The organism is Pseudovibrio sp. Ad13, assembly GCF_001623225.1.
Lineage (GTDB): Bacteria > Pseudomonadota > Alphaproteobacteria > Rhizobiales > Stappiaceae > Pseudovibrio.
In genome coordinates, this window is the sequence record NZ_LMCC01000018.1 from 173015 (window position 1) to 230685 (window position 57671).

A 57671-nucleotide genomic window follows, 5' to 3' on the forward strand; every position below is an offset into this window, starting at 1 on the left:
GTACATACGCACCGGGTCATCGGTACGGTCTGTAGGTTCTTTGGCAGTCGTGGTTTTGGTAACAGCAGTAGAAGAAGCAACAACCAACTCACCGCCGTCTACAGCGGGTGGAGCTTCCTCTTCCTCTTTACCTTCTTCTGCATCTTCCGCCTCAACAACGTTGATGCCCATTTCAGAAAGAAGCGACATGGTGTCTTCAATCTGCTCAGAGCTCACCTGATCAGGTGGAAGAACTTCATTCAGTTCGTCATAAGTGATGTATCCGCGTTTTTTCGCGGACTTGATCATTTTCTTGACGGCGGCGACCGACAAATCCAAGAGCGGACCATCTTGTCCCTCTGCGCCTGCCGGTTCCTGCGTATCTTCAGCTTGTGTCGCCTTCGTCGCCATATTCTGCTCCAAAGTCGCTGGTCGTGCTCCAGCGAACTATCGCGTTACGCAATCAATCACCCCCGTGTTTGGACCACACAGGCAGCATTTGAATCACATTTGACTTTGGGGTTTAACGCAAAGTCCCTTAAACCTGACTTAACCCTGGTATCAAAATGTTTTCACGGAATTGAAAACCCAAAACTCATTCGGGCAGGACTGCTCACCGGCATCCCTACCGTTTTAGGCCGTATCCGGCACATTCCAGGCATCGACAGCGCTGATTATCCGATTATGATATCGCCGCTTTAAAGACATCTAAGGTCTACGGGCGCTCGTATCGGCTGTCTGACTTAGTGTATGTAGCCCGCCTTTTGTGATTCGCAAGGGCGATTCGGCATGGTCAATCTGATTCTGGGGGATTTTGGACAGTTCATTGCCTGTTTTTCTGGATAACTTTGAAAAACAAGAGTTCTTCCATCACAATTCTACCTCAAGTTGCGATCACCAGATCCTATGGGGGAAGCAGATAAACAGACCCGCAATCCCTCCTCTCAGATCAAGCCAGAACAGACCCTTTTGAGGAGCGCATTTTGGCTGCTCGCTCCGCCAGCTCCTGCTCATCACGCAGGCAATCCTCTCGGCGACGAGCCAAATCCTGCGTAAGCGCCTGAAACCGGCTCCAGCTTTCTTCGGTCAGATCCTGCTCCATGGCCCGCGTTTCATGCTCAAGCTCCTGCTCCAACATGCGCAACTCAAGCATATCAGCATAATTCAGGAACAGCATCTCCACAAAGTCCTCGGGCGGGTCTTCCTTCAAAACCTGCAGACGATTGGTCAGCGCATCCCAGCGGCGCAAGGTACTTACCTTGCTGCTGTCGCTTTCAGATCTTGCGCTCACAATAGCTTCCTGCAGGATTTGATAGAACCGTTCATCCAGCTTGTTATAGATCTGCGTTACAGCACCTTCAGCAAGGTCCGTCGCAATCCGAACCAGCGCCGTCATGAACATGGAATGCAGTTCGTTGGAATACGTTAGCTGGGAAATCCGTTCAAAGTGGCGGTCAAACAACTCCGGATACATCAGGCACATGGTGCAGAAACTGCGCTCCACCCCATAAGAAGGTGTATCAGGCGCTTCAACTCGTGCACGGGACGCCCACTCATCATCTGCACCTTGTTTCTTGTTGCCGCCGCGCCAACCCTCATCACGCCCACCGCCACCGCCTTTGCCACGGTTCCGGCGGCTCTCCTCGTAAAACAAGTTGGAGAGTTTGAGGCGCAAGTCCATCCGGTAACGCTTCTGAACGCGCTCATCCTTGATGGTCCCAACCAGATCTTCAACGGCCTTTTCCAACGCAGCCTTGCGCTCAGGTGTATCAATCCGTGCTTGCTCGCTCTCACGGCGCCAAACCACTTCTGAAAGTGGCAGAGCTTTCTCAATCTCTCCATACATGGCAGCAGTGCCACCAGCATTAATCACATCATCCGGATCCTGCCCGTCAGGCAAAAACGCAAACTGGAAAGACTTACCGCTGGTCAGAACTGGAAGAATACGATCAACCGCTCGGTGGGCAGCAGAGATACCGGCGACGTCACCGTCAAAGCAAACCACGGGCTCATCAGCAAACTTCCAAAGCCTCATAATCTGGTCTTCGGTAAACGCAGTACCCAAACTCGCGACCGTCGCTTTGATGCCAACCTGCCAGAGGGCAATGGCGTCCATATACCCTTCCACCACAATCGCCTGCCCGCTCTCATAAGCAGGCTGCCGCGCGCGATGCGCATTAAACAGCATCGTCCCTTTGTGAAAGACAGGAGTTTCCGGTGAGTTCAGATATTTCGGCTGGCCATCCGGGTCCATGGTCCGGCCACCAAAAGCAACTGCCCTGCCCCGATCATCATGGATCGGGATCATCAGACGATTGCGAAACCGGTCATAGGACGGACGCCCGTCCTCGGGTTTAATGAGCAACCCCACTTCAATCAACTCAGCTTCAGTGACGTCTTTCGCCATCAATGCCTTCTTCAGATTGTCACGTCCAGGAGGCGCAAAACCAAACTGAAACTCATTCAGCGTCTCGGCACTCAAACCGCGCCGCTGCACATACTCTTGCGCAGCGCGCCCATCAGCAGACTGGAACACATGTCGGAAATAGCGGGCCGCCATCTCACAGACATCGGTCAGAGAATTGCGCTTTGCAGCTCGTTTTGCCGCCTGAGGATCAGGCGCAGGCATGGCGATTCCGGCTACACCGGCCAGTTCTTCCACAGCTTCGGGGAAACTGAGGCCCTCAGTCTCCATCAGAAACTTGAAATGATCTCCACTTTCACCACAGCCAAAGCACTTGTAGCGGTTGCGTCGCTCATCAACATGAAAGCTGGGAGACTTCTCTGAATGGAAGGGACAACAGGCCCAATAATCACCCTTTCCGGGCTGCGATTTACGCCGATCCCAGGTTACACGTCGCCCCACCACATCTGTAAGCGAGACGCGGTTGCGAATGTCATCAAGAAAGAGCTGATCGAAACGCATAATGGTCCAATTTGTCGTAGTGGCCTGAAAGCAGCTGAGCTGGGTATTATATAGCCGCGAAGGCCCCAAGAAGCCAGCAAAACCCCCATTTGCGCAGGCTTAACTCAATTTATTGCTTCAGGAAAAAAGAAAAGCCGCATCATGATGACGCGGCGGCCTGTAAGTGCTCCAAAAACGTTGGCTTACTGCGGAGCTCGCAGCATCTGCTTCACCATACAACTGGCTTTCGCAAAGTCCATCTGGCCCGGATAACGCTCTTTCAGCTCGGCCATGCAGCGGCCCATATCACGCAGTCCACGCGCTTCAACGCACTCGACAACTGTTTGACAAACAAGCTTCATTTCGTACTCGCTGAGCTGCGAAGGCAAAAATTCACGGATCATTTCCGCTTCTTCACGCTCTTGCACAGCAAGCTCTACTTTACCGCTCGCTTCACAATGCGCCGCTTCCTGCTCACGCTGGACTAGCATGGTGTGCAGGAGGTCCATCAGCTCTTCGTCGCTTAAGCCATCACGGCCTTGCTCACGAGCAGCCATATCCCGGTCCATAATGGCAGCGGTGATGAGGCGCAACGTGGCGGCACGTCTTTTGTTAGTGTCTTCTTGCGCGGCTTTCAGCGCATTCGCTATTTTGTCTCGCAACATACTAAAGGAACCCTGACGCGGAAACTTTAAAAGAGGCTCTCCAAATCCCGGATAATACGTCTCATCCATCTGATTTGGGCTGATTTCCTGTAACTCGAGCGCTATTATTTCTACACGAGTGATATTGACCAGAGGAACCCCTTCTCCTATGGTCCCGGCCTTGATGCGACTGTGACGCGCCAAAGTCAAGTCCCTTCGGTGCGTTTCAGATGGACGCATACTGTCATCAACCGTATCAAGAAAGCAAGTGATGAAAGCTCAAGACGCGTGGTCAGCACCTAAACCTACCGCCCTCCTCGTTCTCGCAGACGGTACAGTCATTGAAGGCCGAGGCGTTGGAGCTCTTGGAACAGCGTCCGGCGAAGTCTGCTTCAATACGGCAATGACCGGGTATGAAGAGATTCTCACAGATCCTTCCTATGCAGGACAGATCATCACCTTCACGTTCCCCCATGTTGGCAATGTGGGCGCGAACGAAGACGATGTTGAAACTGTAGATATGGAAGGCACGTCTGGCGTACGAGGCGCGATTCTGCGCACCGACATCACCACCCCTTCCAACTATCGCTCTGGCAACCACTTCGACGCATGGCTCAAGGCACGAGACATTGTTGGACTGACCGGCGTAGACACCCGCGCATTAACAGCTCTCATCCGCGAAAAAGGCATGCAGAACGCTGTGATCGCTCATAACGCTGATGGTGAGTTTGATGTGGAAGCGCTGAAAGCAGAAGCAGCCGGCCTCCCGGATCTGGAAGGCATGGACCTTGCAAAAACCGTGAGCACTCAAAAAACCTACGACTGGAACGAAACCACCTGGGATTGGGAGGACGGGTTTGGCGCCCAGAACAAACCAAGCCATCACGTGGTTGCTCTGGACTTTGGTGTAAAGCGTAACATCCTCCGCCTTCTGGCAGATGCCGGATGCCGCGTGACTGTGGTGCCTGCAACCACTTCTGCTGAGGACGTCCTCGCCCTCAAGCCGGATGGAGTATTCCTGTCAAACGGCCCTGGCGATCCAGCTGCAACAGGTGAATACGCAGTTCCAACCATCCGTAGTCTCGTGAAGTCTGGCCTGCCGGTCTTCGGTATCTGTCTGGGTCACCAGATGCTCGCGCTTGCACTTGGTGGCACCACCACAAAGATGCATCAGGGCCATCACGGCGCAAACCATCCGGTTCACGATTACACCACCAACAAGGTTGAAATCACCAGCATGAACCATGGCTTTGCTGTGAGTGCTGGCAGCCTGCCGGACAACGTGGAAGAAACACACGTTTCCCTGTTTGACGGCACCAACTGTGGTCTGCGTGTAAAAGATGCACCTGTCTTCTCAGTACAGCACCATCCGGAAGCGTCTCCTGGCCCACAAGACAGCCACTACCTGTTCTCTCGCTTCATTGAGCTGATTGAGAACCACAAGACACCTGCAGCCGCTTAGAGCGCGTTCGCTCATCAAAACGGCACAGCAGAATGAATAAAAGCGGGGTCCAGTGCCCCGCTTTTCTTTTGCCCGATCGCAAGCAGATCGTGACAGGAAACACCGCCTCAGCAACATCAGGGCAACAAAAAACCCGGCACCAAGGGAGCCGGGTTCCGTAACTCTTATCAGAAGCGATTAAGCTGCTTCTGTTTCCAGCATGCTGCTCAGTGCATGAGACACACCGCGAACTTCTGCAATTTGCTCTTGAAGCGCTTGCTCCTGCTCATGAAGCAGCTGCTCCTGCGCACCACAAATTTCCTGAAGTTCTTTAAGTTGCTCAGGACGAGGGCTGGAACCCTCAACGAGTTTGATAATACGACGAACTTCTGCCAGCGTCAGACCGATCTTCTTGGCCTGCAAAATGACCCGCATGCGGCTCACATCACGACCTCTGTAGAAGCGGCGTGCTCCACGACGTACTGGGTTAAGAAGCCCCTTCTCCTCATAAAATCGTAGTGTACGCAGAGTGACGCTAAACAATTCTGACATTTCAGAGATTGCGAGCAGTTGACCGTCCCCATCGTCCTCACGAATAGGTCCAGCGATATCCGCAGCGACATCTAGCTTACTAGGAATACTGTTCATTTCCATTTGCCCGGTGGTTTGTATGTTAAACCTTAGAAGAGTTACAAAAGCTCATCATTTCAGCTCCCCACCCGGTGCCTCCATGAATTCCCCTAATAACTTTTGTACTCCCCCACTTCTGTACTAGCTTATGCAGTAGCATTTGATACCCACTCACACTGCGGAAGCTTTTCGATGTTCATTTGAACAATCTTCAATGCATCCCCAGTGAGGAATGAGTACCCCCACTTTCAAAGTCCTCAATGAAATCTATGATAATTCATATTGGACAATTGATAATCTACACAAGGAAACTGATAAAATATAGCCCGACATCGCATTTTTTACTTCGTAAATGCAACGTATACACTAGGACATCCGAGAATTAACATCATAAGTAGTTATACTAGATAAGTATTATAAAAAAATAGGGGCACATACTTTTGCAGTTCCGCTGATTTATTCTACATTTTCCGGCAAATACCCAAAGATGTTCCTGCGTTATCCGAGCTAATATACTATAGAAACGTCAATTACATATTGTCTATAATATGTGAACATGACGAAGAGATAGCCAGAGTGAGCAATATAACTTCTAACTACTCTCCTTCTTTAGATCTGCTCTGACTTTATTCTTTCTCAGTAAAACGAAAATTGGCTGACCAAATGATCACTCTGCACATTTTTTAAACAGGATGTTCATTTTTCGCGCTGCAAAACTTTGAACTGCCGTCGCGTACAGAGGGGATAATGTGAAATCTGACACATTAAAAGGCAAGATCACCCAAAGATTCACTAGGTCAAAAATGCCAGATTGTGCGCATTGCACAATTTTGGCCACCCAATTTCATTAATTGAATCATCTTCAGCATGTGCAAGCCAGAAGAAAGACACCCTCTTCAGCAGGTAAACTCAATTTACCATCAAACACGTACTTGCGCTTAGCCCCTCAACAGGCCATTGACGATCCGTCTGATTTGAAATCTGAAAGTCGCATGACGGTGCACATCCATCTTTTTGCCCTTCAGATTAGCCCGATACAGGATGAGTTCGTTTAACATGATTATCTCCTTGATGAGCCGCGTGAATGGAAAGCCACCTCAGTTCTATGCAAAGAAATCACACAGGCTTACGGGAGTTTTCCTGAAACGCCACAACTATAAGCGCACTAATTGCGCCTAATCAAGGTAAATGGCGCAATTTTTGCGCTTTTTACATTCTGTTATATGCAATAGTACGAATGCAGATTATTATGCATGAGTCTGTACAATGAATTTTCAGTCTGGGAATCATTAGGTTAGTATCATGAAACCATCTCAGTTTCGGGCTTGGCGCAAGTCGATGGGCTATAAGCAAAAAGAGGCAGCGGAACGCCTCGGCTTAAAAAAACGAATGATTCAGTATTATGAAAACGGCAATCGTGACGGTAAACCGGTAGAAATTCCGAAGTCTGTCAGGCTGGCCTGTTATGCCTTAAGCACTGGTATTGCTGACTTTGATGGTGAGAAAACCACAGAGAACACGACATTAGCTGAATAAACTCCCCTTAAGTCTTGAGAAAAAAAACCGGATTATTTCGGAAATAGGCGTTCGTCGGGGTTTATCATTACTCGAATATTTCTTATAACGCGCGCTCAGCCGACATACTCCTAAAGAGGGCACCACCAGAGCACCGATCGGGTGCACTGGTGCTTAAACGCGAGCATATGTGAGTCACCATGCCTAAACGCAATGACATCCAATCTATCATGATCATCGGGGCTGGCCCCATCGTGATTGGTCAAGCCTGTGAGTTCGATTATTCTGGAACTCAGGCTTGTAAGGCACTGCGAGATGAGGGCTACCGAATTATCTTGGTGAACTCAAATCCGGCGACCATCATGACAGATCCGGATCTGGCTGATGCAACCTACATCGAGCCAATCACCACGGACGCCGTTGAAAAGATCATCGCCAAGGAAAAGCCGGACGCGCTCCTGCCAACCATGGGCGGCCAGACCGCACTCAACTGTGCGCTGGAACTGGACCGCAAAGGCGTGCTGAAAAAATACGGTGTCGAGATGATCGGTGCAAAAGCCGACGTCATCGACAAGGCTGAAGACCGTGAAAAATTCCGCGCTGCCATGGACAAGATCGGGCTGGAAAATCCACGCGCCGCAATCGCATCCTCTCCGCCAATCCTTGATGATGAAGGCACCATCACCGGATATGATCGCGGTGCCGGTTACGCTGAAGCCATGCGCCAGATCGACACCATCGGCCTGCCAGCTATCATTCGCCCTGCGTTTACGCTCGGCGGCACAGGCGGCGGCGTAGCGTATAACCGTGAAGAGTACGAACAGATTGTTCGCTCCGGTATCGATGCGTCTCCAAACGGTCAGGTGCTCATCGACGAAAGCTTGCTCGGCTGGAAAGAATACGAGATGGAAGTGGTTCGTGACACAGCGGACAACTGCATCATCATCTGCTCCATTGAAAACATCGACCCGATGGGCGTCCACACAGGCGATTCCATCACGGTTGCCCCTGCCCTGACCCTCACCGACAAAGAATACCAGATCATGCGGAACGCCTCGATTGCGGTTCTGCGTGAGATTGGCGTTGAAACAGGCGGGTCGAACGTTCAGTTCGCGGTCAACCCGGCAGATGGCCGTCTCGTTGTGATCGAGATGAACCCACGCGTCTCCCGCTCTTCCGCACTGGCATCTAAAGCAACGGGCTTCCCGATTGCAAAGATCGCGGCAAAGCTCGCTGTTGGCTACACCCTTGATGGGTTGGAAAACGACATCACCGGCGGAGCAACACCAGCCTCTTTTGAGCCAACAATCGACTACGTCGTCACCAAGATCCCACGTTTCGCGTTTGAAAAGTTCCCAGGCTCCGAACCAACCCTGACAACAGCAATGAAGTCTGTTGGTGAAGTGATGGCCATTGGCCGGACCTTCAAGGAAAGCCTGCAACAAGCCCTGCGCGGTCTGGAAACAGGTCTGACGGGCCTCGACCCAATCGAAGTCGACGGCCTCGGCCACGGCGAAGACTACACCGCGATCCGCAAAGCGCTGGCTGTCCCAACACCAGATCGCCTGCTCAATGTCGCTCAGGCAATGCGCTTTGGCACCTCTGCAAAAGAGATCCACGACATCTGCAAGATTGATCCGTGGTTCCTGGAGCAGATGCAGGAAATCGTGGACATGGAAGCAAAGATCATCGAGCACGGCCTGCCAGACAACGCAGCCGCCATGCGCATGGTCAAAGCTATGGGCTTCTCAGACAGCCGTCTTGCGGTTCTCACCCAGACGACTGCTGACAAAGTAGCAGCTCTGCGGGCTGAGCTCGACGTGAAGCCAGTTTATAAGCGCATTGATACCTGCGCCGCAGAATTCGCGTCTCCAACGCCTTACATGTACTCCACCTACGAGACACCAACACCGGGTCTGCCGTCCTGCGAAGCAAACCCAAGTGAGAAGCAAAAGGTTGTCATTCTGGGTGGTGGTCCAAACCGGATTGGTCAGGGCATCGAGTTCGATTACTGCTGCTGTCATGCTGCGTTTGCGTTGAAAGATGCTGGCTTCGAGGCCATCATGATCAACTGTAACCCGGAAACAGTCTCAACAGACTACGACACCTCCGATCGCCTCTACTTCGAATCTCTCACCTCTGAAGACGTGCTGGAAATCCTCCGCCTTGAAAACTCCAAGGGCACACTCAAGGGTGTTATCGTTCAGTTCGGCGGCCAGACACCTTTGAAACTGGCACAAGCGCTCGTAGAAGCTGGCATTCCAATCCTCGGCACGTCACCAGACATGATTGACCTTGCAGAAGATCGTGACCGGTTCCAGCGTCTGCTGCACAGAATTGATCTGAAGCAGCCAGAAAACGGCATCGCCTATTCTGTTGAACAGGGCCGCCTCATTGCCAACCAGCTTGGCCTGCCGCTTGTTGTTCGCCCATCCTACGTGCTGGGTGGCCGCGCAATGCAGATCATTCGCGACGAGGAAGCGCTCAACAACTACCTGCTCGGCACACTGCCAGAGCTGGTTCCACATGATGTGCGCGCCAAGTACCCGAACGATAAAACCGGCCAGATCAACACCCTGCTCGGCACCAACCCGCTTCTGTTTGACCGTTATCTCGACGGCGCAATCGAAGTGGACGTGGACGCCCTGTGTGATGGCGAAGACGTCTTCATCTGTGGCATCATGGAACACATCGAAGAAGCTGGTATCCATTCCGGCGACAGCGCATGTTCCCTGCCAGCCTACACGCTGGATGACGAAACACTTGCGAGACTGGAAGAGCAAGGCCGCAAACTCGCTCTGGAACTCAACGTTGTTGGCCTCATGAACGTTCAGTTCGCAATCAAGGACGGAGAGATCTACGTTCTGGAAGTGAACCCGCGTGCATCAAGAACAGTACCGTTCGTGGCAAAAACCATTGGCGTGCCGATTGCAAAAATCGCAGCCCGCGTCATGGCAGGCGAGAAACTGTCAAACTTCGACCTCAAGCCGAAAAAGCTGGATCATGTCGCAGTGAAGGAAGCGGTCTTCCCGTTTGCTCGTTTCCCGGGTGTTGATACGGTTCTCGGTCCTGAGATGCGCTCTACCGGTGAAGTCATGGGTCTGGACACAGACTTCTCCTTCGCATTCGCCAAGTCACAGCTCGGCGGAGGCACCGTTATTCCAGCAGGTGGAACAGTCTTCATCTCATTGAAGGATGCAGATAAGCCGAAAATTCTTGAAGCAGCTAAAAAACTTGTAGCATCAGGGTTTTCCATTATATCCACCGAAGGCACGCAAAGATACTTGGAAAACCAAGGCATCCCGTGCGCAAAGGTCAATAAGGTGCTTGAAGGGCGTCCTCATATCGTTGATGCTATCAAGAACGGAGAAGTTCAGCTCGTCTTCAATACAACCGAAGGCGCACAAGCACTTTCCGACAGTCGGTCACTTCGTCAAGCTGCGCTGATGAACAAGGTTCCTTACTACACAACTGTGGCAGGAGCCGTAGCAGCAGCTCAAGGCATCGAAGCTTTCCGAGCGAAAACGCTTGAAGTAAGGTCCCTACAATCTTACTTCTGCTAGTATAGTTTAACAGGTCCGGGTTGAGGCTTCTCAGCCCGGTCAGTTTTTTAGTGTGATGGGCCACACCACCACAACGTAAGAAAGGTGTACGAGCCATGGAAAAGGTACCTATGACGCCGGAAGGTTATGTGATGCTCACAGAAGAGCTTAAGCATCGCACGACCGGAGAACGCCCGCGCATTATCGCAGCCATTTCCGAAGCACGTGCTCACGGTGATCTTTCAGAGAATGCGGAATACCACGCAGCGAAGGAACAGCAGAGCCTGAACGAAGGCCGGATCAACGAACTGGAAGCCCTTCTGGGTCTTGCAGAAATCATCGATCTGACCAAACTCAGCGGCGATACTGTCAAATTCGGTGCAACCGTATCTCTCATTGACGAAGATACCGAGGAAGAAAAGAAGTACATGATCGTTGGTGATGTTGAAGCTGACGTAAAACGTGGACGTATTTCTATCTCCTCTCCTATTGCACGCGCACTCATCGGCAAGTCTGTTGGTGACAGCGTCGAAGTGACTGCTCCAGGTGGCGCACGCGGTTACGAGATTACTGAAGTCCAATTCGGTTAAGTAAATTGTAGAGCTGAATTCAGCATTTCAGGACCTCTCATGAACTGAGATAATCCTTGCTGAATTTTCAGAATCCTATGATTTCAGGAAATGAAAGTGCCGCTCTGAGCGGCATTTTTTATGCAACCCACACGAGTTATCCACTAATTACAGAGCAAATAATCGGTTCTTCGATAAGTTAACGGATTTACTTCAAAAATCTGAAAAAGCAACAATACCCTGCGACAATCTGGCACGTATCCCTGCCTAAAAAGCTCATATCCCATCACAATCTGCGCTTGCCAACACAATTATAGGTATATATTCGACATTTTGCATGGATAAATCTACCTACTGTTAACCCTTGTAAATGCAAATGATCTCGACAAATTGACGGGAAATTTGCTGCCATGACCACCAATTCATTTTCAGGTCTGAAAAGCCAGCTCGGTTTTTTCAAAATCGATAGTCAGACCATACAAACACTTTCAGATCTTTGGCCCAGTGTTGAGGGCCACTTAACACAGATTTTGAGCGATTTTTACAACCACGTTCAGCGTGATCCGGAACTGAAGAAAAAAGTATCCGGCAAGGTTGATGGCTTGAAATCAGCTCAAGCAAGCCATTGGAAGATCCTGTTCACTGGCGGTTTTGATTCCACCTATATGGAGCGCGTTGACAAGATTGGCCGCGCCCACGTGTACACCGACCTTGAGCCGGATTGGTATATTGGTGGTTATACGTTTATTCTCGAAGAGCTGACTAAAGTGCTCTCCAGCAAGATGCGCTTTTCACCAGGCCGCTTGTCGCGCAGCCTGATCGCTCTTCAAAAAGCAGTGATGTTCGACATGGGACAAGCGGTCTCCGCCTACCATCGTCACTACACAGAGGAGCGCGATGAGCGCACCCACCAGCTTGAAGATGCCATCAATGCATTTGAGCGGACAATCACCAAGCGGATAGAACAGACAGCAGAAGCCGGCAATCGCGTCGAAAACTCTGCACTCACTCTTCGCGAAACATCCGAACAAAGCAAAATGGCTGCTGAAGCTGCGAGCCAGTCTGCTGACTACACAGCCTCTGATGTTCACTCCGGTGCGGCAGCTGTTGAAGAGATGTCCGCAAACGTCGCCGAAATCGGTTCGCAAGTGACCCGCTCTGCAGAAACAGCACAGACTGTTTCCAAAGATGCAGAACGCACCAACGATACTGTCCTCGGTTTGCAGACAGCAACCAACGAGATCGGCGCTGTGACTGAGCTCATCAGTGCAATCGCAGAGCAGACCAACCTTCTGGCCCTCAACGCAACCATAGAGGCAGCCCGTGCAGGTGATGCAGGCCGCGGCTTTGCTGTTGTGGCAAGCGAAGTAAAGGACCTTGCAAGCCAGACAGGTCAGGCAACCGACGAGATCGCTTCCAAGATCAGCGCGATCCAGAGCGAAACACGCCGCTGCGTAGAAGAAATCTCTGCAATCTCTCAGAAGATTGAGGAGGTGAGTTCGACAGCGACGGCAATTGCTGATGCAGTGGACCAACAGGCCATCGCAACCAACGAAATCTCTTCAAGCATTCAGTCCGCTTCTCAAAATGCGAAGGGCGTGACAAGCGAGTTGAGCAATATCCTGACAACAGCAGACGAATCCAAACGCGCTGTTGCCACGGCAACATCCGCTGCGACAGAACTCAGCCAGCAGAGCGAAGCGATTTCAGAAGAAATCTCTCATTTCTTCTCAAGCATCCGCTGCCTTTAATCGTCACGGCGACAATTCAAGAACACCAGAACGGCCTTCCACGTGAGGGCCGTTTTTGTATTTGCAGTCCAGAGCAGCAGCTCACAAAGTCAACCAAGACACGTCCCTCTAACACCGAGAAGAAAAACAAAAAAGGGAACGCAATGTCCATCAAATTCAAACTGGTTGATGAAAGTGGTCTGCCCGACACCACAGCACATGTCTGGGTCGCAGGCTGGATCAACGGAGGGTCACAGGAACACTTCAAGGTCTTGGAAGGAAGCAATTTCACAAGACCGAGCACAACAAAAGCGCCAACCAGCGTTCCGTTTCAAAAGCTCTCGGATATCGGCGATGTAGTGCTAGAGGACAAAACCAACGGTGATGACCGCTTCCTGTTCGTTGTCTCCAAAGACAAGCCGCAGGACCTCACAGTCACAAACAACAACCCGATTCAATACACCCAGTACCCTTATGCCAACACACCCGGCGTGGAGGCTCCCGGCCCGTTTGACGTTTTCGAGTTTGGTCTGGATGCTCAGCTAAACCTGTCCGCGGTGAGCGGTTTTGGTCTCAACCTCCGTTTTGATGTTGAAGGCGCGGACGGCCCGCAATATGGCATGCGCAAAGATGTGACACGGGCTCAAATTGCCGAGGCCTTCACAAAATTCATGAAAAACGAAGCTAAGGCTGACCCAGCCGCCGCTCACTTCCTCCCCCTGCTCTACTCCACACCGCTCACAAAAGGCGGGTTCCAGCCGCCCCTCGTAGACAATCAGTTCTTTGCCATCTGTGATCCCAACGATTGGCTCGCCTCAAAATCCGGCAACTATCAGAAAACAACAGATGATCCCCTGGCAACCTATTGGGATGAGACCCTCGACCATTTCTTCTCACCGGGAAACGTATTGAGCATCAATATTGGCTCCAAAGCGGTTCCTCGTTTGTATGAAGGAAGCTGCACCACACAGGCGCGCTCAGGATCAACCGAGCAACCCCAAGTCTATACACTGACAGGCCCAGCTGGCACTTTCCACTTCTACAAGCCGGAAAGCGGCCTGACGAGCAGCCAATACGTCTTCCAGCAATCCTTTGGCGTTGGTTTAACTCCGGCGGGGGCTGCAGGAGATGCAGGCCTGCTCCAGGATAGTATTTGGGAAGCGCTGTGCCGCGGTGTAGCACTAGACGGCGTATTGACCGCCGAAACGACAGAAAGCGCACAGGCAGCCTTTAGCACCTCAAAATGGAACGATTGGAGCAAGTGGTACGAGGCAGGCAAGACATGTCACTATTACTCAAAGTTCTTGCACTACAGCGACAGTGATGGAAACGACTCACGCCTTTCCGGCAAACCATCCCTCATGCTCAATCAGGCAGCCTATGGCTTCAGCATGGATGAAAACCCGGTCGGCCCCTATGACGGCCCTGAAGTTCCCTCGAAAACGAACGAAAACATAAAGTCAGGCACAGTTACAATCACAGTCGGTAAGTGGATGTGACCACGCATAAAAAAACGGCCTTCCTACGCGAAGGCCGTTTAAAAAGTTTCTCCCGGATCGAAAGCCTAGAAATACTCAGGCTTATCAATCGGCACGTTCGGCTCATCCTTGATACGGCGGATGGTCAGTGCAGTGCGAACGTGATCCACATTCTTTGTGGAAGTCACATCGCGAATAATGAAGTTCTGGAAGGTTTCCAGATCTTTAGCCGTACAGCGCATGATGAAGTCAACTTCACCGGACACCATGTAGCTCTCCCGAACCAACGGCCATTCCTTGACTTGCGCTTCAAATGAGACGAGGTCATTCTCTGTTTGGTTATGCAATCCAACCATGACAAAGGCGGTGACTTCATATCCCAGTTGTTTCTCATCAAGTAGCGTACGGTAGCCGCGAATGAGTCCTGCTTCTTCCAGGGCTCGAACCCTGCGCAAACATGGGGGCGCAGAAATTCCTACACGACGAGCCAGCTCCACATTGGTAATGCGGCCGTCTCCCTGCAGCTCCTTCAAAATTTGCCAGTCGATCGAATCCAGACGCGCTTTCAAGCTCGTCTCCTTTGCTTGTCCTATTGGATTAACAGTTAACCTGTTTTACAACACTGCCTAAAACACGAAGTTAGGCGAAATGCTAGTTTATTGCTTATTTGCGACAGACTATATCAACAAATAGCATTTTGCAGACACTTCCCGAAAGCTGGGGGAACAAAATGTCGCAAAACCTGTGGGTTTTAACAGATGGCAAGATCGGAGACGTAGCGCAATGCATCGGTGTAGCCGACGCGTTGGGACTTCCCTACGAAATTCGATTAGTTGCCCCCCGCAAGCTTTTTACCTACGCAATGCCTTGGGGACCAATCGATCCCAAAGACGCACCACACAAGCCAGAAAGCCCGCTTGCACCCCCATATCCCGCGGTCGCGATTGCATCCGGGCGCAGAGCGGTGCCCTACTTACGCGCACTAAAGCGGCTTTCCAAGGGCCAGACCTTTACTGTTTTCCTCAAGGACCCAAAGATCAACAGCAAATTTGCTGATTTTGTCTGGGCGCCAGAACATGACGGAATTTCTGGGAAAAACATAGTAACAACACTTACATCACCTCACCGTTTTTCAGCTCAAAAGCTGCAGGACGCGCGTGACAACCCGCTTGAAGCCATCGCAGCACTGCCAAAGCCCAAAGCAGCTGTCCTGATTGGCGGCAATTCCCAGCATCACACCTTTACGCCCGACAATATCAACACGCTTCTCGCCGCACTTAAAAACCTGTCGCACACCCATTCGCTCATGATCACCTGCTCCCGCCGCACCCCAAGAGAGCTGGCAATGCAGTTGCATGATCTGGGCAGATCAGAGGGTCATCTCTTCTGGAATGGGGAAGGTGAAAACCCCATCGTCCAGTACCTGGCCAACGCAGAAATCACAGTGGTTACAACAGATTCCACCAATATGGTGGGGGAAGCTGCAGCCACTGGAAAGCCTATCTACGGCTTCCGCCCAACAGGTAGTCACAGAAAGTTTGATAGGTTTTTATCAAGAATGGAGGATTTGGGAGTACTTCATCCCTTCCCCGGAGACATATTAGCACCTACTTATGAACCGATAGACGCAACACCGGATATTGCGGATGCCATATCCAAAGCGATTGAACAAAAGCAAACAAGCGGATAGAACCCCTCCCTAACACGGCACTGGTACTATCCAAGCGCGCACGAAATTTGAGGTTCTGAGGAAATGACTGTTAAGCACACCAAACTCCTGATCGTAGGCTCCGGCCCTGCTGGCTACACCGCCGCAATCTACGGCGCACGCGCTATGCTGGAACCGCTTCTGGTCACAGGTGTGCAGACTGGCGGTCAGCTGACCATCACCACCGACGTTGAAAACTACCCGGGCTTTGCCGATCCAATTCAGGGTCCTTGGCTGGTTGAAGAAATGCGCAAGCAGGCAGAAAACGTCGGCACCAAGATCGATTACGACACAATTCTGGAAGCAGACCTCTCCAAGCGCCCGTTTGAGCTGAAAGGCGACAGCGGCACCCTCTACACCGCAGATGCCCTCGTCATTGCAACCGGTGCACAGGCAAAATGGCTCGGTCTGCCTTCTGAGGAAAAATATCAGGCTGGTGGCGTCTCCGCATGTGCAACCTGTGACGGTTTCTTCTACCGTGGCAAGGAAGTTGTTGTGGTTGGTGGCGGCAACACCGCCGTTGAAGAAGCGCTCTACCTCGCGAACCTGGCAGAAAAAGTCACGCTGGTTCACCGTCGTGATGCCCTGCGCTCCGAAAAGATCCTTCAGGAACGTCTCTTCAAAAACGAAAAGATCAACGTGGTCTGGGACAGTGAAGTGGATGAGATCCTCGGCACCGAAAACCCAGCTGTTGTGACTGGCATCCGCCTGAAAAACCGTAAGACCGGTGAAACCACAGAAATGTCCACACACGGCGTATTCATCGCCATCGGACACGCTCCTGCGGTTGACCTTGTCAAAGATCAGGTAAAGATGAAGGAATCCGGTTACATTTGGACCGAAGCTGATTCAACTCAGACATCCATTCCGGGTGTGTACGCAGCTGGTGACGTGACTGATGAGCAGTACCGTCAGGCCGTGACCGCTGCAGGAATGGGCTGCATGGCTGCACTGGAAGCAGAACGCTACCTGGCAGCTTTGGAATCTGAAACTGAAGCAGCAGAATAAGAAACCGGGAAGATGGGGGGAAAGCAAATGCCAGGCCGTTCTTTGGATTGGGACAAGCTGCGAATTTTCCACGCAGCAGCACAGGCAGGAAGCTTTACCCACGCCGGCGAAGCTCTCAACATGAGCCAGTCGGCTGTCAGCCGTCAGGTCAGTGCACTTGAGGCAGAGCTGGGTGTCCCCCTCTTCCACCGTCATGCACGCGGGCTGATTCCAACAGAACAAGGCGAGCTTCTTTACAGAATCGCCCGCGAAGTTCTGCTGAAACTGGAAACCGTTCAGTCCCGCCTGACCGACACCAAGGAAAAGCCAAGCGGCACGCTCCGTGTCACCACCACAGTGGGGCTCGGCTCCACTTGGCTCACCGCCCGTGTCAACGAGTTCGTGGATCTTTACCCGGATATGCGTTTGGAACTCATCTGCATGGATGATGAGCTGGATCTGGGCATGCGTGAGGCAGATGTCGCCATCCGCCTACGCCAGCCAACACAGCCAGACCTCATCCAGCGCAAGCTGTTTACGGTGCACTTCCACGTCTACGCCTCACCGACCTATATTGAGCGCTTTGGCAGCCCAAGCACCATCGATGATCTGGACCACCACCGCCTGATCACCATCGGTGACAACATGGCCTCCTACCTGCGCGCGATGAACTGGCTTGCAACAGCCGGATTGCCAAACGGTGAGCGCCGCGATGTCTCCCTACGCGTGAACAACCTGTCTGGCATCAAGAAAGCCGTACAGACCGGCGTCGGCATCGCTATTCTGCCGGACTACATGGTTGAGCCAGGCGCAGGCATCAAACGCGTTATGTCTGTGACACAGGAAGAGCTGCCAAGCTTTGATACCTACTTCGTATATCCATCAGAGCTGAAAAACACTGCTCGCGTGACCGCATTCAGAGACTTCCTCGTCTCCTATGCAGAACGTTGGACACACTAGGCTAGAACTCTGCAAAAGAACTGATTTGGCTTGATGAGCCAGCTCAGGAGTTTCAACCCTAAGTTTTGCACTGCAAAATAAATAATATTCCAGATCTCTTTTGAGGCCTCTCAGACCGTCTGTGAGGCCCTTTTCACGCCATCTCATCCCGAAATGACAATATCTTACGCAGAGTTAGCTTTCTGATAGTTGTCAAATCCTGCAATGAAGTTCCGAGGGTTTTGAGCCCCCTTAAAAATGCATAGCTGCAATGCAAAAATTAAGGATTGCTGTTTCGGCGCTGCACTGCATATATACACCTGCTGTTGATCAGTTGTTGTCACACCTCTCCTCCCAGTGACATCAACATCCGATCAACTGTTCCCCTCTGGAAGGTGATTGCACCCATTAGGTGCTTTATCATTCATCACTTCGAAACCGGACCGCATGGTCCGGTTTTTTTTTGCCAAATGCCAAAGATGACCAAGGGTCTCCCTAAGTCTTTTAGTCAGCAAACCTCTCCAAGCACCTCGCAGCACACAAAGCTAACAGCGCACCTGACGCGCTATAAAGCTGTTTTGAAAGGCCTTTTGCTGAGCAGTTACAGCCGCTGACAAACACGCATGACATGCTCAAAATCGCCCTGCCTAAAAACAGACCTAAGGTCGCTTACTTCTTGGGCACACTAAAAAATCAACAATCCCGGATACACGCAGAGACATGCGGATTCATCAGGCTATTGCGCAGCACCACCTTGGGAAAACCCATCAGATTCAAGGTATTCCCAACTCACATAAACTAGTAGTTTCTGCAATCCTTACTCAAATTAACTATATTTTTCCTAGGTAAATCTTCAAACAGTGAAATTTCACCACCTCTAATCAGCGAAATTACAAATCAGCTTGCATCCTTTACTTATCGAATCATACCTATTGGCAAATATCCGAGGTAATGGATGTGAATGACCTGAGAAAAGCATTTTACACTCTGGTTGCCTGCGCACTTTTCGCAATCTATGGCGAAATCTCCCACGCCATAAGCGAAGCTGACAGAGCGGAACGGCTCGGCAGTCAAATCACTTTGCACATTCCAGCAGAATAACAGCGGCACACTTTGATTCCTCTTTTAACGAGGACAAGCCGCTTTTCAGTTATCCACAACAACCGGCAGGTTATCCTTCCAGTTCAATCCTGCCTAATCCTACAGCTCTAAAAACCCATTGAGTGAATAGGCTAATTCGCCAAACCCAACACCACATCACAACGTGCACAAAAAAGCCCGAGTGGCTTTGTCGCTCATTCGCAATCAAACCACTCAGGCCTTTTAAAAGCTTATCAGCAAGCGTTTACCGGTAGAGGTTCTGCCCTTCCAGATCCTTATAAAGGTGCGCCACCTGCTCCGCATAGCCATTGTAAAGCTGTGTTGGCACGCGCTCATCCGTACCCAGCAAACGCTCAGAAGCCTGCGACCAGCGAGCATGCGGCACTTCAGGGTTCACATTCGCCCAGAAACCGTACTCGCTCGGGCCAATCTTTTCCCAGAAGCTGACCGGACGTTGATCAGTAAAGGTAATCTTCACGATAGATTTGATGGATTTGAAGCCGTACTTCCATGGCATCACCAAACGGATCGGCGCACCATACTGCTTCTGCAACGGCTTGCCATAGATGCCCGTCGCTACGAATGCCAGGTCGTTCATGGCCTCATCCATGGTCAAGCCTTCAACGTAAGGCCACGGATACCAGAACTGACGCTGGCCGCTGGCCACGTCGGAATCTTCAAAGGTCTCAAAACGGATATACTTAGCACCATTCTGCGGACCAGCGTACTTCACCAGCTCGGATAGCTGGAAGCCAGTCCACGGCACAGCCATCGCCCATGCTTCAACACAGCGGTGACGATAAAGGCGCTCCTGCAAAGGCATCTTGCGCACCAGATCATCAAAATCGATGGTCTGCGGATTATCAACCATACCGTCAATGGTGATCGCCCACGGACGTGTCTTCAACGCCTGCGCAGCACCGGAAATGCGCTTGTGTGAGCCAAACTCATAGAAGTTGTTGTAAACGGATGTCACGCTCTCAGGCGTAATTGCCCGTTTCAGGGTGAAATCAGGGTTCCGCTCAGCTGGGTAGAGATCAAGGGTTGGGTCTTTGCCATCCTGCGCAAACACACTGCTCACCAAACCGGTACCACCAGCAGCCAGACCAAGGCCAACAGCGCCCAAGCCCTTCATAAACCTGCGCCGGTTGAAGAACACATCCTCAGGTGTCGCTTCTCTTTCCGGAATAATCCATTCAGGCCTATGAATAATGTTCATGCTGCCATCTCCAAGCAGGTAAGGGTTACGGTAATGTCTACCAATATTGGTCTATGACTTAGCGGCGAAACCCCTTAAACTTCAAGTAAACCCCCCGTGATCCTTTTCGTGATCACAGAAGGCGAGCACAGGACGAACTGTCAGACCACTCGGTTCAAAGCTGCCATCAACATCCAATCAGATTAGATTTCTTTAAATTCAGCGGGTTCAAGACACCCTTTCAAACACGCCTCCAGCTTATTCTGAAACGCCTAGCGTATGTCAGACAGGGCAAAGGAACGGCACCATGACAATCGGATTTATCGGCCTGGGCGCCATGGGCCTTGGAATGGCCCAGCGCATTAACAAAAATCATGCTCTGAAAGTTTACAACCGCTCTCCGGAAAAAGCCGCTGATCTAGTCGCGGAGGGAGCACAACAAGCCACATCTCTGCAAGACTTTGCAGACTGCCATATCGTTTGCTCAATGCTATCAGACGATGCAGCGGTTGAGGCCGTCTATCTTGCCGGAGACACTCTGGCACTGCCACTCAAAGAAAACAGCATCTCCATCTCTCACAGTACCATCAGCCCACCAATGGTAGACCGCCTCACAGCCGCCCACGAGCGCGCTAATGTCAGATTCTTATGCGTGCCAGTCCTTGGCCGGCCAGACAAAGCCGCGGAAGGGCAACTGGTCGCCGTCGCAGCAGGCGAACGCAGCACAATGGATGAAGCCCGCTCTGTTCTGGAAGCCATATCCACGCGGCAATTCTGGATGGGGCCAACACCGCGCCAAGCTGCAGTCACCAAACTGGGCATGAACTTCATGATAGCGGCGGCGGTGGAAGCTTTGGCCGAAAGCTTCACCCTGACAAGAAAGGCGGGCATAGATCCGGAAACCTTCCTCACACTAATAACAGAAACACTGTTCAGCGCTCCCGTCTATCAAGCGTACGCTCCACTCATCGCCCGCGAGCAAAACCCCTCTCCCGGCTTCAAAACCTCGTTGGGCCTGAAGGACGTCAACCTGGCGCAACAAACAGCTCAGGATCTCAAAGTACCGCTCCCCACAGCAGACGTCGTCGCCAACCAACTCCGCACCGCAATCGCAGCTGGATATGCAGACGAAGACTGGTCCATCCTCGCCCGCCTCATGGCCCAAACAGCATCCCTGCCACCTATTAAGCCTTGATGACAATATCGCAGGAGCAAAGAAAAACCCGGAGCATTGCCCCGGGTTCTTTTTCTGTCTCACTTTAGAGCGTATTCCCGAAAAGTGGTTCCGGTTTTCGGATAAGAATACGCGCGCAAGCTTTGGAGTATCAGGCTGGTGCTGTTGCACCCTCAATCACTTTGTCCGCAGCCTTGCCGGAAAGCTCGGCAAGGTGGTCAAAGTTACGAGAGAACGTCGCCACACCAGCTGTTGCAGAGCGAAGCTCTACAATAAGGTCGCTGAGTTCGCTCTCAGGGATCATGGCTTCCACTTCATCCCAGCCATCCCAGTTATCGCGGGCATCAAACCCAAGGATTTGTCCACGGCGACCGGAAACAATCGCGTTGATACGAGCTGTTGTATCTGACGGACAGGCCACAACAACCTTATCAACGGGCTCAAGAAGAACCGGCTTACATTCCTTCAAGCCATCTTTCATGGCCAGAATACCTGCCATGCGGAAAGCCTGATCGGAGCTGTCAACGGAGTGATAGGAGCCATCCTTCAGCGTCACAGCCACATCCACGACCGGGAAGCCCAAAGGCCCTTTCTCAAGAGCTTCTTTCACACCATCCCCGACGGACGGAATGTACTGCTTAGGCACCACGCCACCAGTAATCGTGTCGTTGAAGCTGTGCCCTTCACCACGTGGCATAGGCTGAATAGCCAGCACCACATCGCCAAACTGACCGTGGCCACCACTTTGCTTCTTATGGCGTCCGCGCAGCTCAGTCGTGCCGCGAATGGTTTCCTTATATGGAATACGAGGTTCAAAGCTCTTCACAGACAACCCATAGCGTCCGGTCAGTTTTTCAAGAGCAACACGCAGATGCATTTCGCCCTGCCCCTCCAGTACGGTCTCACCCGTGCTCTGGACTTGGGTAATGCTCAGGGATGGGTCTTCATCCACCAACTTGGACAGCGCAGTAGAGAGTCTGACTTCATCCTTCCGTTCTGTCGCCGTAATCCCCTTGGAAAGAACTGCATCCGGAGTATCAACGACAAACAGACTTTGCGAAGGCTTGGCACCAACACCAAGGGTCATGCCGGTTTCAATATTATCCAGCTTGCCAAGAGCCACCAGATCACCAGCAACAGCCTCTGTAATCTTCTTCGGCTGCAAACCCTGCATCTGGAACAGACCAGATGGGCGATACTCTTCCCCATGTCTGTCGTAAAGAAGCGCACCTTCCTTCACAGACCCACCAAACAGACGAGCAACAGAGAGCTTGCCGCCATGTGAAGTGTGGTAGGTTTTCAGCACCTGAAGAATGGCATCATCTTCCTTGAGCCCCAGACGCTTGCGGGTTTCAACAATACCTGGAGCATCATGGCGCAAAGCCTTCAGCAAGCGGCGGATGCCATTGCCTTTGATCGCGCTGCCAATAAACACAGGGCAGATTTCGCCGCGCTGCATTTCCTGCACAAGATCATCAAAAATGACCTCACTCTCAGGAGCTTCGTCTTCTAAAAGTTGCTCCATGAGAACATCATCGTGATCTGCCAGCATTTCCATCATGGCATAGCGCGCTTCCACCTCACGGGCACGCTCATCATCTGGAATCTCGATGATCTTACTTGGCTTGCCTTCCTGGTAGACAAAGGCCCGCTCCAGCGCCAGATCAATAAAGCCTGTCGCAGTGCCGTCCTCCCAGATCGGGATCTGGCGCAACACCATTGGAAGGCTCGAAGCTGGCTGCAACGCCTGAAGCATCGCGCGCACACTACCTGTTGCCTTGTCTATTTTGTTCAGGAAGAGAACATGCGGGATGTTCCGCTGTTCGAGTGATTTGAGAATGAGTTGAAGAGCTGCTGTCTTCTTTTCATCTGGCTCAGCAACCACAACGGCAATATCTACTCCGTTTAAGACACTGTTGCCTTCGTGAAGAAATTCTACGGATCCGGGGCAGTCGATAAATGTGAAGTGATCGCCCTTATAGGTGCAGGTGGCAATGTTCGCCTCAACGCTCATGCTGTGATCACGCGCTTCGTCACTGCTGTCACCCAGTGAGCTTTTCGCGTCAACACTTCCCTGTCGCCCAATAGCCCCCGTTCGTGCGAGAAGAGCTTCCAGCAGTGTGGTCTTGCCACTTGCGAAAGGTCCAATTATGGCAACCGAACGAGGGCTGCGAACCCTGCCTCCGGCAACTCCGACATGCTTGTCTCCCATGATCCATACTCCCTGTTTGGGTTTGGGAAGCAGACACGGGCGTTTGCGCCATGGCGGCGCAAAATCACACGCGCCTTCCAGAGTATTATAAGACTCTGGATAAGTATCGTCACTCGGAAACACCGTGATATGCAAGCGCCAAAACAACAGCGGACTGAAGCGTGACAGTCCGCCGCACAATATGAACCGGCGCTATTTATAAAGATCAAAGGGTTAGGATTCACAATCCCCCTAAGAATTAAAGGATCACTGCTTGGTCAGCCGCAGCCCTGTGACACCAGCTGTAATGTTCGCTCCAGTCTGGCCTTGCAGGCTTAAAGGCTGCAAAGCGATAGAGCGATTCAGGCCACCCAGCAGGACATTCGCCTGCACGCCAGCACCCAACGTGACACCGGCAGACACACCGCCGTAATTCCCGGCAAGAGAACCCGGCTTCAGGTTAGCCTTCGGCGCAACAACCCCCCAAACCAACGTTCCGGATGTGACGGGTCCGATGTCGATACCATAGCTGTTGATGGTGCCGGTATATCCTTCGATACGCTTTCCGCTCGGCGATTTGAAAACACAGGACAGTTCATGAGAGGAGCCAACAATGAAGTTGGTCCCGGCAACCAGATCACAGGTCAAAGATCCAACTTCAACACCAGGGCGATCCTTTTGGGGTTCTGCAGGAGGAGGTGCAGGCGTGTCTGCAGAATAGGCGGAAGTGCTGAGACCAAGAGCGGCAACAGCAGCAAAAGCAAGGCATTTCTTCATTATTGTTCTCCAGTGCTCAGGCTCTACGACCTTTTCACAATGGGAAACCAAAGCGTACGGACTGTCAAAGCCTTGCTACGATCACAGTGAATGCTCCGCTTAGTTCCAGCGTTATTTTTACCTAGTGATATGCGTTAGAAATTGTGATTAGGATTTTCACCATAAACGCATAACAGACCGACCTGCCCTGTCCGTCACCTCACCGGGTTAACCCTAAGCATCCCTTAAGCCGCTCAAAGTCACCTACGAGAAGCCCTGCATGCAGAAGGACTTACGGAAAAATTATCGATAAACCCTACATCCTCAGAAGGTTTCATAAAGCTGTATACCAATTATTAACCATAGATATTAAGCCTAACGATTTGACCCATTCTGGGACACTTTAGAACAATGTTTTAAATAAAACACGAGAGTCTCCACTCAGAAATTGAGTACGGAGAATCAGCAATGCGCTCAAATTTGAAGACACTTTTGTTTGGCATAACCGGTGCAATAGCCATTGCAACTCTTCCAGCGATCGCGCAGGCAAATCCCATCAATGCCCGCATTACAACTGCTTTCGGGGCACTCGAAGGCAAGATGTTGGGCCTGTTGTCAGGAACAGCTGCTTTCGGGCAGGGGCCAGGCTTTGCATCACAATTTGATGCGACCGCAGGCGGGACCAAGGATTATGGCTTTTATGCTGGCACAGGCCGCATGGGCTTCCGCACGCAGGACTACAACTACTTCGGTGTTGTTGGCTCTGCAGCGCAAATCAACGGTGGAGCCGGTTCCTTCGGCTACGTAGGTGCAGAAGCACAGGTTCACTTTGAAAACCTGTCTGTTGACGGACTGATCGGCGTTCAGATGATCGACGATACAGGCTCTGTCATGGGTGGTGCAACCGCATCTTACTATGCCAGCGAAAACGCACGCTTTTACGCGGGTTACCGCTATCTGCGCGACAGCCATATCTACGCAATGGGTATGGAGTTCAAGCCAGGGACTGAAACCGCCAACGGCATGACGATGTTCGCAGACCTGCGCTCTGAGAAGCTCGAAAACGCTTCTATCATGGCAGGCGTCCGCTTCTCCTTCGCCGATGCACAGACATTGGTTGAGGAAAGCCGCGGCACATTCGTCAACAACAGCTACATTCTGGATGCTCTCCTCCCGGACTAAGCATCCAAAAGCGTATCCCCGAAAAGTGGATTCCGGTTTTCGGATAAGGATACGCACAAACAAAGCACCAAAGTTTTCTTTGGTGCTGCGAAACACCTAAAACAAAAAAGGCGCTGCGTGATGCAGCGCCTTTTTGTATCTGTCGCTTAAAACTGGATGCCTGAGATCTCCCAGGCATTCGTTTCAGAAAATCGCTTACTTCAGGTTTCCGCAGAAACGCTGAATACGAGTACAAGCCTCAGTCAGAGCTTCAGTGGAAGTCGCATAGGAAACGCGGAAGTTTGGACCCAGACCGAACGCGGAACCCGGAACAACAGCAACACCTTCAGTTTCCAGAAGCTCACCTGCAAAGTCCAGATCAGTCTCGATCACCTTGCCAGATGGCGCAGTCTTGCCAATGGTGCCTGCGCAAGATGGGAATACGTAAAACGCACCCTCTGGAACCGGACACTCAAGACCGGAAGACTGGTTCAACATAGACACAACCAGATCACGACGATCCTGGAAGACCTTGTTGTTGACTGGAATGAAATCCTGTGTCCCATTCAGCGCTTCAACCGCAGCTGCCTGAGAAATGGAGCATGGGTTGGAAGTGGACTGGGACTGAACCTTCGCCATCGCCTTGATCAGATCAGCAGGGCCACCCGCATAACCAATACGCCAGCCGGTCATGGAATACGCTTTGGAAACGCCATTCACGGTCAAAGTGCGATCATAAAGCTGAGGCTCGATCTGCGCAGGTGTGGTGAACTCAAAGTCATCATAGACAAGGTGCTCATACATGTCGTCAGACATGATCCAGACATGCGGGTGCTTCAGCAGAACGTCGGTCAGAGCTTTCAGCTCATCGCGGGTGTAGCCAGCACCGGACGGATTGGATGGAGAGTTGAAGATCAACCATTTGGTTTTAGGCGTAATCGCCGCTTCCAGCGCTTCAGGCGTGATCTTGAAGGTCTTCTGATCCGCCTCAACAACCACAGGCTCACCACCAGCCAGCAGCACCATGTCAGGGTAAGACACCCAGTATGGTGTTGGGATGAGAACTTCATCGCCTGGATTGATAGTTGCGATCAGTGCATTGTAGAGCACCTGCTTGCCGCCGGTTCCGACAGTAATCTGGTTTGGCTCATACTTCAGGCCATTGTCACGCAGGAACTTAGCGCTGATTGCCTGTTTCAGCTCAGGAGTGCCATCAACCGCTGTGTATTTTGTTTTGCCTTCATTAATAGCTGCAACTGCAGCAGCTTTAATGTTGTCTGGCGTATCAAAATCTGGTTCACCAGCACCAAGGCCGATAACGTCGCGGCCTGCGGCTTTCAGTTCGCGTGCCTTCGTGGTCACTGCAATCGTTGCAGACGGTTTCACACGAGACAGCGAGTCAGCGATAAAGCCCATAATGCCCTCCAATAGAAGCGGGTACGTTCTTCGCAAAATAAGTGCGGGCAGACCCTAAGGCGCAGACCAAAGCTTGGCAAGCGCAAACACGCCAGTTTTTCCGCTCAAATTTCGCCAAAGACTGCAGATTTTTTCAAATATTACTCCCCAGATTTAATCAGAGGTTCTGTAACGCTGCGTCTCTTGTATTTCCAGAGGAACAAAGCTAAGCAGCCTCTGAAGCTAAAGACCTGAAGATTTAGCTGGTCCCATCAGAAATGAGAGCCCGAATTCCGTGAAAAGCCTGCTGCGAAAACTACTCGAAAATCAGTTCATTCGCTTCGGAATGGTTGGCGGCTCCGGTCTTGTGGTCGATCTGGTCGCCCTTGCCTTTTTCTGGCAAGTGGTCGGTCTTGATCCCCTCATTGCGCGAATCCTTTCCATCTGGATTGCCATGACCAACAACTGGTTCTGGAATCGCATCTTCACCTTCCGCTCTGAAGGCAGTCCTTTTGGGGAGTATGTGAGATTCGTTTTGGTCAACAGCGTGGGGGCCGTCATCAACTACAGCACCTATGGCGCACTGATCACCCTGATCGACGGCTTCTCCACCTATCTGGCCGTCATCCTCGCCACACTGGTGTCCATGACTTTCAACTTCGTGCTTTCAAAAATCTACGCATTCAAAAACTAAGCGCAGGTATTTCATGAAAAATCGGCTCTTTTTGGATGTGCCGACAGGGTAAGAAACACCCCTGCCAGCACAAAGCACTCAGGTCCGCCAGCACCTAGAAATTCTGGGAGATTTGATTGTATTTTCGTCCCTACATCAAATGCTACTCGTAGGTGCAGCGCACAAACAACCCCTCCCCCTGCGGTATGTACTGTTTTTTTTAACCATAACGATATCAAGTATTCCGCTCAGTAGAACTACATAGGATAAGTTGCGGGCGCGCACTAACCTCCATTTAACCAATTCCCTTTTCTTTTCTACCGCTTAAATCGCCTATTACTCTCAGCGGCGCCATACTGTCACTCAGCGCGATTGGACTGCAGGCAGCTGTTCCATAAGTTCCACTTGCAGAATAATTCCGAACAGGAGTAACGTTCTGTTACAGCAATAAGCGGGGACGAACGATGGCCGTAGAACTAGCACTATCTGCAGAAACTGTTCGCTTGATCGTACAAAAAGCGCGCGCTGTTTCCGAAAGCCTGCCAGACACTTACGAGGACGGGCACGAAGGTGACCTCTCCTTCGATACGGAAAAGTTGGAAAACGTTCACCATCACGACGGACTTGCAGAAGAAGAGCATGACGACTTTTCTGAGTCTGAACTGAGAGAGATTATCGACGACCTCAACATCGACGAAGCGACAGAACTGGTCGCCATCGCATGGATTGGTCGCGGTGATTATGACCAGAACGACCTGGACATTGCCTTCTCTGAAGCGCGCGAACGATCCACGTCTCCGGTCTCAACATACCTTTTGGGCCTCCCCCTCTTGCCTGATTATCTCGAGGCTGGTCTCGAAGCTCTGAATCTATAAGAAAATATGGGCAATAGCAGTTTTGCAATTGAGCGATCTGCTTAAGCTCAACCTGTGGTATCTCGAACACACCAAAATCCAGTAATATATACTTTCTGTATTCGATGTAATCCGCGTCTATTGGCCCCTACTCAGGAAAACAACTGACCAGGGCCGCAGGGGAGCACAATGAGAACCTCGCCAGTTGACTACCATCGTAAAGAGCACGTCAGCCACGCCCAATCACCATGGCCTGTTGCGGCAACAGTCATCGCCGCTTTCGTTGGCATAATGATCATGGTCTTGTTTGTCTTTTAGAGCGTAATCCCAAAAGACAAATGCCAGCACACGCAGCACGAGTGAAAACAAACGCTACGTTTCTGACACCGTCAAGAAGCTCAAAATCGCCTTGAGAGAAATTCAACGGAAGCGCTGACAGACCGCTTGCAGCACCTATTCGCTTGCAGTACAGCTGCGGGATGACTAGGGCATCTGCAAACATACTTCTTCTCGTGGCCGGCCTCATCTGGGGCATGGCCTTTGTCGCGCAATCAACTGCAATGGAAAGTCTTGGACCCCTGCAGTTTTCTGGCCTGCGATTTCTCCTCGCCACCTTGGTGATCTTGCCGTTCGCGCTACGCGAACGCCGCATTCACAGCACCAAAAAACTTGGCAAGGCCCACCTTCCTGCGCTGTTGATGGTTTGTGTTGCCTTCACTCTGGGCACTGTCCTGCAACAGTATGGCATCGTGATAACATCCGTCACCAACGCCGGTTTTCTAACTGCGATCTACGTTGTGCTGACGCCAATCCTTGTCACACTGTTCTTTAAAGGAAGGCCAAACTTCCTCGTGTGGCCTGCAAGCTTGTTCACCCTGCTCGGCATTTACCTGCTCGGCGGTGGTTTGACAGCTTTGAACGGCGGCGACTTGCTCATGCTCTTGTGCGCAGTTTTCTGGGCTTTGCAAGTGATCTTTGTTGGACGCCTTGCAACCTCCTCTGGCCGCCCAATCACGGTTGCCGTCATCCAGTTCGCCTTCCTCGGTGTGGTGTGTGTGGTAGCCTCACTCTTCTTCGAGACCTACTCCGTGCAAGCCCTTCAGGATGCGTGGTTCGAGATCTTCTTCGCAGGCGCATTGTCCGGAGGCGTGGCCTTCACCTTCCAGGCATTTGGTCAGCAGTGGACCACACCGTCCGATGCAGCCATCATGCTGTCATCAGAAGCCCTCTTCGCCGCTCTGGCTGCAGCCGTCATTCTGGGCGAACGCATCGCACCAATCGGACTGGTCGGCTGCGCCCTCATCTTCAGCGGTATCCTGCTTGTTGAAGTCGGACCTCACTACCTCAAATCCCGACGAAGCATGGCGCAGGCCGAATAGAGCTTAAAAAAGCATCAGCACAAAACACAAAAGGCAGCCAACCGGCTGCCTTTATTCTATCTAACTTCCGCACAAGCTCTAACCGCTCACTTGCCTTCAAGCCGATCCAAAATCTGGGAGATCTTGGTACCCATCCGACCACCCGGTACCACAGAACGAGCGCCTTCCAAATCCTCGGCACTGTCTTCACCAACCTTGATGATCATCGCCATACCAAAACGGCCATGAATACCGCAGGTCACACCATAAATTCCCGGTGTATCAAAGGTAACATTCCGATCAGGAGACATCTTGCTGAACTTGAATTTCGGCCCGCCATCCGGTGTCATCTTCTTGATCGAAATAACCGTATGGTTCCCATCAAAATTATCAAACTTCACAGTAGCGCCCAGCGGCACCTCAAGCAGATCTGGCTCAAAGCGGAACATATGAGAAGGCGTGTTCGCACTGGCATCAGTCACCTGATTAACGGAATGCGTCTTGCCCTCCCCAGCAAGAGCACCACCCGCCATCAATACACTCACAAGAAGGGTTGAGAGAATTCTTTTCATCGAGAAACGTCCACCTGCAATTCGGAATTATTATCAACAATGCGTCCGTAACTGGCAGTCTGCATTGATCTAACGCAGCCTCCTAAGCAAAAACTATCTATGGCTTATGCTCTTTCCTTAAGCAGCCTTCAGCAATCGACATCCGTTTGTGGTTTGTGCACCATTCAGAGATTGGACAGGGTCAGAAGCACCTGCAATACTTTCGCTTAGCTCTCTTCTACCGTTTTTCGAGGCCACCTATTCCAAGGCCTGATCTGCTTTTTTCTGTAATAAATTTAAGGCTTCTGACCGTGCAGCTTAAGGAACGAACTCGCCTCATCCCCCGCAAGACATTCTTCGATCCTGTTGAACGAGCGCTGGTCGCAATCAGTCCCTGTGGTCATTGGATCGCCTTCCTGGCACCAGTCAACGGCGTATACAACCTGTGGCTCGCCAGTACTGAAGACCCACAATCTGCCCGCCCCCTCACAAACTTTGAAGACCGCCACATCGGTTTCACAATCCACTGGACTTACGACAGCCGTCACATCCTGATTTCGCGAGACAAAGTTGGTGACGAAACCTTCTGTATCCTGAGCGTCCCCATTGATGGCACAGATCCCAAATATCTAACACCAACACACGGTGTAAGAGCCTACCTGCAAGAGGTATCGAGAAAACACCCGGACGAAATCCTGATTGCTCACAATGAAAGGTCAGCAAAATACTTCGACCTGTACAAAGTTTCCCTCACTACCGGGCACAGCCAGCTCATTGAGCAAAATGACCAGTTCTCAGGTTTCGTGACCGACAGCGATTTTAATGTCCGCCTTGTCCGCCGCTACACCGACGACGGCGAGGTTGAATTTCTCTATCGACCTGACGGCAAAGAATGGCAGCGTTACACCCTCATCCCTTTTGAAGACAGTTTGACCACCAAACCCATTGAATTCAGTGAGGATGGGCAAACTTTGTTCTGGATCGATAGTCGTGAACGAGACAAGGCCGCCGCCGTAGCAGAAGATTTCCAGACACGAACCTCCACGGTGCTCGCAGAGGACCCACAGGCAGACATCAGCGACCTGTTACTCCACCCGCACACCCATCATCCCATAGCAGCCACAGCAACATTTGCTCGCAGCAATTGGACTGCCATAGATCCACAATTTGAGTCAGTTCTCGCATCATTCAAGAAGCAGTTCTCGGGGGATATAGAGGTCAACAGCCTCTCAGAAGATGTTGAGAAGCTCATTCTTACGCATGTGCAGGACAGCGTGCCTTTAGAGTTCTACTGCTACGACAGATCAGCTGAAAAAAGCACCTTCCTGTTTTCCTGCCAACCGGAGCTCGCAAAACGACCATTGACCAGCATGTCTCCCATAGAGATAAAAGCAAGGGATGGCCTCAATCTGGTCTGCTATCTGTCACAGCCACCTAATGCAGAAAAGCCCTGCCCTATGGTGCTACTCGTGCATGGTGGGCCATGGTGGAGAGATTTTTGGGGGTTGAGCCCGACACACCAATGGTTGGCAAACCGAGGCTATGTCGTTCTATCCGTCAATTTCAGAGGCTCCACCGGCTTTGGCAAAGCATTCGTAAACGCCTCAAACAAAGAATGGGGCGGCAAGATGCAAACCGATCTTCTGGACGCTGTGGATTGGGCCATTGAGGAAGGCATCGCCGACCCGGACCGCATCGCTATCATGGGCGGCAGCTATGGCGGCTTCGCAGCGCTCACTGGCGTGACCCAAACCCCGAAGAAGTTCGCATGTGGGATTGATCTGGTCGGGATTTCCAACCTGATCAGCTTTCTCGATGCGCTCCCCGAATATACGAAGTCAGGGAAATCCATCCTCAAGACGAGGCTAGGAGATTTCACAACTGAAGAAGGCCGCGCTTTCCTAAAGGAGCGCTCACCCCTCACCCATGTCGGGAAGATCGAAAAACCGTTGCTGATCGTTCAGGGTGGCAAAGACGTACGCGTCAAGCCACCAGAGTCAGAGCAAATTGTCTCCGCCATGCAAGACCACGGCATCCCAGTCACCTACGGCCTTTTCCCGGACGAAGGCCACGGCATTCAGAAAATGCACAACCGTCGGGCCTATCATGCCATGGTAGAACTGTTTCTCGCCAAACATCTGGGCGGCCAGCAGGAGGCAGTCGGAACCGACCTGGAAGGCTCATCCCTCCAGATCCTCGCAGGTCGTGATCTCATCGACGGCCTGTAACCACCGCTCATAATCCGCTACTTCAGCGCCTCAGCGACAGCACCGGTAAGACTGGTGGCGACTGGGGCGCCTGTGGTGACGAGGCGGTCGTGGGAGTACATGCCGGTTGAAACCAAAACGGCAGAAGCTCCAAGACCGTTGGCCGCATCAAAATCATCAATGCTGTCACCAATCACGCAGACGCTGGCAGGTTCCACACCCAGCTCATCGAAATGCGCTTTGAGTGCATCGATTTTGAAATGCTTCTTCAAATCCCGCGCGCCATCAACGCGGGTAAAATGCTCGTAGATACCATTGTGCCGAACAAGTGAGACCAACTCCTCATGGGGAGCCATGGACAAGATTGACTGGCTCTTACCAGCCCCGCTTATGGTCTCCAGAGCATGAAACGCATCAGGTGCCAGTGGCAAATCATACATCGCTGGCTCATAGACCTTACTGAAATCACTGTAAAAGCTGGTAAGCTCATTTTCAGTGGCATCACGCCCTAACAGTGATTTGAGGTAGTCTGCGAAAGGGCGGGTATGGTGTTCACGAACATCATCAAAGGTCACACCACTCAGCCCAGCCTTGGCAAAACAATCAATGCCAAATTGCGCCGTGATTTCAAAGTCATCCAGCAGGGTACCATTCCAGTCCCAAACAATGTGTTTTATCATGAAACGCCAATCACCTACTTCAAATTCCACTATAGCGGATCAAATGCGACTGCTATCAGCACACACTCAGACTGTTGCAGAGGATTATACGATTTATCCAAAGCAGGCCAGTGCGAAAGAACACGGCTCATAACCGGTCAATCTGTAGGTGTCACCATTACGCGTTTCCCAAAAAACCTGGCGCACTATTTTTCAAGGTGAGCTCTAAGGAACCAAGCCATTTTCTCGTGTTTAATGATGAGGTCTTCCATTAAACTAACACTCCCCACATCATGCTCGAATTCTTCAACATTATCGTGACTGGTTCGCAGCTCCCGAATAATGGACTCATGATCAGCCAACAAACCAGCAATCATACCCATTTGGTCTGGAAGAGCCCCTTCGGAAGGCATCTCTTTAAGCCGTGTATGCTCATGACAATCATGCAGAGATCTCAAAGCAATGCAATCCAGCGCCCGGACACGCTCAGCAATATCATCAACAAAATCAACAAGCGCATGATATTGCTCATCGAGCAGTTCATGGAGACTAATGAAGTTGGGGCCTTTGAGATTCCAGTGACAGCTCCACGTTTTCATCAGCAACACAAACTCATCCGCGAGCAGATTGTTCAAATGCTTCGCAGTCTGTTCCCGTGCTTGTTTTGAAAGTCCAATTGACGTTGGGGCCATGTGTTTTTTCCTCACAATTACATCGGCCTTTTTGAAAGGCGAGTGTAAGGTAAGCGAAGGCCTTTAGGTAACGTTTAGCTCTAACGCTAAAATCTTGCGTAGATTAGAGCAACACTGGCAGCATAAAACGAATGCTCGCCGAACCAAAGTTCAACGAGCATCAATTAAGTCTGCCCTAGTTCTTCTTTCGATGGGTCCGCGTGCCTGGTCGCCCGCCTGAACTGCGCCCTGACGTGGTCCGGCGCGGTTTCTTCTCGCCGGTTGCACCAGCTGGCGTCGGCAGGTCCGTTCCCGGCCCCATCTCACCCAGCCGTGGCTTATGCACCTTACTGCCAGCATCAGCTTTATCCGCCTCTGCCTTGGGCAGGTTGCCTGCGGCACCATATTTCTTCTTCCCGCCAAACCCACCGGTTTGCTGCGCAACAGAAGTTTGTCGCGCCATGGGGTCATCGGCAATTGCAAGCTCGGTCTCTTGCAGGCGCTTGATCTCATCGCGCAACCGCGCCGCGATCTCAAAATCAAGATCAGCTGCAGCTTCGCGCATTTTCTTCTCAAGGTCCTCAATATGGCCTTTGAGGTTGTGACCAATGGTGGCCCCTTCCTCGGCAAAGCCAGCATCGACAGAAACATGATCCTGCTCGTAAACGCTCTCCATGATATCGCCGATAGAGCGCTTCACACTCTCAGGCGTAATGCCATGCTCTTCGTTGTATTCTTCCTGCTTCGCCCGGCGACGGTTGGTCTCCGCAATAGCCCGCTCCATAGAGCCAGTCATTCTGTCAGCATAAAGAATAACCTTACCATCCACGTTACGCGCAGCACGACCGATGGTCTGGATCAACGAGGTTTCAGAACGCAGGAACCCTTCCTTATCAGCATCCAGAATAGCCACCAGCGCACATTCGGGAATATCAAGGCCCTCTCGCAGCAGGTTGATCCCGATCAGCACATCAAACGCTCCAAGGCGCAAATCACGTAGAATCTCAATCCGCTCCAGCGTATCAATGTCAGAGTGCATGTAACGCACCCGCACACCATTCTCATGCAGATACTCTGTCAGATCCTCCGCCATGCGCTTGGTCAGGGTTGTCACCAGCGTTCGGAAACCTTGCGCCGCCTTCTCGCGCACTTCACCCAGCAGATCATCCACCTGCGTCTTCGCTGGCCGGATCTCGATATCAGGATCAGTAAGACCGGTCGGACGGATAACCTGCTCGGCAAACACCCCCCCGCTCTCATCCATCTCCCAGTTGCCCGGCGTAGCTGACACAGCAACCGTCTGCGGACGCATAGCGTCCCACTCTTCAAACCGCAAAGGCCGGTTGTCCATACAGGACGGCAAGCGGAAGCCATACTCCGCCAGCGTCGCCTTACGCCTAAAGTCACCTCGGTACATCGCGCCAATCTGCGGCACAGTCACATGGCTCTCATCAATAAACACAAGCGCATTGTCAGGCAGGTATTCAAACAGCGTTGGCGGCGGTTCACCCGGTGCACGACCAGTCAGATATCGGGAGTAGTTCTCAATGCCCGCACAGGCACCGGTCGCCTCCATCATCTCCAGATCAAACGTACAGCGCTGATCCAGCCGCTGCGCTTCCAGCAAACGGCCATGGTCATTCAGCTCCTGAAGGCGTTGCTTGAGTTCTGCCTTGATAGACTTGGTGGCTTGGTTCAGCGTCGGCTTTGGCGTCACATAGTGCGAGTTCGCGTAGATCTTCACCAGTTGAAGCTCGCCAGACTTCTTTCCCGTCAGCGGATCAAACTCGGTGATGCTTTCAATCTCATCGCCCCAAAGGGAAATACGCCAGGCCCGGTCTTCATAGTGCGCCGGGAACACTTCAATCGTATCCCCCCGCACGCGGAACGTCCCACGCTGGAAAGCTGCATCATTGCGCTTATATTGCAGCGCCACCAGATCGGCGAGCAGCTGGCGTTGCTCAACCTTCTCACCAACCTCCAGCTGGAAGGTCATGGCCGTATAAGTCTCAACCGATCCAATACCGTAGATACAGGAGACCGACGCCACGATGATCACATCATCACGTTCCAGCAGAGAGCGGGTTGCAGAGTGGCGCATCCGGTCAATCTGCTCGTTGACGGAGCTTTCTTTCTCAATGAACGTATCCGTCCGCGCCACATAGGCTTCGGGCTGATAGTAGTCATAGTAGGAAACGAAATACTCAACCGCATTGTTCGGGAAGAAGCTCTTGAACTCCCCGTACAGCTGCGCCGCCAACGTCTTATTCGGTGCAAGGATCAACGCCGGACGCTGTGTCTGCGCAATCAGTTGCGCCATGGTGAAGGTCTTACCAGAACCCGTAACACCCAGCAGAACCTGCGTATTATCGCCATCCTCAAGACCGGCTTTCAAATCCGCAATCGCTGTCGGTTGGTCCCCTTTGGGCTCAAACTCGGATTCCAGAACAATCGGAACCCCACCCTCAGACTTTGACGGACGCTCCGGTCGGTGCGGAACCCAGGCATCCTCTCCAGATTCATCCGAACGTCCCTGCTCAATCAGCCGTGCCAGCGCCTGAACAGTCGCTGTCGCTCCGGTGATCGTATCTTCCTTGGCCTTCTTCTTCTTTTTCTTCGTCTCTTTGACGTGACTATCAAGAAGCTTCTCAGCATCTTCCAGCGAAATATCCAGCCCGGCGACCGGGTTCAAACCACCCTTGGCCCGCTCACGCGGATCACTCGTGGCCCCCATGGACGTGCCCCGCGCAGACTTGGCAGGTGCCTTCTTCGCCTTGGCAGCAGGCTTTTTCGCAGCTGGTTTCGCTGCAGCTTTCTTCTTCGGGGCAACCTTTTCTTCACTCGGCTGCTCTGCTTCCTTGCGAGCCTTCAGACCGGAGAGATCTTCATCAGCAATCTGGTCCGCCCAGTCAGAAACGGAACCTGACAATGGACTGCCGGAAAGTGCGGGCTGCGGAGCTTCCCCAAAGCCAGAGGAGGACCCCTCAGCTTCAGGCAATGAAGAAGAACTGGAAGATTTTGTAGGGCGCTTAGTCATGGATGCACTATGCCGTGAGTCATTTGGAAAAGAAAGTATGTTCTTAGTTCGTTCCATCACTCTCGCCTATTCATCCTCTTAATTTCTCAGCAAAGCGTTCCATCGAAAAGCGGGAACCCGCTCCCTACGACACGCGACAAACAAACAGCTTTAGTTTTAAAAGAACCCGTTGCCTTCTCTTAACCAGACTGACCGCATTGAATTGAGTGATGCCTGAGGTTGCCGCAGACTGCGCCACAACAGCCAGAGCGTGTTCCACTCAATAAAACTAGTGAGGAAATCACTCTGACATCATCTTGACGCTCATCTCTCATACCGAGCAGGAATAACAAGAATGAAAAACGTACATTTCGGACTTGGTACAGTCACCTTCATTGCCACAGCTCTTTTCCTGACCACAGCTTCCCAGGCCGCTCCCCCAAAAAACGTAAAGGGCGAAGTGCTCGTTCCACTCAACTACATCATTGGCTTAAAGGAAGACGGTTCATCAGATCCGGCTGTGACAGAGGCCTGCGAGAAAAAGTACGAATTCGGCATGGGCAAGGAGATCTTCGTTGAATACCAGATCAGCCCAACCCAAAACCGCGCAATCGCTCTGGTGGAAGACACCGAAGTCCGCCTCACACCTCTTGGTATACCGGAGACTTACTCCTTCACTTCAGACAAGATGCCTGATGTACTCAAAAGCAAAGGCTTTCTGAGGGTCATCTATACGATGGAAGACGACTTCGACGATGAAGTGGTGCACATCATCGCGGCAGGAGACCAACCAACAGACAAATGCTTTTTGAGCACTGAAGCCTTCAAGCTGAGACAGTAAGGCAAATGCCTTTCCCAGCAATCGTCCTTCAGAACAGACCATTTCGCGAAAAAGCGGCAGTGCTGTGCATTACTGCTGCAGTCCACTTAGGCTCAGCTGGCATGGTAAATGCACGACTGGTCACAGAAGAACTCATGCTGCCCATCGCCCACTTTGGAACAGCAGTGAGTGCCGGTTCGGCTTCCTCAGACATGACCGACCATTGTCAGGAAATTTATGATGAGTTTCGTGGAACGGCAGTGTTCGTCGATTATGAAATCGACACCAGCTCAACCTACGCCTTTGCTGAAATAGCAGTTGCAGGGGAAGTCATCAAAATGACAGCCCACCCGATCAAAGCGCACTACAAATTCTTCAGCAACAAACTACCCGACCATCTCTCAAGCCTCGGGGCTCAAGCCGTGATCTTTCGGATCAACAACAAGTTCAAACAACCATCCGTCGAAATCCGCTTCAGCAACAACAACCGTTACGAATGCCACCTCATCGCCTCAGCCCCAAAATAAAAAAGGGCCAGAGATCACCATCCCCGGCCCCATAATTCTCAAAGACACAAAAGCTTAGAACGCTACACGGATCTTGGAAGAAACCGCGAAGTTCCAGGAGGAGTCGTATTCGTATTCTGTCCGGACGGAAGAATCGCCAGCCAGAGCACTCTTATCGATCTCATAAACGCCTTCACCGGAAGTCTTGTAAATTGCGCGACCGCCAAGCGTAAATTTCACGTTCTTCGCGAAGTCGTAACTGCCCCCGAGGCTAAGGGAATAGGTATCCGAGTAAGGACCGCCAATGCCTTTATCCCAAGTTACGCTACTACCAACGCTCAACTTGTCAGTGAGCTGGTGACCAACACCTGCTTCGACAATCCAACCATCCGAATAACCCAGATCACGAACAACCTTACCAGGAACTGCCGCTAAAGGAAGACCAGCCACAGGAGCGTCAACATCAACTGCAAGTTCGTTCAGAACACTCCAGTCTGTCCACTTCACCCCCAAAGTAGCCAGCCATTTTGGCGCAATACCAGTTTGGATTTTAGCTTCAATAGACTGCGGAAGCCGCGCTTTCGCTCTCGCATCGTAGGAACCCAACTGCTGAATGTTTAGAGCCCCGTCCAACTCAAGGTCAATAGCAGATTCATAAGCAACCAATGCACGCAACGCAATTTCAGGTTTCTCAAATGCTGCACCAATGCGGAAACCATACTCCCGCTCAGATTCCACGTTGATATCAGTATCCAGAATACCCAAGGTAAGTAGAGTAGCATCTGTTTTGGACAACTGTTCATAGTCGACGGTCACAGAACGAACGCCACCAAAGACTCTAACAAAGTTACCTTTGCTAAGCTCGTGTTTGTAGCTCAACATTGCATCTACGCCCAACGCATCTGCATTTGTTTCACCAATAGCAAAACGACCGTTCCAGTCAAAACCTGGCTGCTCGCGAATGAGATAGGGACTATTAATGCGTGCAAACAGATCTAGATTTTCGAGTAAACCGATTTTTACTGCACCTGAAAACACTGCAATGTTTGGCGCGATATCTTTCGCAGACGACTTGTCATCGTCAACTGTAGTTGGACCTAAAATAGGAACAGAAGTCGTCTTTGCATTCTTGAAATCAACGTTACGGTCTGCGTAAGTCGCCTGAGTTTCAAAAACGAACTTGCCATCAGCAAACAGCAAATCGTAGTCAGCGATGCCTTCGGTCGACCAGCCGCCTGCAAATGCAGCAGCAGGAATCATGGATACCGCGCAGCCCAGAACGGTTGTCTGAGCCAATGTCTTGAGAACACGCATGCCCTCTCCCCCTTATGTTTCCCCGTACACAGTGTTTAAAACACTGATTTTAGGTTCATTCAGTTAGGAGCACTTGCTTAAGATACGGAAATTGCAACGCGTTTCACCCCAATGCGACACACATGCTATCCGCACTTAACGAGCATCAACGTGCCTCGCGCCAGTGCAATCCCACCAATTTGCAGAGCAAACTGATATAGTTCTGACTGCATGCATAACGCATCGGGAGAAATAATCACCCCTCCCATAGTATAAATACTACGCCATTTCGCTTGGGTAATCTTTTCTAGACTTTAATATAACCTAAGGTAAATTAGGATGTTATATTTACTAGTCTCAAACACAGGCCAGTTAATCGTAAAGAGAGACCAAGCATTAGACGATAGTCAAACTTACCTATACGTAAATTACTTAAGAGTTTTGGGATAGGTTTTCCAACAATCCAACATGCTCATTTCTCCACAAAACTGTTGCACAAACAGCACAAATTGAGCTGCATCTTGCACAAATCACGCACAATGAGGGATTCCCCTCAAATCGCAGTATGAGCACCTAAAACAAAAAAGCCGGAGACAATGCCTCCGGCTTTGTATTTGAGTTCTTCGCAAGTACGTCAGAACGACAAACGTACCTTAGTATTTACAGCAAAGGCCCAAGAACTGTCATAATCGTATTCACTAACAGTACCAGACGCTATGTTGTTCGCATCTCCAGATCCACTCGTCTTATAGATTGCTGCCGTACCCAGAGTAAACTTCACATTCTTGTTGGCCGCATATGACCCGCCCAGACCAAGCGTATAGGTATCAGAATAGCTGCCTCCGACACCACGGTCCCATTGCAAGGAACTACCAACGCTCAGCTGCTCGTTCAAAGCATGTCCAATGCCAGCTTTCACAGTCCAACCATCTTTAAAGTTGAGTTTACGATGAACTGTTTCCCTATCTGAGACAATAGGGACCGCAGCCTTGCTATCTACAGAAAGTACGTCAATGACAGACCAGTCAACCCACTTCACACCTGCACTGATTAGCCAACCCGGCGCGATACCAGATTGCACATTCAACTCAACAGACTGAGGCAAAGTCAACGAAGCCGTACTATCGTAAAGCTTCGTACTACCAACAGAAGTATCCCCATCAAGCTTCGACTCAATCTGCGAATCGTAGATCAAGCTGGCCCGCATCGCATAAGCAGGAACCTCGTAGGCAACACCAACACGCCAGCCATAATCCAACCCATCAGCACTCAGATCCACTTCAGCAGCCGCACCGGATGGATGAGCCCCCTTAGAATAGTAGCTCAGATGCTGAGCTTTCGCCCCTGCGATTGCACGAATGAAACGCCCCTCACCGACTTGGAACTTGTAGGAACATGTGGCATCAAAGGCGAACGCCTTTGCCTGCGTTTCATAACCAGACAAACGCCCCCTCCAATTAGGATCCATATCCTCCTCAATCGAAAGTGGATTATTAAAGCGCGCTAAACAGTCAGCACTATCGGTAATGGCAAACTTCATTGCACCTTGATAATTCCAGATATTCGGCGTCGCACGTGTTTTGAGCGGACCATCCGTAGCAGTCGCGTTCGTACTCACGTAATCAACATTACGGTCAACATAGGTCACAGAACCTTCAACCACAAACTCCTCTGGAGCAAAAAGCAACTCTGATGAGCCTATGCCAAGCGTATCCCACGCACCTGCAAAGGTGGCACTTGATCCGGCCAGCACAAAGCAGCCTGCTGCAAGGCCTCGGCCTGCATTCTTCAAAACCCGCATTCTCTTCCCCCATACTCGTGAGCTTCCGGTAATTCCCCAAAACCGGGCTCACTCCTGAAGGGATGCGAAGATATGTCGTGAAAGAAGAGCTCACCTCATGGAGGTGACGCTATGTTTAAAACATTATTTGAGCATAGATTACGACTATACTTCCCCCACAAGCACGAAAATCCCAACATCACTTCATAATAACTGCGTATATTTACCAAGTGATATATTATCCGTACATTTAGAGTGGTCAATACCATCTATCTGTAGTTTTGAGTATTTTTCTTCTGGAGGTAACTTTATGTCACCTGCATAATTGAGCAAAATATGACTTACTTATGGAAATGACATCTCGGGTCAGATTGTAAAAATCTCATTCAATTCCAAAGCTTACGTATAGGTAATAGAACAAAAGCGCGACCTTTTAGGAAAGGAAGAGCTCATGAATGCCCCCTTGAGATTTCAGCGACCAGAAAATGTATATTTTTTTAGAGGAATAGCTGCGCACCAGAATAGTTGATGCCCAACTCTCCGAAATTTCAGAGAGCTCTGCCTGACTGATTCACAAACAGATCGGCTAAATCAGCTAAACGCGGGCGTATCTTCCTTGGAGCAGGAGGATAAAATCATGTCGAAAAGGGGATATCGAACCTACCGGCGCAGACACACCTGAAAGACCTGCTGCGCGATTTCACGCACATCCGCATCATTCGGTCTTGTCAGCAAGTCCTCCCACATGCCTCGCTCTTTTATTTCAGAGGAGGTACACCGACACGCCTGCTCACACTGCCTGGCATCCACGGTCTGACTGCACGCCATCACGCAAGATTGCTGAAAGCTTCTGACCTGAACATCGCCACTGGTACCAATCACCCCAGCAGTCACGCCAGCCCAAACGATCCCGAACAGGACTGGCTGGTGCAGAAGGTAGGTCGCAAGGGAGTGTCGACCAAACCACGCAAAACAACGCGAAATAACGCTCGGAAACGCAGAACCGCGCAAAAACTGCAAAAGATTATAGCGATACAGGATATCCCCGCACCCGACACCCAAAAGCACTGGCCCAAACCAAGGAATAAGTGGCACATAATCAACGGAAACTTCAGGCAAGGAGTTGAGCCCAAGCCAGAAAAACTGCCGGTATGGCAGCACATAATCCCCGAGCCAATGGTAGAGAAGGATCACCCCTGCCCCACATAACAACGCAAACACGTAATGAACACGCAAAAACGGCAGGGCAAGAAGGCTCGACACCACGATGGAATGTAAAATTCCAAACCGAACCCATTGATCCTGAAAGATAAAATAAGTCGCAACAGAAACCGCAATTGCAGCAATTGCGACCTTGACCTCCCGGCGCCAGAAACTCTCCCAGCGGATACCGCTTTTATGCGCCAGCACCAGACTGAACCCAACCAGAAACAGAAAACTGCCCGCAATCAATTGCGCAAACAACCGCCAACCCGCAGAGCCGGACACATCCCAGTCAACAACTCCAAACCATGAAAGATCCCAGGAGAAATGGTAGATTGCCATTGTCAGCAGTGCGAGGCCGCGGGCGACATCCGCGAGGATAAGTCTTCCAGTCAATGGGTTTTGCTGCACTTTATTCCCCTATCCGGAACATGTTCGCACGGTTCACACCGCTACAAACGCGATCAATTTTTTCAATCTACATAAACCAACTCACCAACACAGAAAATCTCTCTGGTCCCTAAAACGAGGGAAACCCTGTATAATTAGCGGAGTAAAATAGCCAATAGGCTCCAGAATGTCTTGTAACAACAAAAGCTTGGCTCATCGCAATGGTCGCATTTACGATCTCCTCCTGTTCATCATCGCCATTTTGATTGTGTCTGTCGCCTTCATCCTGCGCCCTCATCAGGTGGAAATTAAAAGAACATCTCAATGCGGAGAAGCCTCCTGGTATGCCCTAACGTCCCAAACGGCGAGCGGGGAATTGATGGATCCGGCCAAGCTCACCGCAGCTCACCTAACGCTGCCAATGGGCACAAGAGTTCTTGTAACCAACTTATCAAACGGTAAATCTCTGACAGTACGGATAAATGATCGCGGCCCATATGCTCAAAACCGCTTGATTGATCTTTCCAAAGCAGCAGCCTCGGAACTGGGCTTTATTCAAAGCGGCGTCACACACGTACGCATTTCAGTTGCCAATGAATTTAAGAAATACCTGAATGGGCATAATTGTAAAAAATAGCACCATACTTATTGTAGAAAGCAAAAATTCATATCTGAATAGATTTTTAGGACAATTCACCTAGACATAAAGCAATCAAAACCAACAGCAATTAATAGTGCAGAGTTCGATTGCTATGACATTACACAAAAAAGTAAGTGCATTCATTCTAGCAACAGCCATAATATTATCTTCACCTGACTTATTGCTAAGTTCAGCACAGGCGAATGTTCCGCTTAAGGTTCCCGCTGGCAATCGCCTTCAAAGCCAGCCAACCATCCCCAGCGCATCCGCAACACGCACCAAAGCCTTTAATCGAACCTATGAAAAAAAGTTCCAACGCATTCTCAAAGTGCTTAAACGAGAAGGCCGCCTGATCAAGAACATCAAGAAGGTCGCCAGCCTGTACAACATAGACCCGGTCCACATTCTGGGAGCGATCGTTGGAGAGCACACCTATAATTACGATAGCCTCGACAGCGCTCAGGGCTATTACATGAAGGCTCTGCAATACGCGCGAATTCCCATTTCTTTCCAACATGATGGCGAGAAGGTCTGGAGCTTTGTAAAGCGCCCGCAATTCAACACATGCCGCCGCCAGGAAACCAGCAACAGCCGCTGGAGATGTTATGAACTCATTTGGAACACAAGGTTTATGGGCAAAACAATCGGCGCGGTCCGCTACCCGCGAGAACCTTTTCACAGGGCCTTTTTCAGACCAATGTTCGCAGGTCAAAGCTTCGGTCTAGGTCAGATAACGCCGCTCACAGCCCTAAAGATGAATGACATGGTCAGCAGCATCAGCGGCCTGCCAAAACTCAGCTCAAAAGATGCCTCTGGCCTTTATAAAACGGTGATGGACCCAAACAAATCAATTCACTACACCGCAGCAGTGCTAAGAGACGCCATCAACGCCTACAAGAAGGTCGCTAACGTCGATATCTCTGAAAATCCAGGCATCACGTCGACCCTGTATAATCTCGGAAACCCTTGGGAACGCGCCATTTCCTATCGGAACAAGCGCAGAATAACACCAGCGCATTTACCGCGAGAAAATTACTACGGCTGGCTCATCAACGAGCGCATCGACGAACTCCAGGCAATCCTTCGATAAAAAAGGGGAGCTCAAACTCCCCTTCACACTATCAAATTGCCATCGGCTATTTCAGATATGGATTGTTGAGCCTTTCGTGGCCGAGCGAAGAAGCTGGCCCATGCCCCGGCAGGAACGTAATGTCATCTCCCAGCGGCAAAAGCTTTTCTTTGATTGAGGCGATAAGCGTATCATGATCACCGCCAGGAAGATCAGTTCGTCCAATCGACCCTGCAAACAACACATCACCCGAAATCGCCAGTTTCAGGTCCTTGTTATAAAACACAACATGCCCCGGCGCATGGCCCGGGCAGTGTAGAACCTGAAATTCAGCACCCGCAGCAGTGACCACATCACCTTCAACAAGCCATTGATCTGGCTCTACTTTTCTGACCGTGTCCAAACCAAATTGCTTGGCCTGATCTTCAACACGATCAATCAGTGGGCGATCATCTTCATGAGGGCCAATCACTTTAACATCCAGCATCTCTGCCAGTTCAGCAGCACCGCCGATATGGTCGATATGCCCATGAGTGATGAGGATATGCTCTACAGTCACATCCAGCTCTTTAAGCGCAGCAAGAATGTGATCCACATCCCCACCCGGATCAACAACAACAGCTTTGCGCGTATTCTTGTTCCACACGATGCTACAGTTCTGCTGGAAGGCAGTGACCGGAACAACAGTTATCTGAATTCCCGTCAGATCTGCTTTATTGCTGGCATCACTCATAAGTGCTTCATCTCCAAATTCCGAATTCTTCGCACCATACAGTAATCAGATATGCCGGGCTACTCTCAGCCTCTTTTGAAACCAGCTAATATTATGGTTTTCAAATACAAACTAAAAATTAAGTCCAAACGAATACCATTTAAAATTGCAGTCACAGTCAAACATGCAAATATCATTTGTCTTCGCAAAAATATTCGATCTTTTAGATGTAAACAATAGGGTTTTATCCTCTCATTTCTGGATACACCCCCAATTTCATATGGTTTTACCTCCGCCTTCCCTAGGAAAAGCTTGCCCTATTACCAAACTGAACCCTATTATATGCCGCGCATACGTAAAGACTGCCTATGTTGAACTGGCCACTATTATTACCCGGCCAAGCAATTAGGAAGTGTTTGCGATGCAAGGCAGGTAGGAGCTCTTAACCAAAGCCCCACTAAGACATTTGATTATTACTTTGTGTGTTTTCGGACGGGCAATTGGCTTTGAGAAAGCGAGTACATGCGGATACTGGCAGGTTTAAATCCGCAGGAAAGGCGATATTGTAATGCATAATGGGAATTCGGGTCGTCGTCCACGCAGCAAGCGAGGCGGCAAGCGCGAATTTGGGGATTCGCAGAATTTCGGCCCGGAGTTTGGGGCACCAGCATATTTTCCAGGAGATTCCGAGCGCGGCGCCTACGCGCCTCCTGTGGTGGAAAATGAACGCAGAGGTCCCTACGGTAACCGCAGTCCGGGAGGATACGGCGGAGACCGGAACAACGACTATCGCGCGAGCGGGCATGGCGACAATGACCGTGGCGGCGGGTATGGCAACCGTGGTGGCGGCGCCGGAGGCGGTGGCTTCCGGGACGGACCAAACGGTGGTGGAGGCGGAAGACGCAGCTACCCACCAGTTGAACGGGGACCTCGCCAGTCTGGCACTGTCAAGTTCTTCAAGCTGGATAAGGGCTTCGGCTTCATCACACCAGATGATGGCGAAAGCGATGTATTCGTCCATATCTCAGCTGTTGAGCGCTCCGGTCTGACGACGCTTGATAGCGGGCAGCGGATTTCCTTTGAGACTGAACCTGATCGCCGGGGCAAAGGTCCAAAGGCAGTTGAACTGCGACTGGAAGACGGGACTGCAGCTTCATCTGAAACAGCTGAAGCTCAGCCAGAGATGCGCGACGACTTTGACAGCATGGGCCAGGACTAACCATTCTGGACTTGCACTGTTGATTTACTAAAGGCAGCACTTTGCTGCCTTTAGTTTTGCGCTCACGAGAATGCTTTGCGCCTTGTGTCCCTGCCCACCATCAGACTATAAGGCCGACAACAAACCTATTAACAAGAGCGCCTCTAGAGAACTCCACCCTGGCAGCAGCGCGCGATAAAGGCCAACAGGCGCCCACCATGAACTATCGGCACATTTACCACGCAGGCAACATTGGCGATGTACTCAAACATATCGTCCTCGCCAACATCTTGAAGTACCTCCAGAAAAAAGATGGAGCCTACAGAGTACTGGACACGCATGCCGGAGTTGGCCTGTATGATCTGACCTCTGAAGAGGCCCAGAAAACCGGAGAGTGGCAGCAAGGCATCGGCAAAGTGCTGGAAAATCTTGGCGATGCGCCAGGTCCTGTGAAGGAAGTTCTCGCTCCCTGGCTGGAGACAGTCGAGACTCTCAACCCGGGTGGCGGCGTAAAATTTTACCCTGGCTCCCCTGAAATTGCCTGTATGCTCGCCAGAAAACAGGACCGTCTAACGCTCACAGAACTTCATCCAGAAGATTTTGAAGAGCTGAAGAACAATTACGGCGGGGACAAAAAGGTCAAGGTGATTGCACTGGATGCCTGGCTCGCATTGGGTAGCTTCCTCCCCCCAAAAGAAAGACGCGGTGTCGTCCTGATCGATCCGGCGTTCGAAGTGGAAGATGAATTCGCACGCGTTGCAGATGGTGTTATCCGTGGTTGGAAGAGATGGCCGACTGGAACATTTGCCATTTGGTATCCGGTCAAAAACTTCAGTGCAGTTCGACAACTCATTGCTACGCTTGACGAAGCTGGCGTCCGCAACACTGTGAAGATCGAATTGTCGGCAGGTAAAGTCAGCAAGGACGCACCAATGAAGGCCAGCGGGATGATGGTCATCAATCCTCCTTGGACACTCACAAAAGACATGAACACCGCTCTGCCATGGCTCTGCAAAACGCTGACGCAAGGCATCAACCCGTCATGGAACGTAGAGCAGGTTATTCCTGAGTAACCCCTCAGAACCTTTGATTGACCCAAAACAGCAAATCACTGATTGCTAGAAGCGCAGGGCCAAAGCTCATGCGCTTTTAGTATCTCGTCGCGCCTCACAAAGAGGCTGGTGCATAAACGCTTCCTGCAAGCAGCTGTCCGCTGCTTCAGACCAGCCAGCCTTTCCGTGGAGAGTGTTAATGCGCGCGAGATCAATCCTAACCCTATTGACTGCAACTGTACTGAGTGTTGCCACCGGAACGACATTTGCTGCTGATCTGGTTCCTCCGGGGAGCTATGACACAACCATCCCGCAGATAGACGAAGAGGATTTCATCGATCCTAATGAGAAAGTCTATTTCGGTTGGTCCGGCGACTATCTGCCAGCCTGTGACTCAGGCAAGGCGCAAAGAGCCGTCGCACGGCAAATCGCACGTGCTGTTCCAAGTTATTATGACGGATTAGAGATCAAGCTGATCGAAGAAATTCGCGAGTCAGATTTCACAATCAGGCGCCCAAGCCCAGTGGGTCGCCGCTATTGCAATGGCGTCGCAACGCTAACCGACGACACCCGCCACCGCATCTATTACGCACTGGTGCAGTATGATGGCTTCCTCGGCCTTTCATGGGGGGTCAGGGCTTGCCTTGATGGTCTCGACAAATTCAGGGTCTATGACGGTGAATGCCGGACGGTTCGACCAGAGCAGGAAATCATCCCTCGCTAACACAGCACCTTGCTACATCATGCCTCGTAGGACTGATGGCACTTGAGACTTATATTAGATCTCAGCACAGTCCTACGGGTTCACAACTGATGAAATACTATCTCGCCTACGCCAGTCATGATGGCCAGACTAAAAAGATAATTGGCAAGATCTCAGAGTTTCTTGAAAAGAATGGAGAAAAGATCGTCTTCCTCCCTCTTGTAACAGGGATGGAGCAGCTCCCACCTGATCTGAAGAACAATCGAATTCTCATTGGAGCCCCTATCCGCTATGGCTTCCACTTACGCCCGGTTCGCCAGTTTATCAGCCGCAATTTGGCAGAGTTAAATCAGGCGCATGCAGCTTTCTTTTCAGTCAATCTTACGGCCAGAAAGCCGGAGAAAAGCACCCCGCAAACCAACGCATACCTCAGGAAATACTTAGAGAAATCGAAGTTTGAGCCAAAGAAGGCCGCCGTCTTCGCAGGTGCTCTCAACTACCCAGACTACAAGCCGTGGGATCGATTGATGATCCAGCTCATCATGAAGATGACCAATGGCCCGACAGACCCTAAACTCACTGTCGAATTTACAGATTGGATTGCTGTCGAGCATTTTGCGAAGGAGCTCACCCAGTAACCGCAAGCTCTAACACAATCAAATCGAAGTCCCTTGCATTATTGGAAGAAACACGGATATCGTGCAGACCACTCAATTCTCCTAGAGCGTATCACCGAATGCACCTTCGGGTTTCGGATAATGATGCGCGTTGCAACATGATCTAGTGTTTTACAGGTGGCTGCCATGCAAACTCTCCGTTCCTCCAGCGCTTCTCCATTTGGTCGCAAAATCAAGCTCGCACTGTACGTGCTAGGCTTCGCAGACAAAGTAAATGTTGAAGTCGCACAGACACTCGATCCCAGTGACACTCTCCGCCAGCAAAACCCACTCGGCAAAATCCCGTGTCTTGTCCTTGAAGACGGCAACGTACTCTACGACAGCCGCGTCATCACTGAATATCTGGACTATACGGCTGGTGGCGAAAAGCTGTTTCCAGCAGGGGCTGAACGTTTTGAAATTCTGACCAAACAAGCCCTTGCAGATGGTATCTGCGATGCGGCAATCCAGATCGTTTATGAAAGCCGTATGCGCCCGGAAGAAAAGAAACATCAGGACTGGGTGGATTACCAGCAGGCCAAGGTTGATCGCGCACTGACAACCTTCGAAAACAACCCTCTGCCAAAGGTCCAGCATAATTCTCCGGATGCAGCTCAGATAGCCCTGGCCTGTGCTCTTGGATACCTTGATCTTCGTTTCGCAGGTGAATGGCGTAAATCCTATCCAACACTCGTTGCATGGCTGGATGACTTCGCTTCTAGCGTACCTTCATTCGACAAAACCAAAGCTGAGCCGGGAGCTTAGGCAGAATGGTCATACTCCGCACGTCACCAACCTCCCCCTATGGACGCAAAGCGTGTATCGCCGCTGCTGTTCTGGGGCTTCAGGAACAGGTGAAAGTCGATTGGGCTGACACAAGAGCATCCGAAGGCTCTTTGTACGAGCAAAACCCGCTTGCAAAAGTCCCAACACTTCTGCTGGAAAACGGCGATATCGTCTACGACAGCCGCGTCGCATTGGAACTGCTCGACACTCTGGCTGGCGGGGGCAAAATCATCCCGGCAGACGACACCCGCATCTCAGTCCTGACAAAACAAGCAATGGCAGATGGCATCACTGATGCCGCCATTCAAGCTCAGATTGAAACAAGGAACCACCCGGAAGAGCATTGGAACCGGACCTGGATCGACCGTCAGCAAGGAAAAGTTGATCGCACATTGAAAGCCTTCAATGACCATCCTTTGCCAACTCCAACGGATACCAATGGCATTCCGGACTGTGCCCAGATCGCACTTGCTTGCTCATTAGGTTATCTCGATTTACGCGCAAATGGCGATTGGCGGCAGAACAACCCGAAACTGGTTCACTGGCATGATGTTTTTGTTGCTCAGGTTCCCGCCTACAACGAAACGCAGGCACCAGAAATGCTTGAGAGAAGCTAAAAACGAAAAAGGCGCATGCCGGAAGCATGCGCCTTTAAAGCAGAAAATCAGTTCAATTAGAACTTCATGGAAACGCCTGCGCGTACCAGATTTTCATCAATCTTAGTTTTCTCAGTGTTGCCACCGAAGTCAAACTTCTGATCGCCGAAATCCTGATACAGGTATTCAAGGCGAGCAGTCAGAGTGTCGGTTACTGCGTGTTCAACACCAGCACCTACAACGTAACCAATAGCGGTTTTCTCATCTTTGCCAGAAGCGGATTTTGCAGTCAGGTCTTTGAATGCAGCACCACCTGTACCGTATACAAGCGTACGGTCGAGAGCGTAACCTGCACGTGCACGAACGGTTGCATTCCAGTCGGACTGCAGCTCTACGCCAGCGCTTTTCTCTTCAAGGTCGTTGTACTGAATGTCAGCTTCAGCACCCAGGACAACACTTGGAGCAACCATGAAGTTGTAACCGGCATGAACGCCCGCAGTTACACCATTCTGGTCGTCATCCAATGCACCGGATGCACCGCTTTTGCCATCAGCGCCGAGGAATCCCCAACCAGCGTTGGCACCAATGTAAGCACCGGACCAGTCATACGCAGAAAAGGTCGCTGGTGTTTCATAAGAAATTTCTGGCTGACTTGGCTGTACTGGCTGAGGGAGGTCAGCAGCAAGGGAAGTGCCGGCCATCAGACCGAAAGCAATAGCGGTACAAGACGCAATACGCAGCATGTATCATTCTCCAACAAATTATAAACGGAGCGCATGAAACGCATCCGCTGGGGGAAGGCGATCAAATGAGACCGCCCCGGGATGGAGAAAGGTATGATTTGACTTTGTGGCTGGATCTGACACGAATTCTGGTTAATTCAAGGCAAACTACAGAAAGAATATGGCACCTTTGACAACCTATTGTTTACGCTAGGTAATGCATACTATCTGAGTGGCCTTTTTACTATACACAAGCTGTGATCAATTCTACCGACTGAAATTTTTGCAGAGATCTGGTGTCAAAAGTGATCTGAGACACTTCAAGAACGCGCCAAACCTGTCTATATACCCGGTCAGACTCCTGTATGCCCCCTTTGGTGTAGCAAATAACCTTACATAATTGGAATTTCAGCCTATGCTTTTCTCATATGCTGCCCTCCTCGGAGGTCTCGCACTATTGATTTTTGCCGGTGACCTGCTTGTACGCGGCGCGGTGTCAATTGCTCAGGCTCTGGGAATTCCAACTCTCATCATTGGTTTGACCATCGTCGCCTTTGGTACCTCAGCACCAGAACTCTTTATCTCTCTGAAAGCTGCGCTCGACGGTGTCAGCGGCGTTGCAATCGGTAACGTTGTCGGCTCCAACATCGCAAACGTGCTGCTTGTTCTTGGCGTGCCTGCCCTGATCGCAACAACACCATGCGATGAGAATGGAGCTCACAGAAACGCTCTATTCATGCTGGTGGTCTCCGTCATCTTCGCAGCCCTCTGCTTCATGGGCACGCTAACCCATTATGCAGGTATCGGGCTTCTTGTTCTGCTCGCAATCTTTCTTGGAGATTCAGTACGCGCAACCAAGAAGCATAAGAAAGAGAACGGCTCCTGCTGTGTAGCAGCTTCTGATGGAGACGAAGAAGACGATCTCGACGTCGATTCCGTTCCAGAAAACAAAGCAATTGCTGCACTTTTCCTCGTTCTCGGCCTGATCGGCCTGCCACTTGGGGCACAACTGACTATCTCTGGCGCAACTGATGTAGCATCATCGTGGGGGGTGTCCGATGCTGTCATCGGCCTGACTGTCGTTGCACTTGGCACATCACTGCCAGAGCTTGCAACAACCGTTATGGCAACCATCCGTCAGCACTCTGCAGTCGCGCTCGGCAATGTCATTGGCTCCAATGTCTTTAACCTGCTGGCGATCATGGGCATCACGGTCACAATCATTCCAATCCCGATCCCAGAACAGATCCTCGTCTTCGACATCTGGGTCATGCTAGCCTGTGCCGTACTGCTGTATATCTTTGCCGCCAAGCGTCTGTGCCTCGGCAAAGCATGGGGCATATTCCTTAGCGTTGCCTATGTCGCTTACATCTACGGCGTATTTGCTCTGGATTTCATCTAGGACACACAACTAAAACACTTCTGAGAGACCGCACCTGCCGTTGAATCGGATAAGGTGCGTTTCCATATTTTATTTCAGCATACACCGAGAGTAATTGGATCATGGCTAAAGACACATCTGACATGCCTGCTCAAGCAGAAGACAATGTCGATGTGCCCCAAAGCAATCCAGACATCCAGTTTGAAAGCAATGCAGCGCCGCGCAAACCTGGCGTAAAGGGTGTTGAAGTCATTGCAGACTTCGTAAAACGCTTGCCCCTTGGCCCCGGCGTCTACCGCATGTTTGATGAAGACGGCGAAGTCCTCTATGTGGGCAAAGCCCGGTCTCTGAAGAAGCGCGTCACAAGTTACACTCGGCTTCAGGGCCAGTCCAACCGCATCATGCGGATGATCATGGCAACGGCTGCGATGGAGTTCGTTGAAACCCGCACAGAACCAGAAGCCTTGCTGCTGGAAGCAAACCTCATCAAGCGTTTGCGCCCTCGCTTCAATGTTCTCCTGCGTGACGACAAGTCCTTTCCATACATCCTGATCAGTGCCGACCATGAAGCCCCTGCCCTGATCAAACACCGCGGTGCTCGGGCCCGCAAAGGCGATTACTTCGGACCATTTGCATCCGCTGGCGCTGTTAATGACACCATCAATGCCATGCAAAAAGCGTTTCTCATCCGCAACTGCTCCGACAGCTACTATTCCAATCGCTCACGCCCTTGCCTGCTTTATCAAATCAAGCGTTGTGCAGCCCCCTGCACTGGCGAGATCTCCATTGAGGACTACAAAGGACTTGTCGCTGAAGCAAAATCCTTCCTCTCAGGCAAAAGCCAGCTCATCAAGCAAGACCTGGCAGTCGCTATGGAGAAAGCCTCAGAGAACCTCGACTTTGAACAGGCGGCTGTCTATCGCGACCGTATTTCTGCACTGTCCCATGTCCAGAGCCATCAGGGCATCAATCCGCAGAGCATTGAAGAAGCAGATGTTTTCGCCACCTATCAGGAAGGCGGTCAGACATGCGTACAAGTCTTCTTCTTTCGCACAGGACAAAACTGGGGCAACCGCGCATACTTTCCTAAAGCAGACAAAAGCTACGAACCCTCGGAAATTCTGGAGAGCTTCCTCTCCCAGTTCTACGAGGATAAACCGCCACCACGTATGGTCTTGCTCTCACATGAACTGGAAGAGCAAGAACTACTGGCAGAAGCCCTCTCTGCAAGGGCCAATCGCAAGGTCGAAGTTGCAATACCAAAGCGCGGCGAAAAACGCGAATTGGTGGAGCATGCGCTCACGAATGCCAAGGGCGCTCTTGGCCGTAGGCTTGCTGAGACATCCAGCCAGCTGAAGCTTTTGAAAGGCGTCGCTGAAGCCTTCGATCTGGACCGTATGCCACGTCGCATCGATGTTTTCGATAACTCCCACATCTCAGGCACCAATGCTGTTGGCGGAATGATTGTTGCGGGCTCAGATGGTTTTGCAAAAGGCCAGTACAGAAAGTTCAACATCAAGTCGGAAGACCTGATCCCGGGCGACGACTACGGAATGATGCGAGAAGTGCTCTCACGCCGTTTCGCCCGCCTGATGAAGGAGAACCCGGAAGGTTACGAGCAAGCTGCCCGTTTCACCGCACAATCAAAAACTGAGCAAAAAACCGGTGAAGAAGAGCAGGATGTTGCGCCATCCAATGCTGACATCCCTCCATGGCCTGATTTGGTGCTGATCGATGGCGGTAAAGGCCAGCTCAGCGCCGTCCGCGAAACACTCGAAGAGATGGGCATCACGGACATCCCATTGGTCGGCATTGCAAAAGGCCCAGACCGCGATGCAGGACGCGAGAAGTTCTTCGTCACGGGCAAACAAAGTTTCATGTTACCTGAACGTGATCCGGTCCTGTACTTTGTGCAACGCATGCGAGATGAGGCACACCGGTTCGCGATCGGCTCCCACAGAGCCCGCCGCAAGAAGGCAATCGTCGCAAATCCGCTGGATGAAATTGCAGGTATTGGTCCGACAAGAAAGCGCGTTCTGCTTCGTCACTTCGGCACTGCAAAAGCAGTTTCAAAAGCAGGCATCGAAGACTTGCGGGCTGTTTCGGGAATCTCCGAAAGCATTGCAAAACTGATCTACAATCACTTCCACGAATAATCACGGGATAACGCATTGTTTTCACAAATAGAAAACGACTATACGCTATTCTCATCAAAACTTAACAACCAAAGGTGAGAGCAGTGCGTTCAGACAGGGTATTATCAAAGAAAAAACCAAATACCCCGATCTTGCTTCATCTGGTGCGCGCAGGAACACTTGCGGTCACCTTCTTGCTCCTCGCCTCTTTATTCGCTCCCGGAAACCTGTTGAGCGAAGCGGTAGCTTTCTTCATCCCTCAGCTTATCGCAGTGGGTTTTGTCGGTCTCCTACTCTGGCTCGTACTGGCCAGAAAGCTGCACTGGCTCCATTTACTCTGCCTCTTAGGATTGATCATCTCCAGCTTCTGGATGGTCACCAGCATCCGGCTCGTCACTCAACCTGTCGCAATTCTGGATAACCACCCCAAGAGCAAGACGTTCAACGTCATGAGCCTCAATCTCCTGCATATGCAGTTCGAGAAGGAGGCCTTGCAAGAGCTGATTGAAAAACGTCAACCAGACCTGATCGTGTTTCAGGAAACCGCAAGCGCAACTCCCCGTCTGAAAACATTCCTTACAGAGAATTATCAATACGCTATCCTGCCACCTGCAAAGCGCGACACTGATCTCACAGTCTTCAGCAAATTTCCGCTAAAGAACTCAAAACGGGTTCATATACCTGGCCTTGGGCAAAACGGCTACATCCCGCGCGAATTCCTGAGCGCAGATGTCGACATCAACGGCACCCTGATCCAGCTCTATGCAATCCACCCGGCAAGTCCACGCAGTCAACGTCGCTTGGACGGACGGACCACCTACATGAATTACGTGTCAAATTACATCCGGAAACAGCGGACAGATTCACCCATTATGGTTTTAGGGGACTGGAACACCCCTGTCTGGTCAGATACCTTTCAGAAACTGCTTTCAGATTTGAAGCTGAAAACAACGTTCACCAGCCTCATTCCGCAGACAACTCGATATTTTATCAATCCATTTCTTGGAAAAGTGTTGGGATCAAAAGTCGATCACATCACCTCTTCTGAAGAAATTATAATCAAAGACCTCATAATTGACGAAGATGTCGGCTCAGACCATTTTCCAATCTTCGCGACACTTCACATATTACCCTAAAGTAAGCATATAATAACTTTATAGGGATCTGTCCGGAGGGAAATTTGGAATGCCACGAGAATTGCTTATATCCTTCGATGCAGACCAAACCCTCTTTGATTTTCAACGAATTCTGGACGAAGCCCTCATCACCACCGCAAGTTTTTTAAGCCATTACTCCGACAAACCCATCACGCCCAAACGCCTCAAAAAAATACATAAATCCCTCGTTGAAGACGCAGACCCCAACAACATTCGCTATCTGGAAATTCGAAGAGCTTCATTTGAACAAGCTCTTAATCCACTGAGTAATGCTAAGGAGTTGTCTGAGCAGGCGCTGGAGATTTTCAAAAAAGTCCGCTTCGGAGACCCTTACTTTTACCCTCATGTCAAAGAAACGCTCGCGACGCTGAAGCGAAACTACAAGACAGCGCTCATCACCAACGGCAACTCCTGCCCCAAAAGCGCAGGCATCGCCCACCTCTTCGATTTCGTGGTGATGGCAGAAGAGTACCCCTACAAAAAACCGGATCCCCGTCTCTTTGATGCCATGCTTTCAATGGCTGGTATGAGCCCCGACAAACTCATCCATGTCGGCGACTCTTTGGAGCATGACATCGCAGGCGCAAACAATATCGGCGCCACTTCTGTCTGGTTTAACCCTCTGCAGCATGCCAATCGATCCCCTGTTCTGCCGGATCATTCCATAGCCTGCATGCGTGAATTACCAAGTTTGGTCGCTGGATACGCCTCACGCTAAAAGTTTGCCGTGGAACCTTGTGAGTAACCTCCCAGGGTTCTGGCCTCTCTCACGAATCCATGTATGAAGACCTAATCAGATTGAACGCGATGAGGCGCGCCGCGCCGCGAAGGGCCAATGGCAAAACTATATTTCAATTTCTCCGCAATGAATGCTGGTAAATCCACTCTGCTGCTGCAGGCCTCCTATAACTATCAGGAGCGCGGTATGCGCAGTTTGCTGTTCACAGCAGCCCTCGACAATCGCACCAAGGTCGGAGAAATTTCATCGCGTATAGGTTTGAAATCAGACGCCCTCATCTACGACACAAAGCTTGATCTGTTCGCTTGTATTGAGGAACAACTCAAAGAGCACCAGTTCAACGCCGTCTTCATCGATGAAGCACAATTCCTGACAGAAGAACAGGTCTGGCAGCTGGCCCATGTTGCGGACCATCTTCGTATTCCTGTAATGGCTTACGGTTTGAGAACTGACTTTCAGGGCAAGATGTTTCCAGGCAGCGCCGCACTCCTCGCCATTGCAGATATCCTCCGCGAAGTGAGAACCATCTGCTGGTGCGGATCCAAAGCAACAATGGTGGCCCGCGTGGACGAAAGCGGAAACATTGTCGAAGAAGGTGATCAGGTTGTCATCGGCGGTGAGGAATCCTACATCTCACTTTGCAGAAAACACTGGTCCATGCGCAAACTTGGAGAACCTAACGGTGAAAACAAAGATGCACTCGCCGACATGATGTGCGAACCTGTAGACCAATAAAACTACGTTTAGTCTGGGAGAATAAACATGGGCTTTTTCTCAAATCTGTTTGGCGGCAACAAAGACGAAAAATCAACGCCAGCTGCAAAGGCAGAAGAATTTGAAGGCTACCTGATTTACTCTGAACCTTCTCGCCGTGGAGGACAGTGGCAAACTGCGGGTCGCATCACCAAGCAATTTGGTGAAGAGACCAAGGAACACACCTTTATCCGCGCAGACACACATGGCTCTGAGGATGAAGCAAAAGAGTTCTCTTCACGCAAGGCAAAGCAGATCATTAAGGAAATGGGTGACGGGATGTTTACATAATCCCGTATACTCCCCCGAAGTCCTGCACAAATAAGCGTGCTACAATTGACAGGACGC

The 57671-nt window shown here is 51.1% G+C and carries 50 protein-coding genes (1 of these 50 cut by a window edge); 32 read left to right on the plus strand and 18 right to left on the minus strand.

The features are described 5' to 3' along the window. The 3 genes from rpoD to PsAD13_RS22355 form a co-directional block, all read right to left on the minus strand. Positions 1-390, minus strand: the start of a protein-coding gene (gene rpoD / locus PsAD13_RS22345; RefSeq protein ID WP_063319509.1) for an RNA polymerase sigma factor RpoD. Its footprint begins 1731 nt before the window's first position; the window shows 390 of its 2121 coding nt (coding positions 1-390); it begins with the start codon at positions 388-390; its stop codon lies beyond the left edge, outside the window. Between the two features lie 538 nt (positions 391-928). After that, the gene (gene dnaG / locus PsAD13_RS22350; RefSeq protein ID WP_063319510.1) at positions 929-2905 is read right to left on the minus strand and encodes a DNA primase; all 1977 of its coding nucleotides are present in this window, start codon (positions 2903-2905) and stop codon (positions 929-931) included. Between the two features lie 182 nt (positions 2906-3087). Beyond that, entirely contained in the window at positions 3088-3732 is a 645-nt protein-coding gene (locus PsAD13_RS22355; RefSeq protein WP_306418668.1) for a GatB/YqeY domain-containing protein, read from the minus strand. A gap of 67 nt (positions 3733-3799) precedes the next feature. Here PsAD13_RS22355 and carA point away from each other — a divergent pair, with 67 nt between their 5' ends. After that, positions 3800-4990 (plus strand): glutamine-hydrolyzing carbamoyl-phosphate synthase small subunit, encoded by a 1191-nt coding sequence (gene carA / locus PsAD13_RS22360; RefSeq protein ID WP_063319511.1) that lies wholly within the window; start codon positions 3800-3802, stop codon positions 4988-4990. Between the two features lie 177 nt (positions 4991-5167). On the opposite strand, the gene PsAD13_RS22365 is transcribed toward carA, so the two are convergent. Further along, positions 5168-5617, minus strand: coding sequence for a MerR family transcriptional regulator (locus PsAD13_RS22365; RefSeq protein ID WP_208860172.1), 450 nt, complete (start codon positions 5615-5617; stop codon positions 5168-5170). Positions 5618-6901: 1284 nt separating this feature from the next. Here PsAD13_RS22365 and PsAD13_RS22370 point away from each other — a divergent pair. The 5 genes from PsAD13_RS22370 (at position 6902) to PsAD13_RS22390 (ending at position 14454) form a co-directional block, all read left to right on the plus strand. Then, positions 6902-7135 carry a helix-turn-helix transcriptional regulator gene (locus PsAD13_RS22370; protein WP_057461122.1) on the plus strand — a complete coding sequence of 78 codons (234 nt, stop codon included), beginning with the start codon at positions 6902-6904 and terminating at the stop codon, positions 7133-7135. 179 nt (positions 7136-7314) lie between these two features. Then, the gene (gene carB / locus PsAD13_RS22375) at positions 7315-10677 is read left to right on the plus strand and encodes a carbamoyl-phosphate synthase large subunit (protein WP_063319512.1); all 3363 of its coding nucleotides are present in this window, start codon (positions 7315-7317) and stop codon (positions 10675-10677) included. Between the two features lie 95 nt (positions 10678-10772). Further along, positions 10773-11246, plus strand: a complete 474-nt coding sequence (gene greA / locus PsAD13_RS22380; RefSeq protein WP_057461124.1) for a transcription elongation factor GreA — start codon at positions 10773-10775, stop codon at positions 11244-11246. 389 nt (positions 11247-11635) lie between these two features. Then, positions 11636-12976 carry a globin-coupled sensor protein gene (locus PsAD13_RS22385; RefSeq protein WP_063319513.1) on the plus strand — a complete coding sequence of 447 codons (1341 nt, stop codon included), beginning with the start codon at positions 11636-11638 and terminating at the stop codon, positions 12974-12976. A 143-nt stretch (positions 12977-13119) separates the two neighbouring features. Next, on the plus strand, positions 13120-14454 hold the full coding sequence (locus tag PsAD13_RS22390; protein ID WP_063319514.1) for a hypothetical protein: 1335 nt from the start codon (positions 13120-13122) through the stop codon (positions 14452-14454). A 65-nt stretch (positions 14455-14519) separates the two neighbouring features. Here the strand turns inward: PsAD13_RS22390 and PsAD13_RS22395 are convergent, their stop codons facing one another. Continuing rightward, a complete protein-coding gene (locus PsAD13_RS22395) occupies positions 14520-15002 on the minus strand; it encodes an Lrp/AsnC family transcriptional regulator (protein ID WP_057461126.1) in 483 nt (160 codons plus the stop codon). A gap of 161 nt (positions 15003-15163) precedes the next feature. Between PsAD13_RS22395 and PsAD13_RS22400 the strand changes: the two genes are divergently transcribed. The 3 genes from PsAD13_RS22400 to PsAD13_RS22410 all read left to right on the plus strand — a co-directional run bounded on the left by PsAD13_RS22400 (position 15164) and on the right by PsAD13_RS22410 (position 18088). After that, positions 15164-16123 carry a mitochondrial fission ELM1 family protein gene (locus PsAD13_RS22400; RefSeq protein WP_063319515.1) on the plus strand — a complete coding sequence of 320 codons (960 nt, stop codon included), beginning with the start codon at positions 15164-15166 and terminating at the stop codon, positions 16121-16123. A gap of 63 nt (positions 16124-16186) precedes the next feature. Next, positions 16187-17149 (plus strand): thioredoxin-disulfide reductase, encoded by a 963-nt coding sequence (gene trxB, locus PsAD13_RS22405; RefSeq protein ID WP_063290001.1) that lies wholly within the window; start codon positions 16187-16189, stop codon positions 17147-17149. A 27-nt stretch (positions 17150-17176) separates the two neighbouring features. Then, positions 17177-18088 carry a LysR family transcriptional regulator gene (locus tag PsAD13_RS22410; RefSeq protein ID WP_063319516.1) on the plus strand — a complete coding sequence of 304 codons (912 nt, stop codon included), beginning with the start codon at positions 17177-17179 and terminating at the stop codon, positions 18086-18088. 1324 nt (positions 18089-19412) lie between these two features. On the opposite strand, the gene msrP is transcribed toward PsAD13_RS22410, so the two are convergent. Continuing rightward, entirely contained in the window at positions 19413-20387 is a 975-nt protein-coding gene (msrP, locus tag PsAD13_RS22415) for a protein-methionine-sulfoxide reductase catalytic subunit MsrP (protein WP_057461130.1), read from the minus strand. 286 nt (positions 20388-20673) lie between these two features. Between msrP and PsAD13_RS22420 the strand changes: the two genes are divergently transcribed. Next, entirely contained in the window at positions 20674-21561 is an 888-nt protein-coding gene (locus PsAD13_RS22420) for an NAD(P)-dependent oxidoreductase (protein ID WP_063319517.1), read from the plus strand. A 130-nt stretch (positions 21562-21691) separates the two neighbouring features. Here the strand turns inward: PsAD13_RS22420 and PsAD13_RS22425 are convergent, their stop codons facing one another. Together PsAD13_RS22425 and PsAD13_RS22430 are read right to left on the minus strand one after the other, a co-directional pair. After that, on the minus strand, positions 21692-23752 hold the full coding sequence (locus tag PsAD13_RS22425) for an elongation factor G (RefSeq protein WP_063319518.1): 2061 nt from the start codon (positions 23750-23752) through the stop codon (positions 21692-21694). Positions 23753-23998: 246 nt separating this feature from the next. Next, entirely contained in the window at positions 23999-24508 is a 510-nt protein-coding gene (locus tag PsAD13_RS22430) for a DUF992 domain-containing protein (RefSeq protein WP_057461132.1), read from the minus strand. Between the two features lie 447 nt (positions 24509-24955). On the opposite strand from PsAD13_RS22430, the gene PsAD13_RS22435 reads away from it, so the two are divergent. Then, the gene (locus PsAD13_RS22435; protein WP_063308040.1) at positions 24956-25669 is read left to right on the plus strand and encodes a hypothetical protein; all 714 of its coding nucleotides are present in this window, start codon (positions 24956-24958) and stop codon (positions 25667-25669) included. A 195-nt stretch (positions 25670-25864) separates the two neighbouring features. On the opposite strand, the gene PsAD13_RS22440 is transcribed toward PsAD13_RS22435, so the two are convergent. Continuing rightward, positions 25865-27064: a pyridoxal phosphate-dependent aminotransferase gene (locus tag PsAD13_RS22440; RefSeq protein ID WP_063319519.1), complete on the minus strand. Its 1200-nt coding sequence runs from the start codon at positions 27062-27064 to the stop codon at positions 25865-25867. Between the two features lie 274 nt (positions 27065-27338). On the opposite strand from PsAD13_RS22440, the gene PsAD13_RS22445 reads away from it, so the two are divergent. From PsAD13_RS22445 to PsAD13_RS22455, 4 genes are all read left to right on the plus strand, one after another. Beyond that, positions 27339-27737 (plus strand): GtrA family protein, encoded by a 399-nt coding sequence (locus PsAD13_RS22445; RefSeq protein ID WP_152986572.1) that lies wholly within the window; start codon positions 27339-27341, stop codon positions 27735-27737. Positions 27738-28180: 443 nt separating this feature from the next. Then, positions 28181-28591 carry a DUF3775 domain-containing protein gene (locus PsAD13_RS22450; protein WP_063293957.1) on the plus strand — a complete coding sequence of 137 codons (411 nt, stop codon included), beginning with the start codon at positions 28181-28183 and terminating at the stop codon, positions 28589-28591. 168 nt (positions 28592-28759) lie between these two features. Then, the gene (locus PsAD13_RS28525; protein ID WP_256387170.1) at positions 28760-28888 is read left to right on the plus strand and encodes a hypothetical protein; all 129 of its coding nucleotides are present in this window, start codon (positions 28760-28762) and stop codon (positions 28886-28888) included. A 161-nt stretch (positions 28889-29049) separates the two neighbouring features. Further along, positions 29050-29949: a DMT family transporter gene (locus PsAD13_RS22455; protein ID WP_082830991.1), complete on the plus strand. Its 900-nt coding sequence runs from the start codon at positions 29050-29052 to the stop codon at positions 29947-29949. Between the two features lie 86 nt (positions 29950-30035). Here the strand turns inward: PsAD13_RS22455 and PsAD13_RS22460 are convergent, their stop codons facing one another. After that, positions 30036-30500, minus strand: coding sequence for a plastocyanin/azurin family copper-binding protein (locus PsAD13_RS22460; RefSeq protein WP_208986876.1), 465 nt, complete (start codon positions 30498-30500; stop codon positions 30036-30038). 290 nt (positions 30501-30790) lie between these two features. Here PsAD13_RS22460 and PsAD13_RS22465 point away from each other — a divergent pair, with 290 nt between their 5' ends. Beyond that, positions 30791-32707, plus strand: a complete 1917-nt coding sequence (locus tag PsAD13_RS22465; RefSeq protein WP_208986877.1) for a S9 family peptidase — start codon at positions 30791-30793, stop codon at positions 32705-32707. A 17-nt stretch (positions 32708-32724) separates the two neighbouring features. Here PsAD13_RS22465 and PsAD13_RS22470 read toward each other — a convergent pair whose 3' ends face one another. From PsAD13_RS22470 to uvrB, 3 genes are all read right to left on the minus strand, one after another. Next, on the minus strand, positions 32725-33366 hold the full coding sequence (locus PsAD13_RS22470) for an HAD family hydrolase (RefSeq protein WP_063302618.1): 642 nt from the start codon (positions 33364-33366) through the stop codon (positions 32725-32727). 185 nt (positions 33367-33551) lie between these two features. Beyond that, positions 33552-33980: a DNA starvation/stationary phase protection protein gene (locus tag PsAD13_RS22475; RefSeq protein WP_193777084.1), complete on the minus strand. Its 429-nt coding sequence runs from the start codon at positions 33978-33980 to the stop codon at positions 33552-33554. 232 nt (positions 33981-34212) lie between these two features. Next, the gene (uvrB, locus tag PsAD13_RS22480) at positions 34213-37053 is read right to left on the minus strand and encodes an excinuclease ABC subunit UvrB (protein ID WP_063319624.1); all 2841 of its coding nucleotides are present in this window, start codon (positions 37051-37053) and stop codon (positions 34213-34215) included. A gap of 334 nt (positions 37054-37387) precedes the next feature. Here uvrB and PsAD13_RS22485 point away from each other — a divergent pair, with 334 nt between their 5' ends. Together PsAD13_RS22485 and PsAD13_RS22490 are read left to right on the plus strand one after the other, a co-directional pair. Further along, complete coding sequence (locus PsAD13_RS22485; protein WP_057461141.1) at positions 37388-37873, plus strand: hypothetical protein; 486 nt, start codon at positions 37388-37390, stop codon at positions 37871-37873. A 5-nt stretch (positions 37874-37878) separates the two neighbouring features. Further along, positions 37879-38379: a hypothetical protein gene (locus tag PsAD13_RS22490; protein ID WP_063302596.1), complete on the plus strand. Its 501-nt coding sequence runs from the start codon at positions 37879-37881 to the stop codon at positions 38377-38379. A 54-nt stretch (positions 38380-38433) separates the two neighbouring features. Here PsAD13_RS22490 and PsAD13_RS22495 read toward each other — a convergent pair whose 3' ends face one another. From PsAD13_RS22495 to PsAD13_RS22505, 3 genes are all read right to left on the minus strand, one after another. Further along, positions 38434-39672, minus strand: a complete 1239-nt coding sequence (locus PsAD13_RS22495) for an outer membrane protein transport protein (RefSeq protein WP_063302597.1) — start codon at positions 39670-39672, stop codon at positions 38434-38436. Between the two features lie 613 nt (positions 39673-40285). Beyond that, a complete protein-coding gene (locus PsAD13_RS22500; protein ID WP_063319521.1) occupies positions 40286-41452 on the minus strand; it encodes an outer membrane protein transport protein in 1167 nt (388 codons plus the stop codon). 639 nt (positions 41453-42091) lie between these two features. Further along, positions 42092-43030 (minus strand): heparan-alpha-glucosaminide N-acetyltransferase, encoded by a 939-nt coding sequence (locus tag PsAD13_RS22505; RefSeq protein WP_208986878.1) that lies wholly within the window; start codon positions 43028-43030, stop codon positions 42092-42094. A gap of 259 nt (positions 43031-43289) precedes the next feature. Between PsAD13_RS22505 and PsAD13_RS22510 the strand changes: the two genes are divergently transcribed. Beyond that, positions 43290-43661, plus strand: a complete 372-nt coding sequence (locus tag PsAD13_RS22510) for a septal ring lytic transglycosylase RlpA family protein (RefSeq protein ID WP_244275202.1) — start codon at positions 43290-43292, stop codon at positions 43659-43661. Between the two features lie 115 nt (positions 43662-43776). Further along, on the plus strand, positions 43777-44754 hold the full coding sequence (locus PsAD13_RS22515; protein ID WP_063319524.1) for a DUF1402 family protein: 978 nt from the start codon (positions 43777-43779) through the stop codon (positions 44752-44754). Positions 44755-44800: 46 nt separating this feature from the next. Here PsAD13_RS22515 and PsAD13_RS22520 read toward each other — a convergent pair whose 3' ends face one another. Further along, positions 44801-45466 carry an MBL fold metallo-hydrolase gene (locus PsAD13_RS22520; RefSeq protein ID WP_063319525.1) on the minus strand — a complete coding sequence of 222 codons (666 nt, stop codon included), beginning with the start codon at positions 45464-45466 and terminating at the stop codon, positions 44801-44803. A 547-nt stretch (positions 45467-46013) separates the two neighbouring features. Here PsAD13_RS22520 and PsAD13_RS28530 point away from each other — a divergent pair. The 6 genes from PsAD13_RS28530 (at position 46014) to PsAD13_RS22550 (ending at position 50457) form a co-directional block, all read left to right on the plus strand. Next, a complete protein-coding gene (locus tag PsAD13_RS28530; RefSeq protein ID WP_063290015.1) occupies positions 46014-46664 on the plus strand; it encodes a cold-shock protein in 651 nt (216 codons plus the stop codon). 197 nt (positions 46665-46861) lie between these two features. After that, on the plus strand, positions 46862-47716 hold the full coding sequence (gene rlmJ, locus PsAD13_RS22530) for a 23S rRNA (adenine(2030)-N(6))-methyltransferase RlmJ (RefSeq protein ID WP_063319526.1): 855 nt from the start codon (positions 46862-46864) through the stop codon (positions 47714-47716). 178 nt (positions 47717-47894) lie between these two features. Then, positions 47895-48419 (plus strand): hypothetical protein, encoded by a 525-nt coding sequence (locus PsAD13_RS28165; RefSeq protein ID WP_208980535.1) that lies wholly within the window; start codon positions 47895-47897, stop codon positions 48417-48419. An 89-nt stretch (positions 48420-48508) separates the two neighbouring features. Continuing rightward, positions 48509-49036: a menaquinone-dependent protoporphyrinogen IX dehydrogenase gene (gene hemG, locus PsAD13_RS22540; protein WP_193777085.1), complete on the plus strand. Its 528-nt coding sequence runs from the start codon at positions 48509-48511 to the stop codon at positions 49034-49036. A 165-nt stretch (positions 49037-49201) separates the two neighbouring features. After that, a complete protein-coding gene (locus tag PsAD13_RS22545; RefSeq protein WP_063319528.1) occupies positions 49202-49819 on the plus strand; it encodes a glutathione S-transferase family protein in 618 nt (205 codons plus the stop codon). Positions 49820-49824: 5 nt separating this feature from the next. Next, entirely contained in the window at positions 49825-50457 is a 633-nt protein-coding gene (locus PsAD13_RS22550) for a glutathione S-transferase family protein (protein WP_063319529.1), read from the plus strand. 56 nt (positions 50458-50513) lie between these two features. Here the strand turns inward: PsAD13_RS22550 and PsAD13_RS22555 are convergent, their stop codons facing one another. Then, a complete protein-coding gene (locus tag PsAD13_RS22555) occupies positions 50514-51179 on the minus strand; it encodes an outer membrane protein (RefSeq protein ID WP_057461154.1) in 666 nt (221 codons plus the stop codon). A gap of 394 nt (positions 51180-51573) precedes the next feature. On the opposite strand from PsAD13_RS22555, the gene PsAD13_RS22560 reads away from it, so the two are divergent. The 6 genes from PsAD13_RS22560 to PsAD13_RS22585 all read left to right on the plus strand — a co-directional run bounded on the left by PsAD13_RS22560 (position 51574) and on the right by PsAD13_RS22585 (position 57614). Continuing rightward, entirely contained in the window at positions 51574-52560 is a 987-nt protein-coding gene (locus PsAD13_RS22560) for a calcium/sodium antiporter (RefSeq protein ID WP_063319530.1), read from the plus strand. A 122-nt stretch (positions 52561-52682) separates the two neighbouring features. After that, positions 52683-54695, plus strand: coding sequence for an excinuclease ABC subunit UvrC (uvrC, locus tag PsAD13_RS22565; RefSeq protein WP_244275204.1), 2013 nt, complete (start codon positions 52683-52685; stop codon positions 54693-54695). Positions 54696-54904: 209 nt separating this feature from the next. Continuing rightward, positions 54905-55810 (plus strand): endonuclease/exonuclease/phosphatase family protein, encoded by a 906-nt coding sequence (locus PsAD13_RS22570; protein ID WP_208986879.1) that lies wholly within the window; start codon positions 54905-54907, stop codon positions 55808-55810. 49 nt (positions 55811-55859) lie between these two features. After that, entirely contained in the window at positions 55860-56549 is a 690-nt protein-coding gene (locus tag PsAD13_RS22575) for an HAD family hydrolase (protein ID WP_063293972.1), read from the plus strand. A 117-nt stretch (positions 56550-56666) separates the two neighbouring features. After that, positions 56667-57305 carry a thymidine kinase gene (locus PsAD13_RS22580; protein ID WP_057463577.1) on the plus strand — a complete coding sequence of 213 codons (639 nt, stop codon included), beginning with the start codon at positions 56667-56669 and terminating at the stop codon, positions 57303-57305. A gap of 27 nt (positions 57306-57332) precedes the next feature. Then, a complete protein-coding gene (locus PsAD13_RS22585; RefSeq protein ID WP_063290025.1) occupies positions 57333-57614 on the plus strand; it encodes an HlyU family transcriptional regulator in 282 nt (93 codons plus the stop codon). Positions 57615-57671: the final 57 nt, after the last annotated feature.

Excerpts from the sequence above, each read along its gene's own strand:
- PsAD13_RS28165 (WP_208980535.1), top strand. The coding sequence starts at position 47,895 with ATGCGCGCGAGATCAATCCTAACCCTATTGACTGCAACTGTACTGAGT.
- PsAD13_RS22370 (WP_057461122.1), top strand. The coding sequence starts at position 6,902 with ATGAAACCATCTCAGTTTCGGGCTTGGCGCAAGTCGATGGGCTATAAG.
- PsAD13_RS22515 (WP_063319524.1), top strand. The coding sequence starts at position 43,777 with ATGACATTACACAAAAAAGTAAGTGCATTCATTCTAGCAACAGCCATA.
- trxB (WP_063290001.1), top strand. The coding sequence starts at position 16,187 with ATGACTGTTAAGCACACCAAACTCCTGATCGTAGGCTCCGGCCCTGCT.
- PsAD13_RS22500 (WP_063319521.1), bottom strand. The coding sequence starts at position 41,452 with ATGCGGGTTTTGAAGAATGCAGGCCGAGGCCTTGCAGCAGGCTGCTTT.
- PsAD13_RS22520 (WP_063319525.1), bottom strand. The coding sequence starts at position 45,466 with ATGAGTGATGCCAGCAATAAAGCAGATCTGACGGGAATTCAGATAACT.
- PsAD13_RS22545 (WP_063319528.1), top strand. The coding sequence starts at position 49,202 with ATGCAAACTCTCCGTTCCTCCAGCGCTTCTCCATTTGGTCGCAAAATC.
- msrP (WP_057461130.1), bottom strand. The coding sequence starts at position 20,387 with ATGAACATTATTCATAGGCCTGAATGGATTATTCCGGAAAGAGAAGCG.
- PsAD13_RS22555 (WP_057461154.1), bottom strand. The coding sequence starts at position 51,179 with ATGCTGCGTATTGCGTCTTGTACCGCTATTGCTTTCGGTCTGATGGCC.
- PsAD13_RS28525 (WP_256387170.1), top strand. The coding sequence starts at position 28,760 with ATGAGAACCTCGCCAGTTGACTACCATCGTAAAGAGCACGTCAGCCAC.
- PsAD13_RS22575 (WP_063293972.1), top strand. The coding sequence starts at position 55,860 with ATGCCACGAGAATTGCTTATATCCTTCGATGCAGACCAAACCCTCTTT.
- PsAD13_RS22560 (WP_063319530.1), top strand. The coding sequence starts at position 51,574 with ATGCTTTTCTCATATGCTGCCCTCCTCGGAGGTCTCGCACTATTGATT.
- PsAD13_RS22490 (WP_063302596.1), top strand. The coding sequence starts at position 37,879 with ATGCCTTTCCCAGCAATCGTCCTTCAGAACAGACCATTTCGCGAAAAA.
- PsAD13_RS22485 (WP_057461141.1), top strand. The coding sequence starts at position 37,388 with ATGAAAAACGTACATTTCGGACTTGGTACAGTCACCTTCATTGCCACA.
- PsAD13_RS22400 (WP_063319515.1), top strand. The coding sequence starts at position 15,164 with ATGTCGCAAAACCTGTGGGTTTTAACAGATGGCAAGATCGGAGACGTA.
- PsAD13_RS22585 (WP_063290025.1), top strand. The coding sequence starts at position 57,333 with ATGGGCTTTTTCTCAAATCTGTTTGGCGGCAACAAAGACGAAAAATCA.
- PsAD13_RS22580 (WP_057463577.1), top strand. The coding sequence starts at position 56,667 with ATGGCAAAACTATATTTCAATTTCTCCGCAATGAATGCTGGTAAATCC.
- PsAD13_RS22470 (WP_063302618.1), bottom strand. The coding sequence starts at position 33,366 with ATGATAAAACACATTGTTTGGGACTGGAATGGTACCCTGCTGGATGAC.
- PsAD13_RS22390 (WP_063319514.1), top strand. The coding sequence starts at position 13,120 with ATGTCCATCAAATTCAAACTGGTTGATGAAAGTGGTCTGCCCGACACC.
- PsAD13_RS22435 (WP_063308040.1), top strand. The coding sequence starts at position 24,956 with ATGCGCTCAAATTTGAAGACACTTTTGTTTGGCATAACCGGTGCAATA.
- PsAD13_RS22440 (WP_063319519.1), bottom strand. The coding sequence starts at position 27,064 with ATGGGCTTTATCGCTGACTCGCTGTCTCGTGTGAAACCGTCTGCAACG.
- PsAD13_RS22365 (WP_208860172.1), bottom strand. The coding sequence starts at position 5,617 with ATGAACAGTATTCCTAGTAAGCTAGATGTCGCTGCGGATATCGCTGGA.
- hemG (WP_193777085.1), top strand. The coding sequence starts at position 48,509 with ATGAAATACTATCTCGCCTACGCCAGTCATGATGGCCAGACTAAAAAG.
- PsAD13_RS22455 (WP_082830991.1), top strand. The coding sequence starts at position 29,050 with ATGACTAGGGCATCTGCAAACATACTTCTTCTCGTGGCCGGCCTCATC.
- PsAD13_RS22430 (WP_057461132.1), bottom strand. The coding sequence starts at position 24,508 with ATGAAGAAATGCCTTGCTTTTGCTGCTGTTGCCGCTCTTGGTCTCAGC.
- carB (WP_063319512.1), top strand. The coding sequence starts at position 7,315 with ATGCCTAAACGCAATGACATCCAATCTATCATGATCATCGGGGCTGGC.
- uvrC (WP_244275204.1), top strand. The coding sequence starts at position 52,683 with ATGCCTGCTCAAGCAGAAGACAATGTCGATGTGCCCCAAAGCAATCCA.
- rlmJ (WP_063319526.1), top strand. The coding sequence starts at position 46,862 with ATGAACTATCGGCACATTTACCACGCAGGCAACATTGGCGATGTACTC.
- uvrB (WP_063319624.1), bottom strand. The coding sequence starts at position 37,053 with ATGACTAAGCGCCCTACAAAATCTTCCAGTTCTTCTTCATTGCCTGAA.
- carA (WP_063319511.1), top strand. The coding sequence starts at position 3,800 with ATGAAAGCTCAAGACGCGTGGTCAGCACCTAAACCTACCGCCCTCCTC.
- greA (WP_057461124.1), top strand. The coding sequence starts at position 10,773 with ATGGAAAAGGTACCTATGACGCCGGAAGGTTATGTGATGCTCACAGAA.
- PsAD13_RS22460 (WP_208986876.1), bottom strand. The coding sequence starts at position 30,500 with ATGAAAAGAATTCTCTCAACCCTTCTTGTGAGTGTATTGATGGCGGGT.
- PsAD13_RS28530 (WP_063290015.1), top strand. The coding sequence starts at position 46,014 with ATGCATAATGGGAATTCGGGTCGTCGTCCACGCAGCAAGCGAGGCGGC.
- PsAD13_RS22495 (WP_063302597.1), bottom strand. The coding sequence starts at position 39,672 with ATGCGTGTTCTCAAGACATTGGCTCAGACAACCGTTCTGGGCTGCGCG.
- PsAD13_RS22450 (WP_063293957.1), top strand. The coding sequence starts at position 28,181 with ATGGCCGTAGAACTAGCACTATCTGCAGAAACTGTTCGCTTGATCGTA.
- PsAD13_RS22410 (WP_063319516.1), top strand. The coding sequence starts at position 17,177 with ATGCCAGGCCGTTCTTTGGATTGGGACAAGCTGCGAATTTTCCACGCA.
- dnaG (WP_063319510.1), bottom strand. The coding sequence starts at position 2,905 with ATGCGTTTCGATCAGCTCTTTCTTGATGACATTCGCAACCGCGTCTCG.
- PsAD13_RS22425 (WP_063319518.1), bottom strand. The coding sequence starts at position 23,752 with ATGGGAGACAAGCATGTCGGAGTTGCCGGAGGCAGGGTTCGCAGCCCT.
- PsAD13_RS22420 (WP_063319517.1), top strand. The coding sequence starts at position 20,674 with ATGACAATCGGATTTATCGGCCTGGGCGCCATGGGCCTTGGAATGGCC.
- PsAD13_RS22385 (WP_063319513.1), top strand. The coding sequence starts at position 11,636 with ATGACCACCAATTCATTTTCAGGTCTGAAAAGCCAGCTCGGTTTTTTC.
- PsAD13_RS22550 (WP_063319529.1), top strand. The coding sequence starts at position 49,825 with ATGGTCATACTCCGCACGTCACCAACCTCCCCCTATGGACGCAAAGCG.